Here is a 57,671-nt window from a genome sequence, read left to right on the forward strand (position 1 = left end):
CTACCGCAAGTACAGCCTGTACAACTTCATCGGCGCCATGATCTGGGGAGCCGGGCTCACCTTCTTCGGCTACTTCCTGGGCTACATCCCGCCGCTGGCGGACTTCGTCCGCGCCTACATCGACCTGATCCTGCTCGGCGCCGTGGTGCTCACACTGCTGCCCACCATCTACCACTACGTGCAGTCGATGGTGAAGGCCCGCCGCGAGGCCCGCGCCGGCGTCGTCGACGGCGAGAAGCTCGTGCTCGACCCCGAGACCTTCGACACCAACAACGACGGCAAGCACGAGGCCTGAGCCCCTCCCGGCCGGTCAGCGGTGCGAGTGCAGCGTGTGGTCCGCATCCGCTGCGTGGTCGGCCGGTTCCAGCTGGAACGTTGAGTGCTCCACGTCGAAATGATGCGACAGGCACTCGGACAGCTCGCTCAGCAGCTCTCCCGCCCGGCCTGAGGCGAGCAACTCCGGCTCGACGACCACGTGAGCGCTGAACACGTGCGAGCCCGACGTGATGGCCCAGACGTGCACGTCGTGCACGGCTACGACCCCAGGGGTGTCCTGCAGGTGCTGCCGGATCTCCTGCACGTCGGTGTCGGCGGGCGTCGACTCGCTGAACACCCGCACCACGTCGCGCAGCAGGCCGATCGCCCGTGGCACGATCATCGCGGCGATCACGAGCGAGGCGATGGAGTCGGCCTGCGCGAATCCCGTGGTGAGGATAAGCACGGCCGCGACGATCACGGCCACCGAGCCCAAAGCATCCCCGAGCACCTCGAGATAGGCGCCGCGCATGTTGATGGAGCCGGCAGCCGCCGGGCGCAGCAGCAGGATGCCCACGACATTGGCGAGCAGGCCGATCACGGCGACGACGAGCATCGGCATCGCCAACACCTCGGGCGGGTCGCCCTGCACCAGCCGGTTCACCGCACCGACGACGACGAACCCGGCGACCACGAGCAGGATGAGGCCGTTCAGCATGGCCCCGAACACCTCGGCGCGCTGGTAGCCGAACGTCTGCCGGTCGGTCGCCGGGCGGGCCGCGACGACCGTGGCCGTGAGCGCGATGATGAGGCCGGCGAGGTCGGAGAACATGTGGCCGGCATCGGCCAGCAGGGCAAGGGAGCCGGTGATCCACGCGCCGATGACCTCGGCCACGAGCACCACGCTGACGATGCCGATCACGATCGACAGACGCGACCGATTGCGCGTTGACGAGGATGCGTGATCGTGGCCCATGCCTCCACGGTACGAGCCTGCCGGGGCGAAAGCGAGCCCCGCCGCTAGTTGGGAATGAGTGCCGTTCTCAGCTGGCCGAGACCGGTCGGCGGTCCCGAGCGAATTGCGAGTCGGATCAGCCCAAAAGCTCAGTGAGAACGGGGCCGAGCGCGGCGAACGCGATGGCACGGTGGCTCTCGGCATTCTTCACGTCGGCCGGCAGCTCGGCAGCCGAGACATCGTGGCCGTCAGGCTGGAAGATCGGGTCGTAACCGAATCCGCCGCCGCCGGCCGGGGCGTGCAGGATGCGGCCCGGCCACTCCCCCGTGACAGAGCGCTCCACACCGTTCGGGAGGGCCAACGCGGCCACACAGGTGAAGTGCCCGGCACGGTGCTCGTCGGCCATGTCGCTGATCTGCCAGAGCAGCAGGCGCAGGTTCTCCTCCGAGTCCCTGGCGGGGCCGCCCCAGCGGGCGGAGAAGATGCCGGGCGCGCCGCCCAGCACATCCACGCAGATACCCGAGTCGTCGGCGATGGCCGGCAGCCCGGTGTGCACGGCGGCGGCGCGCGCCTTGATCAGCGCGTTCTCGGTGAAGGTGGCACCGTTCTCGACCGGCTCCGGCCCGTCGTAGGCCAGAACCTCCAGGCCCGGGAGCATGGGGGCGAGGATGCGGCGGAGTTCCTCGACCTTGTGGGCGTTATGGGTGGCGAGAACGACGCGCATCAACGGCCCAGCGTGGTCTTCTGCAGGTCGGTGAGCGTGATCGCCCCGCCGAGGGCGAGGTCGAGCAGCGAGTCGAGTTCGTTGCGGTCGAAGGGGGCGCCCTCGGCGGTGCCCTGCACCTCGATGAACTTGCCCCGGCCGGTGACGACGACGTTCATGTCGGTCTCGGCGCGCACGTCTTCGGTGTACGCCAGGTCGAGCATCGGCACCCCGGCGATGATGCCCACCGAGACGGCGGCGACGCTGTCGGTGAGCGGCTGGGCCTTCTGGGCGATGAACTTCTTCTCCCGGCCCCACTCGAGGGCGTCGGCGAGAGCCACATAGGCGCCGGTGATGGCTGCCGTGCGGGTTCCGCCGTCGGCCTGGAGCACGTCGCAGTCGATGACGATGGTGTTCTCGCCGAGCGCCTTCATGTCCACCACGGCGCGGAGGCTCCGGCCGATAAGGCGGCTGATCTCGTGGGTGCGGCCGCCGATGCGACCCTTGACCGATTCTCGGTCCATCCGGGAGTTCGTGGAGCGCGGCAGCATCGAGTACTCGGCGGTGACCCAGCCCTTGCCCTTGCCGGCCATCCAGCGGGGCACACCGTTGGTGAACGACGCCGTGGCGAGCACCTTGGTGCGACCGAACGAAATGAGGGCGGAGCCTTCGGCTTGCTCGCTCCAACCGCGTTCGATGGTCACGGGACGCAGTTGGTCGTTGGTGCGGCCATCGGCACGCAGGATGTCGGTCACGGGTTCTCCTTGAAAAGACGCGGGGTGGTGGACGATGCGGCCAGTCTGGCCACCTCGCTGAGACTGATGGTGCCCGTGGCGACGAGGTCGACCCTGGAGATCTCCGGACCGAGCAGGCGGTGGGCAAGGCGCAGGAAGTCGTCGGCGCTGTCACCGGTGGCTTCGTAGCGATAGCTGGGCGGTGCGGTTTCAACCCGCTCGAGGTGCTGGCCCACCAGCGTGCGGTAGACGTCGTTCGCGGTCTCGGTGTGGCTGGAGACCAGCGTCACCGCGTCGCCCATCACGTAGGAGATCACGCCGCGCAGGAACGGGTAGTGGGTGCAGCCGAGCACGAGAGTGTCCACGTCGGCGGCCTTGAGCGGGGCGAGATACTCCTCGGCGACCCGCAACACCTCGGCTCCGGTCGTCACCCCGGATTCGACGAACTCGACGAAGCGCGGGCAGGCCTGCGAGAACAGCTGGATGTCGGTGGCCGCGGCGAACGCGTCGTTGTAGGCGCGCGAGTTCACGGTTCCGGCTGTGCCGACCACGCCCACCCGTTTGTTCCGCGTGGTGCCGACCGCACGGCGCACCGCGGGCTGGATCACCTCGATCACGGGGACGCTGTAGCGTTCCCGGGCATCGCGCAACACGGCGGCCGATGCGGTGTTGCAGGCGATTACCAGCAACTTCACATCTTGGGCCACCAGGTCGTCGAGAACCTCGAGCGCGTACTCGCGCACGTCGGCGATCTTCTTCGGCCCGTAGGGCGAATGCGCCGTGTCGCCGATATACAGGATGGACTCGTTGGGCAGTTGGTCCTTGATGGCCCGGGCGACGGTGAGCCCGCCGACGCCGGAGTCGAAAATCCCAATCGGTGCATCCGTCACAACAATCAAGCCTAACCGGGTTCGGCATTTCACCATGCGTGACACCGCCATATGCCCAGAACGCTCCAACGTACGTGGGGCTGCATATACCCGTAACTACACTCGGCATATGGGCCAGGCCAACCAGGCAGAGCCGCACCGTAAGACGTCCCTCGTGCCGTCTGAGGAGATGATCGTCATGACTGATCGCGTCGTAATCACCGGACTCGGGGCCCTCACACCGCTCGGTAATTCGTGGACCGAGACCTGGGACGGCCTCACCAACGGCCGCAGCGGAGTGGCTCGCATCACGCAGTTCGACGCGACGGACCTGCCCACTCAGATCGCCGGCGAGGTCAAGGGGTTCGACCCCGTCACCCGCATGTCGGTCAAGCAGGCCAAGCGCGCCTCCCGCGCCTCGCAGATGGCCATCGCCGCGGCCCGCGAGGCCGTCGCCGACGCCGGCTTCGGTCCGTCGATGGAGGGCATCCACACGGCCGTCATCGTCAACAGTGCGGTCTCCGGCTACGCCGAGATCCAGGATGCGACCGAGCACGTCAACGCCGGCAGCCCCCGACGCATCTCTCCCCGCTTCGTGCCGTCGTCCCTGATGAATATGGCGGCCTGTGAGATCGCCATCGACCTGGGCGTGCACGGCCCGGTGAACGCGAGTGCCCTGGCCTGCGCCAGTGGCGCCTACGCTCTGCTCGAGGCCCGCACCATGCTCGTCATGGGCGACGCCGACGTCGTCATCGCCGGCGGCGTCGAAGCGGCCATCACCCCGGTGATGTTCGCCGGCCTCAATGCCATGCACGCGGCCTCCACCCACAATGAGGAGCCCACCGAAGCCAGCCGCCCGTTCGACGCCAACCGCAACGGCCTCGTCTTCGGCGAGGGCGCCGTGGTGTTCGTCATGGAGCTGCTCTCGCACGCCACGGCCCGCGGCGCCCGCATCTACGCCGAAGTGCTCGGCGGCGCCCTCACCAGCGACGGCTTCAGCATCGTGGCCCCCGACCCGTCCGGCCAGTACGCCAGCCAGGCGATCACCCGGGCCCTCGACCGGAGCAAGCTCAACCCGGCCGACATCGACATGATCGTGGCCCACGGCACGTCGACCCAGGCGAACGACAAGGCCGAAACTCTGGCCATCCGTCACTCGTTGCGGCACTTCGCCGACAAGATCTCGATCACGGCGCCCAAGTCGATGACGGGGCACATGATCGGTGCGGCGGGGGCGCTGTCCGCGCTGATCGGCGCGCTGTCGATCAAGAACGGCATCGTGCCGCCCACCATCAACCTGCGCACACCCGACCCGGAGTGCGGACTGGACTACACGCCGCTCACCGCGCGGATCCAGCCCATCAAGCACGCGCTGGTGAACGCGTTCGGCTTCGGCGGCCAGAACTGCATCGTCGCCTTCGGCGCGCTCTAAGCCGCCTCCGGTAGCCCGAGGGTCGCCCGTTCCGGGCGGCCAGACTCGCCGTAACGGCCCCTTCAGATCGTGTGAAGGGGCCGTTCCGTTCGTTGCATCCCCCGGCTGCGGCCGCCGCGACTTGCCGCATAACGCCCTTTCGGAGGCGACGAAGGGGCACTTTCCGGCAAGTCAGTGAGATTTCCTTCGCCGACTTGCCGGAAGATGCCCTTCTGAAGGCCGAGACGGGGCACTTTCCGGCAAACCACCAAGGCGGATGGAGTGGAGCGGCGCGCGGGCGCCCAGGCCGGGCGGGAGGGCAGACCGGCGGCCGGGCGGGCGGGCAGGCGGGCGGGCAGGCGGGCAGACCGGCGGCCGGGCAGGCCGGGCGGCTAGGCTTGCCCGCGTGACCGAGTCTTCTGCGCTACGAACCGACCGCTACGAGCTCACCATGGTGGATGCCGCCATCCAGAGCGGAACCGCGAACCGGGAGTGCCTGTTCGAGGCCTTCGCCCGGCGGCTGCCCGCGGGCCGGCGCTACGGCATCGTCGCCGGCACCGGCCGGCTGCTCGACCTGGTCCGCGACTTCCGCTTCGGCGACGCCGAGCTCGACTGGCTGCGCGACAACAACGTGGTGCGCCCGCCCACCCTCGACTGGTTGGCGGACTACTCGTTCAGCGGCAACATCTGGGGCTACCGGGAGGGTGACGCCTACTTCCCCGGCTCCCCGCTGATCCAGGTCGAGGGCACCTTCGCCGAGTGCGTCGTGTTGGAGACCCTGATCCTCAGCGTGCTCAACTACGACAGTGCCGTGGCCAGCGCCGCCGCCCGCATGGTGTCGGTCAGCCTGGGCCGGCCGCTGGCCGAGATGGGGTCCCGTCGCACCGGCGAATACTCGGCCGTGGCTGCCGCCCGAGCCGCGTACATCGCGGGGTTCGCGGCCACCAGCAACCTCGAGGCCGGCCGCAGCTGGGGCATCCCCACCATGGGCACCGCCGCGCACTCCTTCACCCTGCTGCACGACAGCGAGGAGGACGCCTTCCGCGCCCAGGTCGACGCGTTCGGCGCCTCCACCACACTGCTCGTGGACACCTACAACATCGAGCGCGGCATCGAGCTGGCGGTGCAGGTGGCCGGCACGGGCCTCGGGTCGATCCGCATCGACTCCGGCGACCTGCCGACTGTCGCGGCGGCTGCCCGCGCCCAACTGGACTCGCTGGGCGCCGTGAACACCGGCATCACCGTCACCAGCGACCTCGACGAGTTTTCCATCGCCGCGCTGTCGGCCTCACCGGTGGATGCGTTCGGAGTGGGCACCTCGCTCGTCACCGGTTCCGGGGCCCCGGCCGCCGGCATGGTCTACAAGCTCGTGGCGCACAAGAACGCCGACGACGAGTGGGTGTCGGTGGCCAAGACGTCAGCGTCGAAGGCCTCGGTCGGCGGCCGCAAGAACGCCCTGCGCCGCCTGGACGCGGCGGGCATCGCCCAGGAAGAAGTGGTGCTGGTGGACGACGATGCTCCCTCGGCCGATGCGGCGACGGATGCCGCCGCCCGGCCCGGCAGTGCCACGGAGCGGTCGCTACTGGTGCCGCTCATGCAGGCCGGGGTGGTGGACGAACGGTACCTGGGCGCATCCGGCACCCGGCTGGCCCGCGAACAGAACGCCGCGGCCATGCGGGAACTGCCCGTGGACGCCTTCAGGCTGGGCCGCGGTGACGCGGTGATCCCGACGGTCTTCGGCTGAGCACCAAACGACCCGCGCGGCGGGTCAGTCCTGCTTCATCTTCTCGTAGATGGACTTGCAGGTGGGGCACACCGGGAATTTCTCCGGATCGCGCCCCGGCAGCCACTTCTTGCCGCACAGCGCCTTGACCGGCTTCCCCGTCATGGCGGACTCGAGGATCTTGTCCTTGGGAACGTAGTGGGAGAAACGTTCGTGGTCACCCGGTTCGATCTGCTCCTGGCCCAGCAGTTCCTCGAGTTCACGGTCGAGGGTGGACGTTCCGCCACCGGTTCCGGGGCCCCGGCCGGGCTCTGCGATGCTCGCTCGAATGTCGTGTGTCATGGAATCAAGTGTATGCAGCTACGCGCGCAAAGCGGAGGAGAGCATCTCCGGCCCACGACGTTCGAAGGTCCGTGAGCCGAGCCAGACGCCGCCGACGAGCATCACGAAGCCGATACCGAGGCCCCAGTACAGCGCGGGCAGGTTCCAGAGCGGGTCGACGAAGATTCCCAGCACCGCACAGACGATGGCCGGCAACGCGACGATGATCGATCCGACGAAGGTGAGCGACTGGATGACCGCCGCTGCGGTGTCGGAGGACTGGGGCTGCGCGAAGGGGCTGTCGCCGGGCTTCGTGGCCGGGTACGGGAACCGGGCCGAGGTGAAGCTGGAGAAGCCCAGGCCCGCCAGAAGGATGCACGTGCTCACGCCGAGCACACCGGGCAGGACCGCCCAGTCGCCGTAGACGCTGACACTGATGGCCGAGCCGAGCCCGATCAATGGGATGCCGACGAAGAAGGCGGGCACCAAGCGGCCGACCCGGTCGGCGAACCCGCGGGGTCCGGAGACCACGTGCAGCCAGATCGCGGTGTGGTCGTAGGCGACGTCGTTGTGCAACGTCCAGCCGAGGAAGACGCACATGAGCGGCACAGGCACCAGGGCCAGGTACTCGATGGGCATCCCCGCAAACGCGAGCGGCAGGATCACCAACACCGGCACGATCGGAATCATGATCAGCGACACCCAATAGCGCGGGTCGCGTCCCCAGTAGGTGATGCTGCGGGCGGCGATCGCCCCGACCGGGTTGTGCGGCATACGGTCGAACCAGCCCAGGCCGCCGTAGGCCCTCGCCTGAGCCTCCCGGCCGGGGCTCACGAGCATCCGGGCCACCAGACCCTGCCAGGCCAGCCAGATCACGTACAGGGTGCCTGCGGCGATCAGGAGGCGGAGGAATGACGTACCCCAGTCCCCGGCGGCTGCGTCGCCTGGCACGGCCCACGCGGCGCCCAGCGGCGTCCAGCCCAGGATGGCCGCGAACCCGCCGAGCAGGTCGAGGCCGTACTTGCTCCAGTCCACGTTGACCAGCAGCACCACGACGGGCGTGATCATGACGATCAGCAGGATGCCGACGATGCCGGTGAACTCCCGCGACCGGCGGGTGGAGAGCAGGAAGGCGGCGATGGAGGTGCTCACCCGGGACGCAAGCATGCAGGTGCCCAACAGCAGTGCCGCCGCGATGATGGCGAACAGGGTCTCCCCCACGCCACGCGACCAGGTGACGATGGTGCCCAGAAGCACCAGAGTCAGAGTGGTCGCCGGTACGCCGACCAGCGATGAGATGGCCAGCCCCAGGGACAGGTCCTTGGTCGGGATGCCCAAGGTGGAGAACTTGCGCGGGTCCATGCTGTCATCGACGCCGAAGACCAACGGCACGAGGATGAAGCCCAGCACAACTATCGAGCCCACCACGATGAGCCCGTCACGGATGGTGCCCACATCGTCGACAAATCGGAACGCGACGAGCATTGCCACGAGGGCCGCCGCCACGAGCAGCCCGTAGATCAGGCCAAGCACGACCCCCACGACCTGCCACGGGCTACGCCGGAAGAGATTGGCGAGGAGCCTCAGTTTCAGTCCGAGAAATTGTGCAACCACTCCAGGCCCTCCGCAACCTTTCGTCCGCCGGCCAGGTCGACGAAACGTTCTTCGAGCGACACGTTGCCACGTACCTCGTCGATCGTTCCCGAAGCGAGGACCGAGCCCTGCACAATGATGGCCACGTGGTCGCAGACCCGCTGGATGAGATCCATGCCGTGGCTGGAGAGAATGACCGTGCCCCCGGCGGCGACGTAGCGCTGCAGGATCTCGGTGACGTTGACCGCTGAAACCGGGTCGACCGACTCGAATGGTTCGTCGAGCACCAGCACGCGCGGCGAGTGGATCATGGCACAGGCCAGGGCGATCTTCTTGGTCATGCCGGCCGAGTAATCGGCCACCAGACGGTTGAGAGCGCCCTCGAGACCGAAGGCGGCGGCCAGGTCGGCGGAGCGGGTGCGCACCGTCTCGCTCTCGAGTCCCCGGAGCACGCCGGAGTAGTAGAGCAGCTGGGCGCCGGTGAGGCGGTCGAAGAGGCGCAACCGGTCGGGCAGCACACCGATAGTGCGTTTGGCGGCGACGGGGTCGGCCCACACGTCGATGCCGTGCACATGGATGGAGCCCGAGTCGGGCCGGAGCAGCCCGGTGATCATGGACAGTGTCGTGGTCTTGCCCGCTCCGTTGGGGCCGACGATGCCGTAGAACGAGCCCGACCGCACCTCAAGGTCTACTCCCGCCACGGCGACGTTCTGGCCGAAGCGCTTGTTGAGGCCGCTCACCGCGATCTCCACGGGAGCGGAGTCGCTGACGATCGTGGCACCGGTGCGCGGCGGCAGGGGCTTGCGCAGCACGGGCGCGACGCGCGGAGTAGTCGTTGCGGGCTTCTCCGCGGGCGTCGTGGCTGCGTCGACCAGGCTCACGGGGGTGGCACCGGTCGCCGGTGCGAGATCGACAGGCGACGACGTATCGGTGGCGATTCCGGCGGCGTCCGACTCTGCGTTGGCATCATCGGCAGCAGTGACGGCAGCGGAAGCGGCAGCGGCAGCAGGGGCTTCGGCGGGGGTCACGGCGGCATCCCTGCCGCCCAATCGCGGCAGCCGCCAGAACGGGCGGCGCGCGGCGGGTGCCGAAGCGGCGTCGGCGACGGGCGCTCGCACGACCTCGACGCTCTCCTCGTCGGCCGGGTCGGGGGTGACACTGAGGATGCGGGTGGCGTCGTCGTCGGACGCAGAGTCCGTCAGGTCCGACAGCACGACGGAGGGCGGGTCTTCCTGGGACAGCTCGGCGCCGGGCGGGTCGTCGGTCCCGCCAACGGCGGGCACGGTAGCCGGCTCACTCACAGCGGACGATGTGGATTCCGGGGCCGTGGCTGCGGCTGCGGCTGAGTCAGCGGCAGGAACGGCAGCGGCAGGGGCCTCGCTGGCCGGTACGGCGGCCGTCGACGCCTTGCCGGTTGCGGTCGACGACTCACCGGATCCGGCGGGGTCGGAATCGTCCGTCCCGGCAGCCGCAACAGCGGCGGCACGCGCGGCAGCCGCGGCGGCCGTGCGAGCGGAGGTGGCAGCGGCGCGCGCCGCAGCCGACTTCGCAGCGGCGGCCTTGGTGGCCGCGGTGCGGGCGGCCCCGGCCTTGGTCGCCGACTCGGTCTTCGCTGCCGCGGCCTTGGCTGCGGCAGCCTTCGACGCCGCCGTGCGGGCGGAGGTGGTGCGAGCCGGGGTGGTCTTGGGCTTCGTGGCGGCGGGCTCCCCTGCCGCGGCTCCGGACGCCTTCGCCGGGCCGTCGTCGGTGCCTTCGGCCGCAGCCGCAACAGCCTCAGCAGTGTCGGCCGTGGACGTGGTGGTTGCCGGCAGCCGGGTGGCCTTGGCTACCGGCGACGTGCGCGCGGCCGGGGTGCGGGTCACGGTGACGCGCTCGGCTGCAGTGGCCGGCGCGTTGGTCGCCGAGTCGCCCGTCGTTGCAGAGTCAGTCGTTGCAGAGCCAGTCAGTGCAGAATCAGTCGACGCAGAATCCGTCGACGCGGGAGCCGAGGTCTCGGAGCCCGATGTTTGCGGCCGGGCGCCACCCGTCGAGGACGTCTTCGCGGCGGCAGAGCTGCGTGCAGCCGTGCCGGCTCGCGGTGCAGCCGGCTTGCGCGGCGCGCGCGTAGTACTGCGCACGGGTTTGGCCGGAGCCGCCTCGTCAGACGCAGATGTGGCCGAACCGGACCCCGCGGTGGCGGACTCGGGCGTGCTCGGCTTACGGACGGGGGCCTTACGGGGTGGCTTGGCTGCGGTCTTCGGCGCGATTTTCGGCGCGGCGCTCGTCGCAGAAGCAGTCTGAGGGGGGCGGTCCGCTGGGGTGCCGCTTTCGACGGCGATACCCTCGCGTTCCGGCTCCGTATCGGGAACGCGCAAGACCGGAGTCTGCTCGTCTGGCTCGGAGTTCGGAGGCACAGGAGTCACCTCGCTAACCTACCAAGGACCATCCGACCTCGCTGAGGCTCACCGCCGTGGGCGGCGGATTCCCACCAAAGTTTTTCACTGCGGTGCCACTCCGTGCGGGATCGACGAAACGGGACGAATCGTCACGATCCGGACACGCATGCGAAGGTCCCTTCCCCCGGAACAGGGTGTTCAGCTAGTCTGAAGGTGGCATAACGAAGTGTCTATACGTGAACTTAAGGGTGAACCGCAGGCAAATTCGACTGAATTCAGTGCCGCAAGCGGGGCCACCCAGATCTTTCTGAGGAGATATTCGTGACCACCCAGGTAGTAATACTTGCAGCAGGAATGGGCAGCCGACTCGGCCGCTCGCTTCCTAAACCCCTGACCGAGCTCAACGACGGCCGCACAATCATGCAGCAGCAGTTCGACAACATCGCGCACGCCTTCGGCAAGAAGACCAAGGTCACGATCGTCGTCGGCTACAAGCTCGAGCACATCATCGAGGCTTTCCCGCAGGCATCCTTCGTCTACAACGAGCAGTACGACGTGACCAACACGTCCAAGAGCCTGCTCCGCGCCCTGCGCGCCTCCGCCACCGGCGGCGTGCTGTGGATGAACGGCGACGTCGTGTTCGACCCGGCCATCCTCGACCGCGCCGCTTCAATGATGAAGCGCGACCAGTCGTTCGTGACCGTGAACACCTCCAAGGTGTCCGACGAAGAAGTCAAGTACACGACCAGCGCCGAGGGCTACATCAAGGAGCTCTCCAAGACCGTGAAGAACGGTCTCGGCGAGGCCGTCGGCATCAACTACGTCTCGGCCGCCGACAAGGCGATGCTCATCCACCACCTGAGCAAGGTCGAAGACCAGGATTACTTCGAGCGCGGCATCGAGCTCGCGATCGAGAAGAACCGCATGCTCGTCGAGCCCGTCGACATCTCGGACTTCTACGCGGTCGAGGTCGACTTCGCCGAGGACCTCGAGCGCGCGAACCTCTTCGTCTGACCCTCGCAGATCGGTGGGGGGCCGTCGCCTGTGGCGCGGCACCCCAACCGGCTCCCATACGATAGAGCGCGTGAGTAGTTACGCTCAGGTGCGTCCTGAACAGCGCACCCCGTTTGCGCGTTACCGTCATTCGTTGTGGTTGCTGACCCAGCGCGACCTCCGGGTACGCTACTCGACCTCGGTGCTCGGCTACTTCTGGTCGATCCTCGACCCGCTCGTGATGGCGGGAATCTACTGGTTCGTCTTCACGGTCGTGTTCCAGCGGTCCGTCGGCGAAGACCCGTACATCGTCTTCCTCCTCGCGGCCCTGCTGCCGTGGATGTGGTTCAACGGAGCCATCTCGGACTGCACCCGGGCCTTCCTGCGCGAGGCCAAGCTCATCCGCTCCACTCGGATCCCCCGCACGATCTGGGTGAACCGGCTTGTGTTGTCCAAGGGAATCGAGTTCCTCGCGGCCATCCCCGTGCTCGTGCTCTTCGCCGTGTTCTCCGGCGCATCGATCAATGCGGATGCCGTCTTCTTCCCTCTGGCCATCCTCATCCAGGCCGTGCTCACAGCCGGAATCGGTCTCATCGTGGCACCCCTGGTGGTGTTCTTCCGCGACCTCGAGCGCGCAGTGAAGCTGATTCTGCGCTTCCTGTTCTACGCATCGCCGATCATCTACGCCACCAGCGACCTGCCGAAAGAGCTGCACTTCTGGGCGGCGTTCAACCCTCTCAGCGGCATTTTCAGCCTGTACCGGGCCGCTTTCTTCCCTGGCGAGTTGGACTGGTTCATCGTGGGCGTCGGCGCGGCCATGTCGGTGGCCTTCCTCGCGATCGGCCTCCTGGTCTTCACCCGCACCGAGCGCGCCGTGTTGAAGGAGATCTGATGAGCGAGACGGTCATCTCCCTCGACGACGTGGGCATCCGGTTCCGCCGCAACCGGCGCAGTCGCCGTAACTTCAAGGACTTGTTCGCCGGCAGCCGCCGCCGCAGCCGCCCCGGCGAATTCTGGGCCCTGCAGCACGTGTCGTTCACGGTGCAGCGCGGCGAGGCGATCGGCGTGGTGGGCCGGAACGGCCAGGGCAAGTCCACCCTGCTCAAGCTCGTCACCGGCGTCGTACTGCCCGACGAAGGCATCGTGGACGTGATTGAAGGCGTCGCGCCGCTCATCGAGATCACCGGCGGCTTCGTCGACGACCTCAGCGTGCGCGACAACGTGTACCTCACGGCCGGCCTGCACGGTATGACGCGCAAGCAGATCGACGAGCGCTTCGAGGAGATCATCACCTTCGCGGAGATCGCCGACTTCGTTGACACCCCGTACAAGCACCTCTCCAGCGGCATGAAGGTGCGCATCGCGTTCGCGGTGATCTCCCGACTCGAGGAGCCGATCATCCTGGTCGACGAGGTGCTGGCCGTGGGCGACAAGGCCTTCCGGGAGAAGTGCTACCGGCGCATCGAAGAGCTGCTGGCCGGCGGACGAACCCTTTTCTTCGTCTCGCACAACGAACGCGACCTGCGACGGTTCTGCGCCCGGGGGTTGTACCTGGACAAGGGCGCCCTGGTGCTCGACGGTCCCATCGACGAGGTCCTGGATCGGTACAACGCCGAATACGGCGTCAAGCCGGCCTGATTCCAGACGTCAACCGACCCCGATTCGTCACGCCCGATGGGCACTGTTCTGCTGGGAATTCCATCGAGGATGCCCAGTTTCGGCCCGTAAACTCGTGCTTTGCGCACCCGAGGAGGATTGCATCATGGCTAAGAAGAAGCCCACACCGTTGCTCTCACCCACCGGCGGCATGCCACGAGGCGGGCAGCTGCCACCCAGCGTGGCCACCGGGTTCGACCGGGTCATGGCGATCCACCGCCCCGCCGTGCTCGCGCACATCCGCAGCATCCGCCACCGTCACCCGGAAGCGACCCCCGACCAGATCGTCCGCATCCTGGAGCGCCGCTACCTGGCCGCTGTCACCAGTGGCGGCGCAGCGGTCGGCGCCACCGCGGTGATCCCCGGCGTGGGCACCGGAATCACCCTCGCCCTCTCCGGTGTGGAGACCGCCGGGTTCCTCGAGGCGACGGCTCTGTTCTCGCAGTCCGTGAGCGAGGTGCACGGCATCACGGTCGACGATCCCGAACGGGCCCGCGCCCTGGTGATGACCATGATGCTCGGCCACGAGGGCTCCGATCTCGTGCGGCAGCTCGCCGGCCAGGTGACCGGCGGCGGCGTCGCCCGCACCGCGTACTGGGGCGAACTCGTGACCACCAGCCTGCCCCGCGCCATCATGGGGCCGCTGACCGACAAGCTCAAGCGGTCCTTCATCCGGCAGTTCGCCGCGAAGGGCGGGGCGAGTCTGATCGGCAAGGCCGTGCCGTTCGGCATCGGCGCCGTGATCGGCGGTATGGGCAACCACATCCTGGGCAAGCGTGTTGTCGGGTCGTCCCGGCTCGCGTTCGGCCAGGCGCCTGCCCAGTTCCGGGCCGAGCTCGACCCACGAGCCCAAACCATCACCCTGCGCGACGGCGCGGTGGTACCCGCCAATAGGCTGACCCAGCTCGGCCATGGCGCGCTGCGGGCGCTCCCCCGGCCGTTGCGGCGTCGACCGGCCAGCGGCGCAGTCGAACCTGAAACGGTCACACCGGCAGGCGAATAGACCGGGGGTCGCGCCGTCGAGGTCGGCTCGCCTGGTCTCGACAAGCTCGACCGACGAACGGGGCGGGACCCACACGTACGTCGCTGGGGGTCTCGACAAGCTCGACCGACGAACGGCTGGACCACCGGAGGCCGGACGGCCCCGTGGTCGGTCAGATCTCCTCGATCTCGCTGACGTCCTCGAAATCGGCCACGCCGTCGACGTCGGCGTCGTCGGCGTGCAGCGCCGCGAACCGGTCCCACTCCTCGAGCAGGTGCCCGATCGCGCCGTGGAAGCGTGCCGTGGCCGCACCGGGCGTGGGGTCTCCGAAGTACTGTTCGACCCAGCCGCGCAGGCGTGCCTCGGCGGTGTCGTCGCTCATGAGCTCGTCGAGGGTCTCGACGATACCGGCGGTGTCGGCGGCGGTGAGCCACTCGCAATCGGAGAGGTAGCCGCTGGTGTCGATGGCGGCCAGCGGATTCTGCGGGCGGGTGACCATGAGCGGACGGCCAGATGCGAGCCGGTCGTAGACCATCGCAGAGATATCGACGATCGCCACATCGGCGGCCGAGAGCTGCCAGCCCAGGTCAGCGCCCGTGTCGATGATGTGCTGGGCGCCGGGATCCCGGTCGTTCGCCGCGGCGATCGCGGCCTTGATCTGCTTGTTGGCCTGGCCGTACGCGTGGTCGACGACACCGCTGCGCGGATGCGGCCGGTAGACCACCCGGTGCCGGGGGCTCTGCAGCAGAGCCGTGACCAGGGAAACGCCGTGGGAGGCGACGGAGCCGTAGGCGGCGGCGGACCTGTCACCCTCCCAGGTGGGGGCGTAGAGCACGACGGTGCGCTCGTCGGGGGTGTAGGGCAACTGGCCGGAGTAGTGGTCGGCCTGCGGCCGGCCGATCGTGATTGCCCGCTTGTCGAAGTCGTAGTCCCAGAGCACCTTGCCCAGCCGGGCCACGGCCGCCCGTCCGGCCACGAACGAGTAGTCGTAGGCCTTGAACTGGTTGGTCGTCATGTACATCTTGTCGCTCTCACCATGGTTGATGAAAACGTGCCAGCGGCGCCCGTAGCGCATCATCTGGAAGTTGCGGGAGTTCTGGTTGACGTAGAGGACGATGCGGATGTCCTGCTCGGCGATCAACCGCTCGAGGTCGACGATCTTGCGCACGTAGGCGACCGGCACTGGACTCTCGTCGAGGAGCTTGATGGTGCCGCCGGCAGTGCGACTGAGCACCACAACGGGCCAGGTCTCGGCGAGCTTGGCCAGCGGCTTGTACCACTGGCGCATCTGGTAGAGGTTCACCGGCCCATCCGCGAAGTACACGGCGATCTTGTAGCGGTGGGCGGGCAGCGGTCCACGCGCCGTAAGTCGCTCGGTCAGTAGGCGCTGGGCCTTGCGAGAGCCGAGCACATCCTTGACCAGCTTTGCTGCGAGTCGGATGTCTTTGCTGCTTACCACTGTTCCACCCTACCTACCGGGATCGGGGCGATGCCCTGCAGGTGCGGTCGAGGGACGCAACGGTAGCCAATCGTTAGGCGCTCAGATGACGGGCGGGCGGCCGGCGCGGGTCATCCGCCAGATGGTGCGGGCCTGCAGGGGGCGTCGTTCACCCGGCGCGGTGGTCCAGCCTTCCCACCAGCCCCGGAACCAGGCGGCAAGGGCGGGCCGGTTGCGGGCGCCGCGCAGCACCTGGATGGCCGTCCAGGAGCCCACATAGAACGGCATCAGCGCTGCGGGCAGGTTGCGCCGGGCGACCCAGACCCGGTTACGGGCGTTGAGCCTGTAGAAGTCGGCGTGCCGGGTGGGCAGGATCACCGGATGATTGGCCACGAGGTTGCCCGCGTACCAGGTGCGCAGGCCCTGGTCCCAGACCCGCCAGGCCAGTTCGATGCCCTCGTGAGCATAGAAGAACGGTTCCGCCCACCCCCCGGTGGCGTCGAACACGCGGCGCGGCAGCAGCACTGCGCCTTCCCAGACCGAGAAGACCGCGCTGGAGTGCGCGGCTTCGCCCTTGCGAATGCGTGGGATCCAGCGGCGCGGCGCGGTGAGGCCGGCGGGATCGACGACCTGCGGCTGCAGCAGGCCGATGCTCGGGTCGGCGCGCAGGATGCCGACGGCGTCGATGAGGAAGCGCGGGTCGGGCAGGCTCGCGTCGTCGTCGAGAAAGAACAGGTAGTCCCCGGTGACGTGCTCGACCCCGCGGTTGCGGCCGGCCGGGATACCCAGGTTCTCTGGCAGCGCGAGCGCTGCGACGCCGTCGGGCAGGCCCGTGGGCTCCCAGCCGTTGCCGACGCAGACGATGTCGAGCCGCACATCCTGCTGGGCGAGCAGGCTACGGATGCCGCGGTCGAGGTCGTCGGGCCGGCGGCCCTGGGTGAGCACGACGACGCCGATGGTGGGCGGCGCTGAGGGGGACGCTGCGGGCATCGGGCTGTCCGGGCTCAGGAGCGCACGCGCTTCGAAGCCATGATCGCCAGGAAGTGGCCGACGAGAGCGAGGAAGGCCAGCGGCACGAGTACGGCCAGGAAGAACCGGTCGGTGGCGGGCTGGCCGGCGATGAGGCCGATCACTGCGGCGACGAAGATCACCATGGTCATTTCCACTGAGTGGTACAGGCGGTGGAACGGCAGGAACCGGGCGAGGCGGCGCAGAGTGGCGATCAGGCCGGCCTGCGGAACCTTCTCCCCCTTGTTGTCGGCCAGCTTGGGCAGGCCGGCGTTGGCCCGGGCCACGTGCACCATGTCGTTGAGGGCCTTGTTGAGCACGATCAGCAGCGCCAGGGCGAGGCCGAGGGTGGTGAACAGGAAGTCGGCTGGGGCCTCGAACGGGTAGGCGGCCGCGCGGATGCCCAGCGCGATGGGAATCAGGGCTTCGGTCGTGTAGTGGCCTACCTTGTCGAGGAAGACACCGGCTGGGGAGGAGGTCTTGCGCCAGCGGGCGACTTCGCCGTCGCAGCAGTCGACGAGCATCTGCAGCTGGCCGAGGATCAGGGCCAGCAGGGCGCCCCAGATTCCGGGGATCAGCAGGGCGGCGGCCGTGGACCAGCCGACGAGGATCATCAGGCCGGTGACGCCGTTCGCCGAGATCCGCGTCTTCAGGAGCATCCAGGTGAGGTACGGCGACAGGTCGCGCAGGTACAGCGAGGCCGTCCAGTGCTCAGCGTTGGCGCGCATCCGCACCTCGGGAGGTTGCGCGACGGCACGAAGCTCGGCGATCGAAGAGGGCCGAGCCGTGTTGGGCGAACCTGACGTCATTGATGTCTTCCCGTGTGTGCCGAGATGTTGGTGGTGAGCTTGAGATATCCGAGCAGAAAACCAACACCCCAGCAGAAGTGAATGCAGGGCAAGACTACGAGAAACCAGAGCGAGACACGTAACCCGTCGGGCCGCGTCGCGGTCGCGGCGGCAACCAGGACGATGAGCAGGTAGGCCACCGGGGCGAGGAAGCCGAGTAGCAGCCAGCTTGGGGCGCCGAGCAGGGCCTGCACCAGGCCGGCCAGACCGAGCAGTGTGCCCGCGGTGACGCCGAGCACCATGACCGGTGGCGCGAAGTAGCGCAGCCCGTTGGAGGCGGGGTACCGGCGGGCGAGCTCGCCGCGCCACAGTCCGGTGGAGGTCATCTGGCGGGCCAGCCGGGACAGGCTCGGACGCGGACGGTAGATCACCTTGAGTCGGGGGGTGAACCACACCGAGCCGCCGCTGTCGCGCAGGCGCCGGTTGAGTTCCCAGTCCTGGCCACGCTTGATGCCCTCGTCGAACATGCCCACGCGCAACAGGCTGTCGCGACGGAAGCAGCCGAGGTACACCGTCTCGGCCTCGCCCTCTGCCCCGCCGACATGCAGCGGAGTACCGCCCAGGCCGATGCGGCTGCCATAGGCGCGTGCAACGGCCTGCTGGAAGGGGGCTGTGCCCTGCGCATCCATGATGCCGCCGACGTTGTCGGCGCCCGTGCGTTGCAACGTCTCCACGGCGATGCGGGCGTAATCGCGGGGCAGCACCGAGTGCGCGTCGACGCGGATCACGACGGGGTAGCGGGAGGCGCGAATAGCGATGTTGAGACCCGCTGGCGTCGACCCGACCTCGTTGGCCACGACTCGGATGCGCGGATCGACCGCTGCCATCTCCTCCACCAGCTCGGTGGTCCCGTCGATGCTCGGGCCGAGGGCCAGGGTCACCTCGAAGGGGCCGTCGTAATCCTGCTCCAGCAGGCTGTGCACCGCTGCCCGCACATGGCTGGCCTCGTTGAGCACCGGCATGATGTACGAGACACCGATCAGCTCTGTGTCTGCGCTCTCCTGCACTGGGCTGGCCATCTTTCCACTCATTCGGACAATCGCCTGAGCCTAGCAGCCGAGCCTTTTCGCCCGGTTCTCGCCGGGCGCTCCACGGGTGTTAAACGGCGATGCGCCGCCGGTCTGAGAACCGGCGGCGCAGCGGGAAGGAGCAGCGGAGGGCTAGCTGGTGAGCTCGCCGACCGTGACGGACACGGTGACCGACTGGCCGTCGCGCACGTAGGTGAGGTCGGCGGTGTCGCCGGCCGCCAGGGTGCGCACCTGAGCGGTCAGGTCGGTGGCGTCGGTGATCGGAACGCCGTTGAAGTTGGTGACGACGTCACCGGCCTTCAGCCCGGCCTTCTGGGCGGCTCCCCCGGAGGAGACCTCGCTGATCAGGGCGCCGACGGTGGCACTGTCGGTGCTGGTGGCGCTGGTGACGCTGGCGCCGAGCAGACCGTGCGACGCAGAGCCGCTGTCGATGATCTCGGTGGAGACACGCTTGGCCAGGTTGGCCGGGATCGAGAAGCCGACCCCGATGCTGCCGGCCGCACTCGACGAGGAGCTGCCGCCGGCGTTCGCGATGGCGACGTTGATGCCGATCAGCTCACCCTTGCTGTTGAGCAGCGCGCCGCCGGAGTTGCCCGGGTTGATGGCGGCATCCGTCTGGATCACCGAGAGCGAGATGCTGCTCTGGGCGGCCTGGTTGTCGGGGGTGTTGCCCGGCAGGTCGTAGTTGAAGTAATTGCCGTCGCCACCGTCAGGGGTGGTCTCGTCGGGCGTCGTGGGCGCCGCGGAGGACGCCACGGTGATGCTGCGGTTGAGGGCGCTGACGATGCCGTTGGTGACGGTGCCGGACAGGCCGAGCGGTGCGCCGATGGCGATGGCGGTGTCCCCGACGTTGAGGTCGCTGGAGTCGGCCCAGGTGATCGGCGTGAGGTCCTTCGCGTCGTCGAGCTTGATCACGGCGAGGTCCGACACCGGATCGGTGCCGATCAGCGTGGCGGAGTAGAGCTTGCCATCGCTGGACTTGACCTGGATCTTTGCGTCGGCGGCGGCACCGTCGAGGGTGACGACGTGGGTGTTCGTGAGGACGTAGCCGTCCTTGCTCAGGATGACGCCGGAACCGGTTCCGCCGGATTCGCCCGAAGCGACCTCGATGGTGACCACGCTGGGCGAGGCCTTCGCGGCCACCGCGGTGATCTCGTTGACGCTGTCGGTGTTGTTGACCACGACGGTGCTCGGACCCTGAGCCTGGCTGGCCGGGGTGCCGTTGGTCTGAGTGGAGTAGAAGTACGCCGAGGCGCCCGCACCGGATGCGCCGCCGACCAGTGCGCCGATGGCCAGAGCGGCCACCAGGGCCATGCTGCCCTTGCGACGGTTCGGGTCCTTGGGCGGCTTGGCGCCGCTGATGGGCTGCGCGGGGTAGCCGGCGCCGTTGGCGTAGGCCTGCTGCTGAGCGGGCGTGGGGGCATAAATCGGGGTGGATCCGTCGGGGCCGGGAATGGGGCGGCCGAAGGCATCCGTGGGGTAGGCCGGGTAGGCGGCGGGCTGACCGTAGGGCTGGGTCGGCTGCGTCTGCTGGGCCTGGTGCGGCTGGTGGGACTGGTGGGCGGCAGCGGGGTGCGTGGCGGCGCTGTGGGCGACTGCGCTCGCGGCGGCGGCGCTGTGAGCGGAGTTGTCAGGGGTTCCGCCCGCCGCGGTGGCTGCCGTGTTGTGGGAAGTGGCGTCAGCAGCAGGTGCCGGCGGCAGCGGGGCCGTGGCCTGCGGGGTCGAGTTGTCGTTGGGGACGTTGGAAACGGTGGGGTGCCCGGTCACGGCCTCACCAGTCGAGTTCACCTCGATGGGCGTGGCGTTGTTCGGCTGGTCGGGCTGGTCGGGGGTGTTGCCCGAGTTCTCAGTGCTGTCAGTCATGATGTGCTCCTTCCAAGCGAAGATAGCTTCTCGCTTGAAGCTGAGCGTTTGATATGCGCAGACTGGGAGCAGTCAATGATGAAGCCGTGACCTTGCCCGGCAAGGACTCGAGTGGAATCCCGGCTGGATGCGACGGCTTTGTTCAGCAGCCGGGACCTCGGGGGTTCGCGGAACAATTCTTGGCTACCAGCACCGTGCCCGCGAGGTCGGCAAGCGCACTGATCGGGTCGCTTGGAACTTCGACCAGGCCGACCACCGGGCGCCAGGCGCCGCCGGCAAAGCGGAATTCTGCAGCGTACGACACCGTCAATCCGATCACGAGCGTCCCGGTCTGTTCGAAGACATGGCTGGTCGGGGTGTCTGAGAACTCTGGAAGGCCGAGGCCGGCCCAGCTTCCGCCGCCGGATTCCGCGGTTCTCGATGTTCCGTCGCCATAGTCCCAGCGGTACTGCACCGGGGTGAAGCTCACCTCTGCCGGTGCGCCGAGCAGCAGACCCGTGCGCACGTGAGTGGAAGCGGTGGCGAAGAAGTTGGCCGGGACTCCCACAACGGCCCAGCCGTCGGGTTCCATCCCCTGCGTGGGGTGATCGGCACGGATGCTGACCAGATCGCTCACCCGCACAATCAGGTCGGGGTCGCAGGGCGTCTGCGGTGGGCACGCCGGGACGGCCGGGACCACCACGGGGCCACGGCGCGGCGGCATGAACGGACCAGCTGCGGCATCGCCCTGGTCCACGGCCACCCCGCCCGGGACATAAGAGACCCCGTCGGGAAGTTGCCCACCGCCGGTGCCGCCGTCGGCACCGGAGCCAGTGCCCTGGGCTCCGGGGGTCACCTCATCCCTCCCGGCGCTGACGTCCACCCCGCCGTCCCCCACAGACGCGCCGGCCTCCACCTCGCATTGGCCAGTTCGGCTCCCCGTGACGCTGCAGCCGTCCAACGCCGGCCGAATTGCGGAGGTGGCTGCACTGACGGGGTGAAGTGAAAAGAATGAGACAAGGAGTGCACTCAGCAGAAGTCGGTGCCGGACCATATCTCGGACCTCGATATCTTCAAATCGGTCGGACTGGGAGGAGTCGTTTCAAATTCGACTTCCAGAGGCAGTCTTGTTGGTTGATCGGTCTTCACAACTGAGCTTCCACTTGCATCGACGACATCGCCCTTGCTTATGTCCAGGCAGAGGTAGGTCGATATGTTCACTACGCCAGATCTGCGTTCGACACCCTGGAGACGTATGGAGTCAAAGGTCGTGGTGCCGGTGGCGTACCATCCATTCGCTTCCCATCCGGCCAGCGACTGGACCTCATCTTCGTGCGCTTCACCAATAGAAAGTGCAAGATACTCGTCCATCGGCGATGGACCGTGAGCCCACGAGGCGTCATATGTCGCCAAGTAGTTCGAGTAGGCCTCGGTGGCCGCGGCTAGGGCCTCCTCGTCGGAGGCAAAAACTGGGGCGACCGTGGGCGGGTTCGACGTCGGTGCGGGCTCTGAGGGCGAGGGAGCCGTACAGCCCGCTGCACCCAACAGCAGGCTGCCCACGCAGGCCGCCATCACCATCCGCCCGACTGTTCGTCGTCTACCGCCCACGATCCCCATGCCGCCACCGTAGAACAGCACGCCCTTCGCGTGTGCAAGTTATCCACAGGTCGATATCGGGGGCGGCGGTTGCATAACTCCTGCAATCCCTGGCGCTGGCCCCGTCGCAATCCCGACATTTCGCGGCGGCGGGGCCTCCCGGGGAGAGATTTGCAGGAGCTGTGCTCATCCGCTGCCCGTCCGAGCGGGACACGGGTGGGCGGCATGACGCAGAAAGCGCGGAAAATGGGGGGTGCTGGATGTCGTAAATTTGGGGGTATGCAGGTCACCACATGACGATCACCGGCGCCTGGCGTCGCACCGCCCAGGGCGCGGGCCTCCTCGGTGCCGACGGGACCATCTCCGCCAGCATCTTCGCCGAGATGACCGCCCTCGCCATGCGCACCGGCGCCATCAACCTCGGGCAGGGTTTCCCCGACGAGGACGGCCCGGCCGTCGTGCTCGAGGCCGCCCGCGATGCCATCGCCACGGGAGTCAACCAGTACCCGCCCGGGCGTGGCATGCCGGTGTTGCTCGAAGCCATCGCCCGGCACCAGCAACGGTTCTACGGACTCACCGTGAACCCGGCCACCGAGGTGCTCGTGACCGCCGGCGCCACCGAGGCGCTCTCGGCGACGCTGCTCGCGCTGCTCGAACCCGGTGACGAGGTGGTCACCTTCGAGCCGTTCTACGACGCCTACGGCGGGCTGATCGCCCTGGCCAACGGTGTGCATCGCACGGTACGGCTGCGCTCCCCCGACTTTCAGCCCGACCTCGACGAACTCGCGGCGGCCGTCACGGACCGCACCCGGATCATCCTGATCAATAACCCGCACAACCCCACCGGCACCGTCTTCAGCCGGGAGACTCTCGAGCAGATCGTGGCCCTGGCACACAAGCACGATGCCCTGATCGTGACCGACGAGGTGTACGAGCACCTCACCTTCGGCGCCGCACACCTGCCCGTGGCCACGCTGCCCGGCGCGCGCGAACGCACCGTCACCATCTCCTCCGGCGGCAAGACCTTCAGCACCACCGGCTGGAAGATCGGCTGGCTCAGCGCACCGGCGGCAATCGTCACGGCGATCCTGGCGGTCAAGCAATTCCTCACCTACGTCAACGGCGCCCCGTTCCAGCCCGCGACAGCCGTCGGCCTCGATCTGCCCGACTCCTATTACACTGGCATCGCCGCCGACCTGCAGGCCAAGCGCGATCTGCTGGCGGGCGGGCTCACGGCGGCCGGATTCACCCTCACCGCTCCGCGGGGCTCGTACTTCATCGTCGCGGATGCCGCTGCCCTCGGGCACCCGGACGCCGTGGAATTCTGCCGGTCACTGCCCGATCTGGCCGGGGTCGTCGGCATCCCGATCACGGCCTTCTGCCTGCCGGAGCACAAACCGGAGTACGCCTCGCTCGTGCGGTTCGCGTTCTGCAAGCGCGTCGACGTGCTCGAAGAGGCGGCCAGCCGGCTCGCCCGGCTGTAACTCCCTCCGTCACGCCACACACAGAACACCCCCGAGACCTGATGGCCTCGGGGGTGTTCTGTGTGGTCAGACGGTTAGTTCGCGTAGGCCGGGTAGTCGGTGTAACCCACGGCATCCGGGCCGTAGAACGTGAGCGGGTTGGGCTCGTTCAACGGCAGGTTCTCGAGCCAGCGGCGCACCAGGTCGGGGTTGGCGATCGCGGCGCGGCCGACGACAACGCCGTCACCCAGACCGTCATCGAGCAGCGCCAGGGCCTCGGCGCGGGTCGTGACCTCGCCGAAACCGGTGTTCACCAGCAGGGGGCCGCCGAAACGCGAGCGCAGGGCGGGAACGAGTTCGCCGGCCGGGTCGCGGTGCAGAACGCTCAGGTAGGCGAGTCCGAGCGGGGCCAGTCCGTCGACCAGCGCGCCGTACGTGGCCAGCACGTCGGCGGGGTCGCTTTCGAGCGCATCCTGGATGTTGTGCTCGGGTGAGATGCGGATGCCCACGCGGTCGGCTCCGATGGCTGCGGCCACGGCAGTGGTGACCTCGATCACGAAACGGGCCCGGTTCTCGGGCGATCCGCCGTAGATGTCGTCGCGCTGGTTGGATGCCGGCGAGAGGAACTCGTGCAGCAGGTAGCCGTTGGCGGAGTGGATCTCGACGCCGTCGAGGCCGGCCTCGATGGCGTTGCGGGACGCCTGCACGAAGCCGTCGATGATGCCCGGGAGGTCGTCGAGCGTGAGCGCGCGCGGCTGCGGGTAAGGCAGCTTGCCCTTGTAGGTGTGGCTCTCGCCGTTGATGGCGATGGCGCTGGGGGCGACGACCTGCAGCCCGCCGTTGGTCTCCTCGTGGGTGACCCGGCCGGCATGCATGACCTGGGCCACGATGCGTCCACCCGCGGCGTGAACGGCGTCGGCGACCTTGGCCCAGCCGGCGACCTGCTCGTCAGTGACGAGGCCCGGCTGACCCGGGAAGCCCTGACCGGCCTTGTCCGGGTAGACGCCCTCGGTGACGATGAGCCCGAGAGTCGCCCGCTGGCTGTAGTGCTCGATGTTCAGGTCACCGGGGATGCCGTCGACGCCGGAGCGCATCCGGGTCAGCGGTGCCATCACCAGTCGGTTCGGCAGCTCGAGGGCGCCCAGGTTCAGCGGGGTGAAAAGACTCACGTAGTGCTCCTTGTTTCTGTTTCGGTGCGAACGCCGCGACCCGCCACTCTGTTGGCGGTGTGCTCTTGCGTCCCGAGGACGCAACAGTGCGCGGGCACGGGCTATTCCGGGTCGGCGACCTGCACAGCTAGTGCCCAGCCTCCCGTACGGCCAATCCGGCCGTCGGTCGGCGACGAACTCCTGACATGACCAACACCCCCGGAGCCGCGACAGCACCCGGCTCCGACCCTCGATACGCCCCGTTTCCGTTGACGACGGCTGAGCAGCGGCTCGGCCTCATCACCAGCCGGATCGACACCGCGCTCGGTGCAGTGACCGTGCGGCACGGCCGGCGCACCCGGCCGGGGCCCGCGACCGGTGGGCTGGGTGCCACCATCCTGCTGCACGGTGCGGCCGGGTCGTGGAGCACCTGGACGCCGTTGATCGCCGCGGCCGACCGCGCGGGCGCCGCCCCGCTGACCGACCTCATCATCCCTGATCTGCCCGGTTGGGGGGACACCCCGTTGGCCGCCGATGAATCCGCGGAGACCATCGAGTCCCTTGCAGCTGCCGTGGCCGAGATCGCCCAGGCCCTGGGTTACCAGCGCTGGCAGGTGCTCGGGCACTCCCTCGGCGGCGTCGTGGCGCTCGAACTCGCGGCCACCGAGCCCCGGCGCACTCGCTTCGTTGGCCTGGTGTCGGCGACCACTTTCAGCGTGATCGAGAGCGTGCGGCATCCGCTCACCCGGTTCTCGGTGCTGCCAGGCTTCACCATGCTGCTCGGCGTCATGAGGGTGCTGAGCGGCCTTGGCCGGGTGGGCACGGGACTCGTGCGCACTCTGGACCGGCTGGGCCTGCTGCGCCCGCTGGTCAGCCCGTTGTTCAGCCGGGTGTCCGAGATCGATTCAAGCGTGGTCGCGGCTCTCGGCGCCGAGGCCCGGCCTCGCTCGTTCGCATTGGCTGCTGACCGGGCCGGCCGGTACGACGCCGCCGGCGCGTGGGCAGGCATCACCTGCCCGGTGCGGTCCGTGCACGGCGACCGCGACGTCTTCGTCAACGCCCACGACGACGACCGGATGGCCGCGGTCATCGACGATCTCGACATGACGGTACTCGAGGGAACGGGCCATTTCGCGCATGTGGAGCGCCCGTTCGACACCCTGCTCGCGGTGCTGCCGCGAGCAGGGCGCCGGTCAGCTCTTGTTGACCGGGATGCCGGCGGTGAGGCCGCCGTCGACCACGAACTCCGAGCCCGTTGAGTAGCTGGAATCGTCACTGGCCAGGTAAAGCACGAGTTGCGACACCTCGGAGGGCTGGGCGCTGCGACCGAGTGGGATCTGCAGCATGTGGTGATACAGGTTCTGCGTCATCGGCGTGACGATGAAGCCCGGGTGAATAGAATTCACCCGGATTCCCATGGCCGCCACATCGAGAGCCACGGACTTGGTCAATCCACGCACCCCGAACTTGGACGCCACGTAGGCGTGCAGTCCGGCGCTGCCGCGCAGGCCCTCGACAGAGGACACGTTGATGATCGACGGCCCCCTGGCGCTCTTGGCCAGCTCGGGCACCGCGGCCTGGATACCCAGGAAGGTGCCGGTGAGGTTGATCTCGATTGTCTTGTTCCAGACGTTCACCGGGAACTCGGTGATCGGTGCGCCGTTGGCGATACCCGCGTTGTTGACCAGAACGTCCAGTCCCCCGAACTTGTCCACGGCGTGTGCAACGGCACTCGCCCAGTCTTCCGACTTGGTCACATCGAGATGCGTGTAGCTGGCCGACTCCCCCAGCTCGGCGGCCAGCGCCGCACCCTCGTCATCCAGCAGGTCGCCGAGCACCACTTTCGCGCCCTCCGACAACAGCAACCGCGCGTGCGCGGCACCCATGCCCCGCGCGCCACCGCTGATGAGAACAACCTTGTTTTCTACCCGACCCATGATTTCCGTCCTTCGAACGAATTCAACGTGAACTAATAGTTCACTCAAAACTGAGCGTACTCCGTTATGTCGGAAATCCGATCCGGTCTCGTCGCACGAGCCGGGCGACCCGGGTCACGGGGGACGCAGGCGGGATAATGATCCGGATGACCACCACGCCGAAAGCCAGCACCGACCGGAACTCCTCGCCCGTGGAGCCCCGACCGGCGGGTCGCCGTGAACGCAGCAAGCACGACAAGAGGGCGCGCATCCACGCCGCAGCGGCGAAGCTGTTCGCCGAGCGCGGCTATTCGGCCGTGACCACACAGGACGTCGCCGATGAGGCCGACGTAGCCATCGGCACCCTCTTCCGCTACGCCACCTCGAAGCCGGAACTGCTCACGATGGTCTACAACACAACACTGCGCGACGGCATCGCCCGGGGCATGTCCACCACCGAAGCTGACGGCGCCATCACCGACCAGATCATGCGGCTGCTCGGCCCCCTGCTCGATGCCGGCCTCCAACACCGGGAGAACCTTGCCGTCTATCAGCGCGAGATTCTCTTCGGCGACCCGGATGGCGCCTTCCGCGGCGAAGCGCTGCACCTGATCGACCGGCTGGAGGCATCCATCGCCACGGTTCTGGGCCACTTGGCGGGACCCGGCGCGGGACCCCGACTTCGCCCCGAAGTGGACGTGATGCTGGCCGCGCGAAGCATCTTCTCGGCCCTGCACATGGAGATCATTCGCACCGGGCTCGGTCGTGAGGTCGCGGCCGATCTCCCCGGCACTCTGCGGGCGGAGATAGAGCTTCTGGTGCGAGGACTCACCCTTCCCGACGGACAATCCTGACCGCACACCGAGTTGCCGGAACCGCTTGCCCTTTCCCAGAACACCGAGGAGAGTTGAAGATTACTCCGGTTCTTCTGTTAGTGCTCCACTCTCACTTACACCCGTTTCCGGCCTCACGCGTAGCCAACTGGAAGTGAAAGTGAAAACTCATGGGCACGCTGTCTTATGACCGGGTCGTCGTGGAATTCGACGACCGAATCCTGACGCACCTGCAGATCGTGATCGTGCAGAAGTTGCGCCGAGGCGAAAGCTTCCTGTTCTCCTGGCGAAACGCCATGGAAGTGGGTGACGGGCGCAGTTCGGCGTGGATGAATCCGGCGATCCCGTTGTACTTCAAGTTCACCGGCGGACACACCCCGAGCATCAACCCGGATTGGATCGCACAACTCACCCGTTCGGCGAACAGCTCCCAGGGGCTCGTCGCCACCAGCGAGGAGCGGTGCGTGGCATCCGGGCACTCAGGGGGAATCGATGTCTCGTTCGCGGTGAAGCCCGCGACGGCGCTGCCGAAGTCGTCGATAGCGGCCCCCGAATAGCGCTCTGACGCAGATTCACGAGACGACCCAAGGAGGTTTGTAGAGCCCAAAGAGAGTTATCCACAACCTTGTTTTCGAGCACACAAAGCTACGAGATCGGGATACTCTCACTGCATGTCCAGCCTCGCAGCAATCTTCGCCCCCGACACCGTTCCGGAGCCGGCCCGTCCGGTCTCCGAGACGGTGCCGTCGGCGCTGGCTGCGGTGCCGGTTCTGGCCGAGGTTCGCCCGGAGGGCCCGGCGGGATCGCTGGCCGACGTGGTCGCCGCGGTCGCCCGCTGGGGGTCGTGCAGCGCAGATTATGACGCCCTGTCCGATGCGGATGCTCTCGCGTGCCAACGCGACATCGCCCGGCTCTCGGAGACGGTCGGAACCCGGCAGGTGTGGGTGGCGAAGACCATCGCGCACCGGTCCCGGCCGGAGTTGGGCCAGTCCGGTTTGGCGGCGCAGCAGGGGTATCTGAACCCGGACGGGTTGATCCAAAAGCTCACCGGGTCGACCAAGGCCGACGCGCGCCGGCTCGTGGACGTGGGCCGGATGCTCGCCGACAACGAGGCCGCCGCCGCACAGGCCGAAGCCGCCGCCGCAGCTGAGGCCGCCGCCGCAGCTGAGGCCGCCCGCAGGCTCCTGGACGAGCTCGACGGTGCTGGCGATGCTGATGGCTCCGGTGGCGACCCGGAGCTGACGGGGCTCGACGGCCTCGACGAGCTCGACGGCCTGAACGGCCGGAACGGGCTGGACGGAGTCGGTGGCCCGGCGATTGATCCGGCGCAGCTGCCGTGGCACCACAAGATCTCCGAGGCCGTGACCTGCGGGGCGTTGTCTGTGGCGGCCGCCCACGCGATCCGCACCGGGCTCGGTGACATCGATACCGTCGTGACGGGGCCGGTCCTCGCGACCGCCGTGGACGAGTTGCTCCGGGATACCCGCACCCTGAACGTGGATCAGTTGCTCAAACGGGCCCGCCGCACCCGGGACTCCCTCGACGCGGCCGGGATCATCGTGCGAGAACAAAAAGCGTGGGACGACCGCTCCCTGCGCGTGTGGACGAACCCGTCCGGCCAGGTGCACCTGCACGGGGTGTTCCCGCCCGAGCAGGGCGCGTTCGTCCTCTCCGCCTACGACAGCCTCACCAGTCCCCGCCGTGGCGGGGTGCGCTTTGTCGACCCGGCCCGCGCGAAGTGGGCCCAAAGCGTGCGCGATGACCCGCGCAGCACCGAGCAGATCGCCGCGGACGGTTTCCTCGCCCTCCTCAAAGCCGGCACCGAGATCAACCCCAACCGCATCCTCGGCGGCCGCCAACCCTCCGTCCGCATCATCACCCACCAGACCACCCCCGGAGAGGTGCCCACCCCGACGCCGACCGCCCCCGGCAGCGGCACCCATGCCACTACCGAGAACCCCACGAGCACCGCGAACCGCACCGCGAATCCTGCCGCCACCGAGAACCCCGGCCGCACCGGCACCCCTTCCGACACCGGAACCACTGCCCCCGCGGGGAGTTCAGCCTTCACCGGGACGGATACCCCCACCGGCACCTCAACACCCACGTGGACCTTCTCCACCGCAGCAACACCGATCCCGGCACCCCACCTGAACGGCCCAACACGGCCCGACCCGATCATCCCGCCGGGCCCGACGTCCCACGTCAACGGCCAAGCTCGGCCCGACCCGCTCATACCGCCGGGCTCGACGTCCCACGTCGACGGCCCGGCCCGTCCTGACCCGGTGATCCTGCCGGGGTCGGGACTCCTGCTGCTGCGGCAACCGGATGAGATCCTCGCACCCCTGCCCGACCTCACCGCGCACGGATACCTCGAGGGCAACCCCGCACCCCTGTCCCAACCCACCCTCGACCGGCTCATCTGCGACAGCGGCAGCCTGCCCATCACCTTCAGCACCGACAACCAACCCCTCAACCTCGGCCGAGACGTGCGCCTCTTCACCCCCGCCCAACGCATCGCCCTCGCCGCCCGCGACGGCGGCTGCCGCTGGGGCGACTGCGACAAACCACCCGCCTTCACCGAAACCCACCACATCGACCACTGGCTCCGCGACCACGGCAGCACCGACATCCGCCACGGCATCCTGCTCTGCAACCCCCACCACAGACTCCTGCACAACCAAGGCTGGCAAATCTTCGAAAACCAAGGCCGCTACTGGCTCCGCCCACCCGCCACCATCGACCCCGGACAAACCCTCATCGACATGCCCAGCAAAACACCCCACCAACACTGACCCCACCACCCGCACCAGTCTCGACGGCCCGACCAACAAGATGGGCAGGTACCGCAGACCGGGGCACCGGGTCTCGATGCTCCTATTGATGTCAAGCGGCGATTTGGGTGGTTGCGTGGCGTTCTTGGACGGCGATGAGGATGGGGAAGATCTCTCGGGCGAGGTAGCGCTTGAGGAGGCGCATGGTGTCGCGTTTGGTCTTGCCGCGCGCCAGGGTCTTCTCGACGTAGGCGCGGGTCTCGGGGTGGCGTTTCATACGGACCAGGACAATGCGGTGGAACGCGGCGTTGCCTTGCCGGTTGCCGCCACGGTTGAGCCGGTGCCGGTTCGTTTTCCCTGACGACGCCGGGATCGGTGCGGTCCCGGCCAAGTGAGCGAGGGCGGATTCGGTGCCGATCCGGTCCACGTTCTCGCCCGCGACGGTCAGCAGCGTCGCGGCAACATCCGGTCCAACCCCATAAACGGCGAGCAGTTCCGGGGCGTAAGCGGTGACGAGGGCGCGGATGCTCTCCTCGAACCGGTCAGCCTCAAGGCTCAACTCAACGTGACGGCGGCCCAAAGACTTCGCGGCGTCCTTCGTCGCGGCGGTGACGACATCATCGCCGGCCAGCTCCCGCAAGCGCGCGCAGGCTTTCGCGAGGTCTTTGGCCTTGAGACCGGCGAACTTTGCGCGGAGAGTTTCCGGGGCGCTGACGAGCAGGCTGTGCAGCTGGTTCATGATCTCGGTGCGCTGCTTGACGACCAGGCGCCGAGACGTGCGGAGGATCCGCATCGCTTCGACCTCACCGTTCCGGATCTTCGGCACCGTCGTGGCCCGCTTGGACAAGACAGCACGGGCAGCAGAGTACGCGTCGATCTGGTCCGTCTTGCCCCGCAACCGGCGTTCCTGCTTATCCGGCGCCAACACATCAATCACCTCGATGCCTGCGCTGCGCAGTCGCGCCGTGAGGCCGGCACCGTAGGAGCCGGTGCCCTCGACACCGGCGCGGAGCACGTCGCCCTGGCCGGTGACCCATGCGATCAGGGCCGCGTATCCGTCCGGGGTGGCATCGAATTTACGGTCCGTGAGGGATTCGCCCAGTGCGCTGATCACCGCGACGTGGTGGAAATCCTTGTGCGTATCGACGCCGATGATGATCTTTTGGTGGTTGTCGGTCATTCTGGTTACAGCCCTTCTTCGTAAGGGTCAGCGTTCAGGGTGCCGGCAGACAGGTCAGTGAAGAGACTTTAGCCAGGCTCCTATCAGGTCATGATCGGCATCCTGAACGCGACATTAGATGTCAGGGCCAGGCCAGTCGACGCATCGAGACAAAGACAGCCAAGGCGTCGGACAGGCTCTGAGTCAGACCAACCCGACCCCACACCCATCATCACTGACAGGCTCGACCAACGAGATGGGCGGGACCGCGGACAGGGTTGCGGGGTCTCGACGGGCTCGACCAGCGAGATGGGCGGGGACCGCAGACAGGGTTGCGAGGTCTCGGCAGGCTCGACCAACAGGGTAGACGCGAACCGCAGACACGGTTGCGGGGTTTCGACAGGCTCGACCAGCGAGATGGGTGCGAACCACGGACAGGGTTGAGGCGTCTCGACGGGCTCGACCGACGGGCGCCGCGGCACGGGGCGCGGCGGGCTCGCGGGGTCAGCGGGGGGCGACGGTGAAGCGGCGCAGGGCCAGAGCCGGGTTGATGCGGCGCACCTCGGCTAGCCGGGTCGTGGAGATCCAGCCGACCGCCACATCCGTCGTCTCACCGATCGTCACCAGTTCGACACCCATCGGGTCGACCACCATGCTCGCGCCCACGCCGCTGGGTGGCGCATGGTCGGCGGCCGCCAGGTAGATCGTGTTCTCCAGCGCACGCGCAGTCAGGAGGGTGCGCCAGTGCTGCTCCTTGAGCGGCCCGCGCACCCACTCGGCCGGCACGAGCACCAGCTCGGCTCCGGCGTCAACGAGGCGCCGGGTGACCTCGGGAAATCTCACGTCGTAACAGGTCTGCAGCCCAACGGTGATGCCGGCCACCTGGAAGGTCTCCGGCTCCTCAATGGGTCCGGCAAGCACCCGATCTGATTCGCGGGAGCCGAAGGCGTCGTAGAGGTGCAGCTTGCGGTAGCTCGCCACGATCTTCCCGGCCGGGTCAATCGCCACGAGGGTGTTGTGCACCCGGTCGGCGTCCGCGGTGGTTTCCAGCATGCCGGCGACGACGTGCACACCGAGCTCGATGGCGAGCCGGCCGAGCGCCACAACGAACGGTCCGGTCAGAGGTTCAGCGGCGGCAACGGATGCATCGCCCAGCCGGGTCTCGAAGAACGACGAGTACTCCGGAAAGACCACGATCCTCGCACCCCGGGTGACTGCGATCTCGGCGAGTGAGCGCATCGTGGCCAGGTTGGCTTCCTGGTCGGAACCCGGCGCGAACTGCGCCACGGCCACTCCGAGTTCTTCCGTTGACAGCGCATCCACCATGCCGTCAGCCTAGCGGCGGCTTCCCAGCTTCAGAGGCGGCAGGTCGCGCGCGAAGCGGCGCGCAACGTGCCAGCATGAGAACCTGACCGAGCGAAGGGTGACGGCATGAAGATCTTGGTCGTAGAGGATGATGACCAGATGGGCGCCCTGATCGAACGGGGGCTCCAGGCCGAGGGATACGAAACCGCACGGGTATCCAACGGCATCGACGCACTCATCGCCATCTCGGGGGACGGTTTCAGCCTCGCGGCCATCGACGTGATGCTGCCCCAGATGTCGGGTTTCGAGATCTGCCGGCGCATCCGCGAATCGGGCAGCACCATGCCTGTACTGCTGCTCACCGCTCGGGACACCGTGGACGACCGGGTCTTCGGGCTCGACAGCGGCGCCGACGACTACCTCACCAAGCCATTCGCCTTCGCGGAGCTCTCCGCCCGAGTGCGCGCTCTGCTGCGGCGGCGTTCGATGGGCGCCCCGCTCACCCTGGAGATCGGCAACCTCGTGCTGGATTCCCGTGACCTTCGCGTGACCGTGGCCGGGCGGGCCGTCTCGATGAGCCCCAAGGAAGTCGCCCTATTGCGCCTGCTCTGCAGTCGCGCCGGCACCACGGTCGACCGCACCACGATCCTCGAGGAGATCTGGAACGGCACGAGCCACATCGACCCGAACATCGTCGACCAATACATCAGCTACCTCCGCCGCAAGATCGACACCGAGGCCGCCGGGGTGCGCATCGTCACCGTGCGCGGCGCGGGGTATGCGGTGGAGCTCGTCGAGTGAGGCGGGGCGCCCGGTGAACCGGCTGCGCCGCATCTGGCTGCCCGCGCTCTCGATCAGGGCGCGAATCACCGTAGGCAGCCTGCTCGTCGCCACGGTCTTGTTCAGCACGGCCGCTTTCTTCTTCCGCCTCGAGGTGCAGTCCATCCTCACCGCGACGAACGAGACCATGCTGCGCAATGATGCGGAGCCGTTGATCGGCGAACTCGCCGCCAACCCCACCGACGCCATCGAGAGCCCCAGCGAGGGCCAGTTGCTGGCGATCATCGACCCCGACGGTGTCGTCCGCAAGTCGTCGCTGCCACGCAGCCTCGACCGGCAGATCACCACCCTGTCCGATCTGGGTCCCGACCCGCAGACGGTCAACACTCCCGCGGCCACCTATCTGGTCTCGGCGACCACGGTCACCGTGCCTTCGGGCGACTGGCTGGTCATCGCCGCCCGAAGCCAGCAGGCGCCCACGCTGCTGCTCGACGAGCTCACCGGGGTGCTGACCCTCGGCACCCTGATTCTCACCATCGGATTCGGGCTGGCCTCGTGGCTGCTCACCGGCGCCGCCTTACGCCCGGTGACCCGGCTTCGCGAGGAGGCGGAGAGCCTGAGCGCCACGGGGTCCTCGGCCCGGCTGCGCGTTCCGGCCGGCAAAGACGAGGTCAGCAGGCTCGCCCGCACCCTCAACGACTTCATCGAACGGCTCCGGCGCGGCGTCGACCGCGAGAAACAAATCGTGTCGGATGCGAGCCACGAGCTACGCACCCCGCTCGCGGTGCTCCAGGCGCAACTCGAACTGGCCCATCTGGATTCCGGCGACGCCCCGGCTCTCGAGCGTGACATTCGGGATGCGTCGGCCACCGCGGGCCGGCTCAGCCGGCTGGCGACCAACCTGCTCGAGTTGAGCAAGCTCGAGAGCGAGCAGTCACCGCCCGAAACGGACTGGGCCGGCCTCGTCGGCGAGGTCACGGCATCCGTCGACCGGGCCCGGATCGTGCGGGAAGGCCATGAGCTCGATGTCGTCTACCGCATCGACGGTGACGACCCCGACGGGTACTACGGCATCTCGAGCACCAATATGGGCCAACTGCTCGACAACCTGATCTCCAACGCGGTGACTGCCATGGCCGGCCACGGCAGCGTCACCGTCTCGCTCACGCGCTCGGGCACCGGCGCCCTCATCGCCGTCGTCGACACCGGGCCAGGCCTGCCCGACGAGTTCATCCCGCTCGCCTTCGACAGGTTCTCCCGACCCGACAGCTCCCGGTCCAGCCACTCGGGCGGTTCGGGGCTGGGCCTGGCGATCGTGCACGCCATCGTGGAACGCGCCCATGGCAGCGTGCAGCTCCGGAACACCGGCACCGGGCTGGCCGTCGAGATTCGGCTGCCGCGGCACATCCGCTGATCAGAGCCCAAGTCATCCGCACCAGTCAAAGTCTGTGAGATTTCGCAGGCCACCCCTCCGCCCGCTGGGAGTAAACGTTAACCCGGGGGTCATACGGTCGGAATGTGACGACACTACTGAGTTCTCCCCGCGTCGAGCCGACCCGGCTCGCGACCACATCGTCACGTGAATTCGCCGGTGCCGCCGGCCTGCTCGGCCTCTTCGGATTCATCCTGTCGTTCGCGGGCTCCTGGATCCCGTCGTATTGGGGTGACGAGGCGGCCAGTGTCATGTCGGCCGAGCGCTCCCTGCCGTCGCTGTTTCGGGTTCTGGGCAACATCGACGCCGTACACGGCGGCTATTACCTTTTCCTGCACGGCTGGATCGAGATTTTCGGCGCCTCCGAACTGGCCACCCGGCTCCCCAGCGCACTCGCCATCGGCTTCGCGACGGCCGGCACCGTGCTGCTGGCACGGATGCTCGTCAACACGCGAGTGGCCGTGATCGCCGGCGTGGTCTTCGCTGTGCTCCCCCGGGTTACCTACATGGGCGCTGAGGCACGCTCCACCGCCTTGGCCACGATGCTCGCAGTGTGGACTTTCGTGCTCCTCGTGCACATCGTGCGCGCTCGGGCCGGCGCCCCGCTGCTACGCCTGGCGTTCTGGGCGGCGTATGCGCTGATGGTCACCCTGAGCGCCTACATGTTCCTGTACACGGCCCTCTTGATTCCGGTGCACGCCCTCACCGTGGCTCTGCTCTCCCGACGCCGCCGCGGAGCACTGTTGGCCTGGGCGGCGGCCGCCGCCGCCGGGCTGCTGCTGGCCTCGCCGGTTTTCTACTGGGGAGTCGGCGAGCGCGAACAGATCTCGTTCCTCGCCCGGCGGCCGACCGTCAGTGTGCTCGACGCCGCCGTGCACCAGTGGTTCGGCACGCCGGCCCTTGCCGGCATCGCCTGGGCGCTCATCGCGATCGGGGCCGTGGCTACCTTCGTGCCCCGCTTCCGCGCCCGCGGTCGGGCACCGCGGGCCGAACTTCTCGTGGTGCTCGCCTGGGCCATTGTGCCCAGCGCCGTGCTGCTCATCGGCACCCAGCTGATCACACCGATGTACTCGCTGCGTTACCTGTCGATCTGCATTCCCGCGGCGGCCCTGGCCGTGGCCGTGGGCATCGCCGCACTGCGTCCACGGTGGACCCAGGTCGTCGCCGTGCTCCTGGTCGGCGCCCTCGCCACGCCCGGCTACCTCGCTCAGCGCACCGACTTCGCGAAAGACGGGGGCAGCGATTGGCGGCAGGTATCCGACATCCTGCGCACCGAGGCCCGCCCCGGTGACGCCGTGGTGTTCGACGAGAGCACCAAGCCGTCGCAGCGCCCGCGGCTGGCGATGCACCTCTACCCGGCCGGCTTCGTCGGGCTGGATGACGTGACGCTCAACCGGTCGTATCAGGACGTCGATTGGCTGTGGGACACCACGATCCCGCTCGCCGAAGCCACCTCGAGGCTCGCCGGCACCGACCGGGTCTGGGTACTGCACAACGTCGGCAGTCGGGACACAGTGTCGGGCACGGATATCGGCGTGCTGCAGCAGCTGGGCTTCACCGTGCACTCCTCACTCACCGTCAACCCCACGATCCTTTCCGAACTGACAAGGTAGTTACATGCCATCCACTGTGGTCATCATTCCCACGTACAACGAACGCGAGAACCTCGGCAGCATCGTCGGCCGGGTGCGCAGCAGCGTGCCCGACGCCGATGTGCTGATCGTGGACGACGCCTCACCCGACGGCACCGGCGCCCTGGCCGACACCCTCGCGACTGCCGACGACCGGCTGCACGTGCTGCACCGCAGCAAGAAGAACGGTCTGGGGGCGGCCTACCTGGAGGCCTTCGACTGGGCGCGCGCGCGCGGATTCGACTACCTCGTGCAGTTGGACGCCGACGGTTCTCACCAGCCCGAGCAGTTGCCCTCCCTGCTGGCCGCCGCACGCACCGCTGATGTCGTGATGGGGTCCCGTTGGATTCCCGGCGGCGAGGTCAAGAACTGGCCGTGGCACCGCCGGATGCTCTCCCGCGGCGGCTCGCTCTACTCCCGGTTCATGCTGCGCTTGCCGCAGCACGACGTCACGGGCGGCTACCGCGTCTACAGTGCCGATGCGCTCGAACGGATGCAGCTGGAAAGCGTCGACAGTCTCGGCTACTGCTTCCAGATCGACATGCTCCTGCACGCCGTGCGCGCCAGGCTGAAGGTGGTCGAGGTGCCGATCACGTTCATCGAACGCACCCTCGGCAACTCCAAGATGAGCGGCAACATCGTGTTCGAGGCCATGGGCCGGGTCACGATCTGGGGCCTGACCGGCCGCGGAGCACGGCACGCGAACCCGGCGCCAGCCCCGGCGACCAACGGTCGTGAGCTGTGAGGTAAGCACGCCTCGGGGCGTTTTCGGGGGCTTTTCTCACGGCTCAAGGGACGGGCATGAGGAATTTCACTTCCGGTCATCGTGACTATATGATGGGTCTCAGTTAGAGTCACACTAACCTTTAGTCGATGGATGTCCAGATGACCGAGTCCCACCCGCCCGTGCTTGCGGTGTCGACGGTCATTTTCGCCCTCCGGCCGGACGCCGAATCCGGCTTCATGACCCTCTGGCTCCCCCTGGTGCGCCGCACCCGTGAGCCGCAGCTCGACCTCTGGGCGCTGCCCGGTGGCTGGCTGCCGGCCGACGAAGAACTCGCCGCCGCCGCCGCCCGCACCCTGCGGGAGACCACCGGGCTCACCCCCAAATACCTGGAGCAGCTGTACACCTTCGGTGACCTCGGCCGCTCCCCCGGCAACCGGGTCGTCTCGGTGGTCTACTGGGCGCTCGTACAGTCCGGCGAGGCCGACGCGGCCGCCGTCGACGACAACGTGCAGTGGTTCCCCGCCGACCGCCTACCCGACCTGGCCTTCGACCACAACCACATCGTCGAATACGCTCTGTGGCGCCTGCGTACCAAGGTGGAGTACTCCCGCATCGCGCACGCCTTCCTCGGTGAGACCTTCACCCTGGCCCAGCTGCGCGACGTGCACGAGGCGGTGCTGCGCCGCGCGCTCGACCCGGCCAACTTCCGTCGCATGATCGAGTCCTCCGGCACCGTCGTCGACACGGGACTGCGCCTGGCCGGGGTGCCGCACCGTCCGCCGCGGCTCTACCGCTACAACGACTCCCAGACGCTCGCCGAACAGGGCCCGCTCGGCCCGCTGGTGGGCTGAACCTTGTACCTCCGACCCATCCCGCACTCCCCGAGGAGCACGACATGACCATCGCATCGGTCGACCGCACCATCCGCCTGATCAGCACCGGCAAGGCCGAGGGAAGCACCTGCACCCCCGACCTCGCCGTGGACCCCTGGTACTTCGACGCCGGCACACCCGGGTACGGACCCGGCTCCTCGATGGGCGACGTCATCCCCACCGGGTCTCCGCGCCAGGGCGAACTGCCCGCGCGCTACCGCACCGCCTCCAACGGTGAACTGGGCGACTGGATCCGCGCCGCCAAGGCCACCCTCGGCGACAGGGTCGTGGTGCTCGGCCACTTCTACCAGCGCGAAGAGGTGCTGCAGCACGCCGACTTCGTGGGCGACTCCTTCCAGCTCGCCGTGGCCACCCAGAGCCGCCCAGACGCCGAGGCCATCGTCTTCTGCGGCGTGCACTTCATGGCCGAGACCGCCGACCTGCTCTCGACGCCGGAACAGGCCGTGATCCTGCCCAACCTCGCCGCAGGCTGTTCGATGGCCGACATGGCCGACATCGACTCCGTCACCGAGTGCTGGGAGCAGCTCGAGGAGCTGTACGGCACCGAACCGGATGCCTCGGGGCGCGTCCCCGTGATCCCCGTCACCTATATGAACTCCTCCGCGGCGCTCAAGGGCTTCTGCGGCGAGCACGGCGGCATCGTCTGCACCTCCTCGAACGCCGAGACCGTGCTCGAGTGGGCCTTCGAACGCGGCCAGCGAGTGCTGTTCTTCCCCGACCAGCACCTGGGCCGCAACACCGCCAAGGCCATGGGCGTGCCCCTCGAGCAGATGCCGATGTGGAACCCGCGCAAGCCCCTGGGCGGCAACACCGAGGCCGAGCTCGAGGACTCCCGAGTCATTCTCTGGCACGGCTTCTGCAGCGTGCACCGCCGCTTCACCGTGGACCAGATCGACGCCGCCCGCGCCGAGCACCCCGGCGTGCGCGTGATCGTGCACCCCGAGTGCCCGATGGCGGTCGTCGACGCCGCCGACGAATACGGCTCCACCGACTACATCGCCAAGGCCATCGCCGCTGCCCCGGCCGGCTCCACCTTCGCGATCGGCACCGAGATCAACCTCGTGCAGCGCCTCGCCGCCCAGTACCCGGAGCACACCATCTTCTGCCTCGACCCGGTGGTCTGCCCCTGCTCCACCATGTACCGCATCCACTCGGGCTACCTCGCCTGGGTGCTCGAAGCGCTCGTGGGCGGCGACGGCGTGCCCGCCGAGGTGCTCAACCGCATCACAGTGGCCGACGATGTGGCCGATCACGCCCGGGTGGCACTCGAACGGATGCTCGCGGCCAAGCCGCCGGCGGCCGGTCCCGTTGCACCGGTGGCAAGCGTCAGCACCGGAGCCTGACCATGACCCGAGTGCTCGTCGTCGGCAGCGGACTGGCCGGCCTGCTCGCCGCGGTGCGGGCCACCGATGCCGGCCACCGGGTGACCCTGGTCACCAAGGCCGCCCTCTCGGACAGCAACACCCGCTACGCCCAGGGCGGTATCGCCGCCGCACTGTTCCCCGACGATTCGGTGGACGCGCACATCCTCGACACCCTGCGTGCCGGCGCCGGCCTGTGCGACCCCGCCGCGGTCCGGGTGCTCTGCGAAGAAGGCCCGGCCCGGGTGCGCGACCTGATCCGGTTCGGGGTCGACTTCGACCGCGACGAGTCCGGCATCACCCGCGGACTGGAGGCCGCGCACTCCAGGTCCCGAGTGCTGCACGCCGGCGGCGACGCCACGGGCGCCGCCATCGAGGCCGCCCTGGTGGCCACCGTTCAGGAGCGCGCCACCCGCGCCCACGCGCTGGGCGGCGACCAGATCACCATCCACGAACACACCATGCTCGTCGACCTCACGGTCATCGACGGCCGGGTCACCGGCGCCGTGCTGCTCGGCCCCGACGACACCCGGCACACCGTGGCCGCCGACACCGTGATCCTGGCCACCGGCGGCGCCGGCGCCCTGTACCGGCACACCACCAACCCCGCCATCGCCACCGGTGACGGTGTCGCCGCCGCCTGGCGTGCCGGCGCGGCCGTCGCCGACGTGGAGTTCTACCAGTTCCACCCCACCGCCCTCGCGGTGCCCGGCACACCGTTGATCTCCGAGGCCGTGCGCGGCGAGGGCGCCGTGCTGCTCAGCAGCACGGGCGAACGCTTCATGACCGCCATCCACCCGGATGCCGAGCTGGCGCCCCGCGACATCGTGGCCCGCAGCATCGCCGCCCAGATGAAGGCGCAGGGCGGCGCCCCGGTGCTGCTCGACGCCACGGGCCTCGGCCGCGACCTGCTCGAAAGCCGCTTTCCCACCATCACGGCCGCCTGCCGCGCGAACGGGCTGGACTGGGCCGCCGAACCGATCCCCGTGGCCCCGGCCGCGCATTACTGGATGGGCGGCATCGCCACCGACGGCTGGGGCCGAACCTCGCTGCCCGGCCTGTATGCCGTGGGCGAGGCCGCCCGCACCGGCGCGCACGGCGCCAATCGGCTGGCCTCGAACTCTCTCCTCGAGGCCGCCGTGTTCGCCGACCGCGCCGTGCGGTCGCTGAACGAGGCCGAACAGCCCGCGCCATACTTCGCCACCGACACCGATGCCGACTCCGGCCGGGATGCCGACATCGCCGGCTACCCGGGCACCGGGCCGGACGACATGGGCGACCTGGCCGACGCTGCCGACGCATCCGTCACTGTCTTTGCCCCCGGCCTCGTCGACCGCGGCGCCCTGCAGAACCTGCTCTGGGAGGCCGCCGGAGTGCACCGCTCCGGCGCCGACCTCACCGGCGCGGCGGCGACCCTGGCCGGCTGGAGAGCCGCGGACCGGGCGCAAGCCACGGCCGCGGAGCTGGAGACCGGAAATATGCTCGACCTGGGCCGGCTGATCGTGGCCGCCGCCCTCGCCCGCACCGAGTCCCGCGGGGCGCACCACCGCGCCGATTGCCCGGACACCCGCCACGAGCTGGCCCGGCCACGCTTCACGGTGCGCCAGGACGCGCGCGCACTGGTAACCGCTTCATCCATCGCTTCGGAGGGCATCGCATGCTGACCACTCACGCCATCGAGACCGTTGTGCGGTCCGCCCTCGATGAGGACGCCCCGTGGGGCGACCTCACCAGCGAGATGCTGATCCCCGCCGACGCCGTCGCCACTGCCCAGCTCGTGGCACGGGAGGCCGGCGTGTTCAGCGGCGGCGCCGTGTTCGCCGCGGCGTTCCGCCTGGTCGACGCCCGCATCACCGTGCACCTGCACGTCGCCGACGGCACCGTGTTCGCCGCGGGCGACCTCCTCGCGGAGGCGTCCGGTCCGGCCCGCGGCATCCTCACCGCCGAACGCATCGGGCTCAACTTCGTGCAACGGATGAGCGGCATCGCCACGCTCACCGCACAGTACGTGGCCGAGACCGAGGGCACCAGCGCCCGCATCGTCGACACCCGCAAGACCACCCCCGGGCTGCGCGCCGTGGAGCGCCAGGCCGTGCGGGACGGCGGCGGCCACAACCACCGCTTCAGCCTCTCCGACGCCGTGATGGCCAAGGACAACCACCTGGCCGTGCTCAGCGCCGACGGCACCGACCTCACCGAGGCGCTGCTCGCCGTGCGAGCCCGGCTCTCGCACACCACCCACTTCGAGGTGGAGGTGGACACCCTCGAGCAGATCGAGCCCGTGCTCGCGGCCGGCATCGACACCATCATGCTCGACAACTTCGACGCCGAGGCCCTGCGCGAGGGCGTGCGGCAGGTCGCCGGCCGCGCCATCGTGGAGGCCAGCGGCGGGGTGTCGCTTGAGACCGTACGTCGCATCGCCGAGTCGGGTGTCGACGTCATCTCGGTCGGCGCCCTCACCCACAGCGTGCGCTCGCTCGACCTGGGACTGGACGTCGTCATCCTGCCCGAGGCCGTCCTCCCCGAGTAGCCCGCCCACGAGCCTCGCCGCCCGGACCCGTTCTCTGGAGAGAAGCCATGATCTACCTCGACAACGCAGCCACCGCGCCGCTCCGCCGCGAGGTGGCCGAGGCCATCTGGCCGATCCTCACGCAGGGGTTCGGCAACCCGTCCAGCCACCACCGGGTGGGCGAGGCCGCGGCTGCGACGCTCAAGACAGCGCGCGGGCGCATCGCCAGGGTGCTCGGCTGCCGGCCCGGCGAGATCACCATCACCAGCGGTGGCACCGAGGCCGACAACCTCGCCCTCAAGGGCCTCGCGCTCGGCGCCCCGCGCGGCCGGCACATCATCACCACGGCCCTCGAGCACGAGGCGGTGCTCGACTCCTGCGACTACCTGCACCGGCTGCACGGCTTCGAGATCACCCTGCTGCCCACGGATGCCACCGGCCGGGTCGACCCCGCCGACCTCGCCCGGGTCATCCGACCCGACAGCACCCTCGTCAGCATCCACTACGCCAACAACGAGATCGGCACCGTGCAGCCCATCCGGGAACTCGCCGCGATCGCCCTGGCGGCGGGCGTGCCGATGCACACCGACGCCGTGCAGGCGGCCGGCTGGCTCCCGCTGAACGTGGCGGAGCTGGGCGTGGACGCGTTGAGCATCTCCGGCCACAAGCTCGGTGCCCCGCAGGGCGTGGGCGCGCTGTACCTGCGCGGCCGCCTGCCGGTCGAGCCGGTGTTGCACGGCGGCGGCCAGGAGCGCGGCAAGCGCAGCGGCACTGAGAACGTGGCCGGAGCCGTTGGCCTCGCCACGGCCCTCGACCTGGCCGAGACCGAGCGGGTCGACCTCGCGCCGCGCCTGGCCGCGCTGCGCGACGCCTTCGTTGCAGCTGTGCTCGAGAGCACCCCGGGGGCCGCGCTGACGGGTCATCCGCTGCACCGGCTGCCCGGCCACGCCTCGTTCACCTTCGCCGGCACCGGCGGGGAGGCCGTGCTGCTCGAGCTCGAGCGCTTCGACATCGTCTGCTCGAGCGGATCGGCCTGCGCCGCCGGCAGCGACGAGCCGTCGCATGTGCTCACGGCGCTGGGCGTCCCCGCCGACCTCGCCCAGACCGCGGTGCGTTTCACTCTCTCGGCCGGCACGACCGCCGCGGACCTGACCGAGGCCGCCACCCGGGTGCGCGAGGCCGTAGCCGCAGTGCGCGGCCTCGCTCCCTGACCGGCCCCGCCCACCCCGCCGCGCCCGCCCCCGCACGACGACTGCAACTGTTTCCCAATCGGACAAATGGTGCCGGCACACGGTATTTGTCAACCTGTTTGAGACAGGTTGGGTTTGGGTTTTTGGCGGGGGTCGTTGATGCATACCCGGCCCGGTAGGGCCGGGGGCTTGGGGTGTTGGGCGTAGCGTTCCGGATGCGTTCTGAATGCGGTGTTGAGGACCTGGCTTCGGCGACGGGTCACTCGGTCGGTGCGGCCGTAGTGAACGTCGTTGGGGGTGTTCCAGGCGATGCCGGAGTGGCGGTGGTTCTGGTTGTATTCGTGGAAGAACCAGCCGAAGTAGGCGCGGGCGTCATCGGTCGTGGCGAAGATCTCGGGGAATGCGAGATCGTATTTCGCGGTCTTAAATAACGCTTCGCTGTAGGGGTTATCGTTGGAGACTTTGGGCCGTGAGAAGGACTTATCGACGCCGAGTTTCTCCAGCAGCAAGGACACCGGTGTGCTCACCATCGCCGCACCGTTATCCGAGTGCAGATAGTTCGGCGCGACGCCGTGGTTCGCGGTGACCGCTTCTTGGATCAGTTCTTCGGCGAGGTCACCATCCTCGTAGGCCTCCAGCCGCCAGCCCACGACGCGGCGGGAGTAGATGTCCATGATCACGTAGAGGTGGAAGTAGCGGCCCCGGATCGTGGTCTTGAGCTTGGTGATGTCCCAGGACCACACCTGTGACGGGGCGGTCGCGACCAGCTCGGGGATCTTCTTCGGCGACCCCTCAGCCTGCCGGCGGCGCTCGTGGACCTGCCCGGCCGCGCGGGCGACGCGGTACCAGGAAGACTTCGACGCCAGGTAAACACCCGCATCCCAGGCCCGGTAAAACGCTTGGCAGATCGAGAAGCCCTCATACTCAGGGGTGTTGATCAGCGCCAGGATCTGCGCGCTCTCCGCAGTGGAGAGCGTGGCTGGCTGGTGCCGGTCCTTCTGCGGGATCGGCGCGGCCAGGCGGGCGCGGGGGCTGCGGTGCCGATAGAACGATGCCCGCGAGTAGCCGACCAACGCGCAGGCCCGCACCACCGGCATCCCCACAGCAGTCAGGTCGACGACTGTTTCGAACGCTACTCGGTGGGTTTCGGCTTCCGAAACGCGGCCGGGATCGCTGGCTCGTCCGGCAGCGGCGGGGTGCGGATTTGTGAGCTCTTGGCCAGCGCGGACAAGAGCTCTGAGGCTTTTCCCAACACCTCCACCGCGCTCTCGGACTGCTCCAACTGGGCTTTGAGGATCGCGTTTTCCTTCTGCAGCCGCAGAAATTCGATCCGCTCCTGTTTCGTCAACACGTACTTAGTCTGCCGCTGTTCCGTCTCGACCAGCAGGCCCTGCCGCTTCTCCTGACTCCACCGCGACAGCGACCTAACGTCGATCCCGACTCGGCGACAGAACGCGGACTTCGCGCCGACCTCCGCGCCCGTCGACGCGTACTGCTCCCACTGCGCAAGAATCGCGAGGCGCTCAGCAGACGTGAAATGATGCTTCCGAGTAAGCCGGGTTTGGACTTCTGACATTTCCATTTGGATGTCCTCTTCCCCGCCCTCTGCCGGCCCGTGATGAAACGATGATTTGTCTCACCACAGGCTGACACTCAGGGCACACCGGGCGCAGATGTCCGGTGCGGCACCATTTGGGCTGGTGCGGGCCGGTTCGGCGCGCACTGGCGGCGGCGCGACGGCGAACCCAGTCGCCCGCGGAAATGCCACCCGAGTGGGACCTTTGGCACGTGTTTCGGTCCCTGACGAGTCCTAAGTTTGAACCAGAGACAAAGATCCCAGATCGGGTTGTCCAGGAGGAAAACTATGACGATCACAGACCAACCAGTCGCCACTCCAATCGCCGCGCAGATCGACACCATGGTCTCTGCCGGCGCCGTCGCTTTGAAGGAATACGCGAACTTCACCCAGGAGCAGATTGACTTCATCGTCAAGAAGGCCTCCGTCGCAGCCCTGTCCAAGCACGCCGAACTCGCCGTGCACGCCGTCGCCGAAACCGGCCGAGGCGTCTTCGAAGACAAGGCCGTGAAGAACCTCTTCGCGTGCGAGCACGTCACCAACTCGATGCAGAACCTCAAGACCGTGGGCATCATCAGCCGCGACGAGATCACCGGCATCACCGAGATCGCAGAGCCCGTGGGCGTCATCTGCGGCATCACCCCGGTCACCAACCCCACCTCGACCGCGATCTTCAAGTCGCTCATTGCACTGAAGACCCGCAACCCCATCATCTTCGGCTTCCACCCGGGAGCCCAGCAGTCCTCCGTCGCCGCAGCCCGCGTCGTGCGCGACGCCGCCATCAAGGCCGGCGCCCCGGAGAACTGTATCCAGTGGATCGAAGCCCCCTCGCTCGAGGCCTCCACCCTGCTGATGAACCACCCCGGTGTCGCGACCATCCTCGCCACCGGTGGAAACGCCATGGTCCGCGCCGCGTACTCCTGCGGCAAGCCCGCCCTGGGTGTCGGCGCCGGAAACGTGCCCGCCTTCATCGAGAAGAGCGCCAAGCTCAAGCGTGCCGTCAACGACGTCGTGCTCTCCAAGTCCTTCGACTACGGCATGATCTGCGCCTCGGAGCAGGCCGTCATCATCGAAGAGCCCCTCTACAAGGAGGCGATGGCAGAATTCAAGATCCTGCACGCCTACCTCACCACCAAGGAAGAGAAGGCCCTGCTCGAAGAATTCATCTTCGGCGTCACCGCCAACTCGGAGAACTGCGCCGGCGCCAAGCTGAACCCCACCGTCGTCGGCAAGTCGCCGGTGTGGATCGCCCAGCAGGCCGGTTTCAGTGTTCCCGACGACACGTCGATCATCCTGGTCGAGGTCAGCGGAGTCGGCCCGCACGAGCCCATGACCCGCGAAAAGCTGGCCCCGGTGCTCGCCGTCATGCACGCCAAGGACGCCGAAGAGGGCATCTCGCTCTCCGAGCAGATGGTGGAATTCGACGGACTGGGCCACTCTGGCTCGATCCACAGCGAGAACCCCGCGATCATCGAGGAGTTCGGCAAGCGCGTCAAGGCCGTCCGCATCATCACCAACGCCCCCAGCTCGCTCGGTGGCATCGGTGACATCTACAACGCCTTCATCCCGTCGCTCACGCTCGGCTGTGGTTCGTACGGACACAACTCCGTCTCGAACAACGTGTCGGCGATCAACCTCATCAACGTCAAGCGCATCGGCCGGAGGAACAACAACTTGCAGTGGTTCAAGATCCCCGCGAAGACCTACTTCGAGCCGAACGCCATCCGTTACCTGGCCGACATGCGCGACGTCACCCGGGTCACCATCGTCACCGACTCGACCATGACCCGCCTGGGCTTCGTCGACAAGATCCTCGACGTGCTCAACCGCCGCGAGGGCCGTGTCGCCCTGCAGATCATCGACAACGTGCTCCCCGAGCCCACCGTCTCCGCCGTGGAGAAGGGCGCAGAGGAAATGCGCGCCTTCAAGCCGGACACCATCATCGCCCTCGGTGGCGGCTCCCCCATGGACGCCGCGAAGGTCATGTGGCTGCTGTACGAACACCCCGAAATCGAATTCGCCGACATGAAGGAAAAGTTCTTCGACGTGCGCAAGCGCGCGTTCAAGTTCCCCGACCTCGGTGAGCTCGCCAAGCTCGTCTGCATCCCGACCACCTCGGGCACCGGCAGCGAGATGACCCCGTTCGCCGTCATCACCGACGAGGTCACCGGCGTCAAGTACCCGCTGGCCGACTACGCGCTGATCCCGTCCGTCGCGATCATCGACCCCGTGCTCACGGCCATGATGCCGTCGTTCCTCGCCGCCGACTCCGGCTTCGACGCCCTGACCCACGCCACAGAGGCGTATGTCTCGGTGTACGCGAACGACTTCACCGACGGCCTCTGCCTGCACGCGATCAAGCTGATCTTCGAGAACATCGAACTCAGTGTGAAGGGATCGATCGGCAGCACCGACGACACCGTGATCAAGGCCCGCGAGAAGATGCACAACGCCGCATCCATCTCGGGCATGGCCTTCGGTAACGCGTTCCTGGGCATAGTCCACGCCATGGCCCACGTCACCGGCGCCCAGCTGCACCTGATCCACGGCCGGGTCAACGCGACCTACCTGCCGCACGTGATCCGGTACAACGGCACCGTGCCGACCAAGCTGACCAGCTGGCCCAAGTACGAGCACTACATCGCCCCGGAGCGTTTCCAGGAGATCGCCAAGCACCTGGGCCTGCCGGCCTCGACTCCCGCCGAGGGCGTCGAGTCCTACGCCCAGGCCGTCGAGCAGCTGCGCGACAAGGTCGGCATCAAGCCGTCCTTCCAGGCGCAGGGCGTGCCGGAGGAAGACTTCATCAGCCGCCTCGACTCGCTCGCCATGGGCGCCTACGGTGACCAGTGCGCACCCGCCAACCCGCGGATGCCGATGCTCGAGGACATGAAGACCCTCATGGAAGCCGCGTACTACGGCACCTCGTTCGCCGAGGTCCGCGCCGGACGCACCGCCGTCGGCGACGCGGCACTCGAGACCGGTGCAGAGGTTGCCGCCCCGGCCGCGGACGCCAAGAAGCCGGCCCGCAAGGCCGGCAAGTAGGCTCCACGCGTCACAGCAGCACCCGTTCGACCTGCACCACCCTGACGGCCCCGCACTTCTGTGCGGGGCCGTTTTTTTTGGGGCGCACCGATGTGCAGAGCCGGTGGTTCAGCCGGGGTTCACCGGCCGTCTCCAAGACGGCGTTACCGTGCAGCATGCCCAGGAACCGGTCTCCGTTTCGTCGCGCGCGCGCGTGGTCCGCGGCAGCATTCATCGTCGTCTCCGCACTGACGACGACAGCGCCCGCCCAGGCCGCCGGCTACGAGCCGATAACCGGTACGGGTTCCACCTGGTCACAGAACGCCATCGACCACTGGCGCGAGGATGTGGCCGCCGACTACGGCATGACCGTGAACTACTCCGGTGTCGGCTCCTCGGCCGGCCGGCGCGACTTCGCCACGGGCACCGTGGACTTCGCCGTGAGCGAGCTCCCGTTCCAGACCGACTCCGATGTCGACTCAGAGCCTGAAGCCCCGGGCCGAGGCTACGCCTATCTGCCCAGTATGGCCGGCGCCACTTCGTTCATGTACAACCTCACGATCAACGGCGCGCGGGTGTCGAACCTGCGGCTGAGCGGCGAGGTCATCACCAAGATCTTCACGGGCGGCATCACCACCTGGAACGACCCCGCCATCCGGGCCGACAACCCCGGCCTGGCCATGCCGGGCACGCGCATCGTCCCCGTCGTCCGCTCCGACGGCTCCGGCTCCACCGCCCAATTCAGCCAGTGGATGTCAACACAGGACCCCGCCCTGTGGAACGCGTTCTGCGCTTCAGTCGGGCGCGCGACGCCGTGCGGCGCGGTCTCGCTGTATCCCGTCACCGGCAACGCGAAGGCGTTGAGCGGGTCTTCCGGTGTGGCCGGTTACGTCAGCCAAGACTATGGGCAGGGTGCCATCACCTACGTGGAGCACTCGGCCGCCGTCGAGGCTGGCTTCCCCGTCGCCAAAGTACTCAACCAGGCCGGATACTACGTCGCACCCACGGCCGCCGCCGTAGCCGTGGCACTGTCCACGGCACAGATCGACCAGACCGCAGGGCCCAACTACCTCACCCAGGTACTCGATGGTGTCTACAACAGTGCCGACCCACGCGCCTACCCGCTCTCGGGTTACACCTACCTGATCGTGCCCACCGAGGTGGGCGGCGTGTTCACCGCCAGGAAGGGCGCCACGCTCGGCGCTTTCGCCACCTACACGCTCTGCCCAGGGCAACATCAAGCCGCCGACCTCGGCTACGCGCCGCTGCCGATGAACCTTGTGCTCGCCGGGTTCGACCAGATCGCTCGCGTTCCCGGGGCGAGCCCCGCCGGTGCGGACATCCGCTCCTGCGACAACCCCACCTTCCAGGCCGACGACTCACCGTCGAGTACCGTCCTGCTCCGAACGGCCCCCCTGCCTCCGGAGAGCGACCGCCGCTCCACAACGGTCTGCTCAGAACCGGCGGCCGGCTCGGCAGCGGGAGCTGTCGCGCTCTGCCCCGCCACCATGGCCGTGCAGGACACTGCACTGAGTCTCGAACTGCCGGCGGACACCGTGGCGGACTTCGAGTCGCCCACCCGGGTGAACGGTCTCTCCACCACCGTCGGTGTGCTGCCGCACGTCGTCGTCACCGATGGGCGGCTTCTCTCCCACCCGGGCTGGGACATCACCGCCGGCGTCGCGGACTTCCGGAACGCCGCAGACTCCACGATCACCATCGCAGCGCGCCAGCTGGGCCTCCGGCCCACACTGGTGAGCACCACGGGCAGCGCTGTGGCCGTAGCGGGTGCTCACATCGCCGGACACGCCCAGTATCCGGCCGGCTTCGCCTCCGCCGGTTCAACCGGTCTGGCCGGCACCTCGGTCTTCGGTGGTGAGATCACCCTGATCTCGCCGGCCGACAGGCCGGCTGGTGTCTATCTCTCGACCCTGACCCTGACCCTGGTCTCCCGTTAGCCCAGGTACGCGACGCCCGGCGATTCCCCCGGAGCCGTCGCAGCGGACGCTCAACTCCTGGAGTCCACGGGCCTGCGCTTGGGCCCGGCCGGGAGCATCAGAGACCCGGGACGTGTGCGCTCGCGTCGCGGCGACCCTGTGGCGATGACGGCGCAGACGAATTCCTTGACGAGCGCGCCGGCCCGGCCGGTGATCCGCAGCGGGCGCGGCTCATCCGCTGCGGTGAGCAGCTGGATTAGCCCCATTCTTCGGCCGATACTGATGCACTGGGCACCAAACCCCACATTGAGTATCGTCAGGGTCTCACCGCGCAGAACGGCCAGAACGTTGTCCGCCGCCTGGGCGCCGAGGGGCATGGCGATGGCACAGCCCATGCGCAGGTGGGAGCCGACGGAGGACGGCGGGCGTACCGCGTCCCCAGCACCGAGGATCTCCGGGTGCCGGACCGTGCGAAGCTCCTCGTCGACCAGTAACCGGCCGATGGAGTCGACGTCGAGGCCGCTGCGACGGGCGAGATCGGGCACGGCGAACGAGGCGGTCCAGACGGTGACGTCGCTGGGAATCCGCGTGCCGTCGGACAGCTCGACGGCGTCGGCCTGCACCCGGCGCACGTCGCCCCACTCCCGCACTTCGACGCCGAGCCTCGCCAGCGACCGGGCAACCGACCGCCGGGACGCCGCGGGGAGGTGCCCGAGAACCTCGCTCCGCGACACCAGGGTGACGGATGCTCCCGGGTGCCGTTCCGCGAACTCCGCCGCGGCCTCGACGCCCGTCGCACCTCCGCCGACCACGACGATGCGCTGGTCGGCCGGGCCCGTGGCGATGGCCCGGCGCGCCGATTCCGCACCCTCGACGTTGCTCAGCAGGTGCGCGTAGAGTTCGGCGCCAGGCGCACCGAGCGCGGCGACGCTCCCCACCGCGTAGACGAGGATGTCGTACGGCTCGTCGGTCACCCCGGTGTCGGTCGCCACACTGAGAACACGGGCCGGCGCGTCGATACGCAGGACCGTCCCCAGCACGACCTCGACCCGGGCGTGGAGCATCTCGTCCAGGGGAATCGCCGCGGTCACACGCACCCCGGCGGCCACCTCATGCAGGCGCACCCGTTCGATGAAATGCGGTGCCGGGTTGACCAGCCGCACGCGCACTCGGCGGCCCTCCTCGGGCGTCAGCGAGGCCTGGATCCGGTTGGCCGCCAGGATGCCGGCATAGCCGGCCCCGATGACGAGGACCGTCTGGTCGAAAGGTGTGCTCATTCGTTCTCCTTGTCGATAACTGCGCTCCGCCAGTACTGCGCGTTATCAGTACTGACCGCGGCCACCGCGCAAACGTGACACGGCAGCGCCCAGGGGCGGAGTACATTGAAAACCGTTCACAATCCCGGCCCACACGACGAGGGGATGCCGATGCGAGGCAACCGGAGCGACGCCGCCGCATCGGAGATCGACGACGTGGCGGACGAGTTCGAGTCACTGCGTCCCCGGCTCTTCGGCATCGCCTACCGGATGCTCGGCAGCACGGTTGAGGCCGAGGACATCGTCCAGGATGCCTGGATCCGGTGGCAGGGCACCGATCGTACAGGCGTCCGCAGCCCCGCCGCCTTCCTGACGACCATGACGACCCGCCTCTCGATCAATGTGGCCACCTCGTCTCGCCTGCGCCGGGAGACCTATATCGGCCCCTGGCTCCCCGAGCCCGTGCTCACCGGTGCCGATCCGGAGCTCGGGGCCGAGAATACCGAGGCACTCGAGGTCGGGATCCTGCTGCTGATGGAGCGGCTCACCCCCATGGAGCGTGCCGTGTACTTGCTGCATGAGGCCTTCGACTATCCGTACCGCGAGATCGGGGAGGTCATCGGCACCACAGAGGCCAATGCCCGCCAGCTCTCCAGGCGCGCCCGCCAACACCTCACCGAGAGCAGCGGCACCCGGGTGACCGTCGCCGAGAAGAACAGGCTGCTGCGCTCGTTCCTCGCCGCCGCTCAGAGCGGAGACGTGCAGCGCCTGCAGACTCTCCTCACCGACGACATCGTGCTCTACTCGGATGGCGGCGGGATCGTGTCCGCAGCTCGCCGGCCGGTCGAGGGTCGCGATCATGTCGGGCGGTTCCTGCTGGGTACGCTGCAGAAGCTTCAGAGCAACGTGGAGCTAGAGCTCACCGCGCTGAACGGTTCCGACGCGTTCGTCTTCCGCACGGACGGCGAGCCCTACATCGTCTGCAGCATCGGAGTGAGCGAGCACGGCATCAACCGGATCTTCTTCGTCCTGAATCCGCAGAAGCTCAGCGCCCTGCGCTGAGGCCACGACGGCGGGCACAGGCTTAACGCAAAAGTCCCGGTCTCTTTCGAGACCGGGACTCTTGTTTCTGTTGCGGGGGCAGGATTTGAACCTACGACCTCTGGGTTATGAGCCCAGCGAGCTACCGAACTGCTCCACCCCGCGCTACAAGAACTAAGTTACCACAGTTCCCCAAGCCCTTCGAATCGAGCGCTCCCCCCGGGCGAGTCGCACCCGAGTCGGTGCGGCATCCGCTTCTGCAGGCCCCGGACACAGACAAAACGCGGGCGGTGCGACCGGGTTTCCCCGGCGCACCGCCCGCGTCTGGACTCAACCGGTCGTTACTGGCCGATCAGCGTGAGCATGCTCGCGACGGTGTCGGAGAGCTTCTTGTCGGCGACCCCGAAGGCGGCGAGGTCGTTGGCGGCCAGCGCTGCCTGCTTGTCGGCGATGGCCTGCTTGGCCTGAGCCAGCAGCGTCTTCAGCTGGGCGTCGACCTCAGGGTTGCCGGTCTCGGTAGACGGAACCGTGGTGCCGTCGGTGGGCGTCTCGCCCTCCGGCGTGGTGACGGCGGGCACATCGGTGTCGCCGGCATTGGCACCGGACTCGCCACCGAAGAGCACGTTCAGAGCGGTGTCGAGGGTGTCCTCGAACGCGATCTGGTCACCGAAGGCCACGAGGACCTTCTGCAGCAGCGGATAGCTGGTCTCACCGGTGGACTGCACGTACACGGGCTGCACGTAGAGCAGGCCGCCACCGACGGGCAGCGTCAGCAGGTTGCCGTTGAGCACCGTGGACTGACCCTGCTTGAGCAGGTTGAGCTCGGCGGAGATCGTGGGGTCCCCATTGAACTTCGCCTGCACCTGGCCGGGGCCGGGTACCGTGATGTCGTTCGGCAGCGTCAGCAGTCGCAGCTTGCCGTAGCCATCCGCACGTTCACCATCGGTGGCCCCCGCATCCGCGTCGGCCGCGAGGTAACCGGTCAGAACGTTGCGGCTGGTCTCCCCGGACGCGTTGGGGATGAAGGTCGAGTACAGCGAGAACGACGGTGCTTCCTGGCCGGGCATCTGCATGGTCAGGTAGTACGGCGGCTGCAGGGTCGTGTTGGTGCTCGGCGACACGGGGTCGTTCGGCGTGGTCCACGCGTCGTCCTCGGAGTAGAAGGATCCGGGGTCGGTCACGTGGTACTTGCCGAGGATGGCGCGCTGCACCTTGAACATGTCCGCCGGGTAGCGAACGTGGCTCATCAGGTCGCCGGACATCTCGCTCATCGGCTCGACCGTGGACGGGAAGATCTTCTGCCAGGTCTGCAGCAGCGGGTCGTTCTCGTCCCAGGCGTAGAGCGTCACCGAGCCGTCGTAAGCATCGACGGTGGCCTTGACCGAGTTGCGCATGTAGTTGATGTTGTCCAGCGCGAACGGCTGCTCGGGCGTCTCGGTGTCGGCGATCGCGTTGCTCAGGCTCACGGCCGTGGAGTACGGGTAGCTGGCACTGGTGGTGTAGCCGTCCACGATCCACTTGATCCGGCCGTTCACCACGGAGGGGTACGGGGCGGAGTCGAGGGTGAGGTACGGAGCGACCTTCTGCACGCGGGTGACCGGGTCACGGTCGTAGAGGATCTGCGACTCGTCGTTGACCGCGTTGGCCAGGAAGATCTGCTCGGACTGGAACTTGAGCGCGTAGATCAGCTTGTTGAACGGGCCGTTCAGGCTCGGACCACCATCGCCCGAGAAGGTCGTGTAGGTCTGCTGGGCGCCGTCTTCGCCGGACGGGTAGTCCAGCTCGACGGGGTCGCTGCCCTCGGGGGCGCCGACGATGGAGTACGTGGGCGAGGTCTCACCGAAGTACACGCGCGGCTCGTACTCGCCGAGCGCACCCGAGGTGGGGATGCCCGATTCGAGGAAGACCGGCTGGCCGTCGGCCGAACGCTGGTTGCCGTACGCGGCGACCACACCGTAACCGTGGGTGTAGACGACCGAGGAGTTGACCCAGGTCTCGCTGCTCAGGCCGTCGAGGTTGAGGTCACGAACCGACACCACGGTGTCCTGGGACTTGCCGTCGATCGTGTACCGGTCCACCGAGAGGTTGGACGGGAACTGGTAGTACTGCTTGAACTGCTCGAGCTGCGCGAACGCGTCGCTGACCAGGGCCGGGTCGAGAATACGGATGTTGGCCGTGGTCTCGGCGTCGGCGCGCAGGGCGCCGGGTTCGGCCTCGGTCGTGGCGGTGTAGGGGATCTCTTCCACGTCCGCCACACCGTAGGCGTCGCGGGTGAGGTCGATATTGCGCTGGATGTACGGCGCCTCGAGGGTCTTCGCGCTCGGGTCGACCTGGAAGCGCTGGACGACCCAGGGGTAGAGCGAGCCGATCAGCAGGCTCGACACGATGAGCAGCGCGGTGCCGATGACGGGCAGGCGCCAGCGGCCGATGAAGGCCGTGACGATGAAGAGGATCGCGACGAACACGGCGATGCCGGCGAGGATGGCGCGGCCAGGGATGGTCGCGCTGACGTCGGTGTAGCCGGCGCCGGTGATCAGGTCGTTGGCCTGGGTGAGGGTGGAGTACTGGTCGAGCCAGATGCTCACGCCCTGCAGCAGCAGGTAGACGGCGGCGGTGACGGCGATCTGCACCCGCGCGGCCTTGGCCACGTAGACCTCGCGGCCGGTGATGCGGATGGCGCCGTAGAGGTAGGAGGTGGCCAGCGCGACGAGGGCGGAGATCAGCACGACGGCCGAGCTGAACGCGAGCAGCGACTGGTAGAACGGCAGGTCGAAGAGGAAGAACGAGACGTCGAAGCCGAACTGCGGATCCGTGGTGCCGGCATCCGTGCGGTTGATCCACATCAGAATGGTCTGCCAGTGCGTGGCAGCGGCCACGCCGGCGAACAGGCCCAGCAGGGCGGGGATGCCGTACATCGCGAGGCGACGCAGCGGCTCGATGACCTGCTGGTAGCGGTCGATCTGCGAATTGAGCTTCGCGTAGACGGGACGCAGGCGGTAGGCCAGCTGGATGCTCACCCAGACCGGGATCGCCATGCCCAGGAAGCCGACCACGAACAACACGGCACCGGCGACCCACTGGGTGGTCAGGACGCTGAGGAAGCCGAGTTGGTCGAACCACAACACATCCGCGTACAGCCCGGCGAAGATGAAGAACAATATCACCAGCCCTGCGATGATCGCTGCCGTGATGGCTAGCGGGGCACGGCTCCGACGTGGAGCGCTTCCGGCGGATGATGAAGTCACGAATTGGCCTCTTGCTCTGATAGATCGGGGGTCAGACCCTCATTCTATGCAGCGAGTCTCGGGGCAAACCCCCAGTTCGCTGAGGGCTCACCCAGAAGAGGCGCTGCTATCAGCCCGCAGGGCAGGTCGGCAGGGCGCTCGTGTCGGCGCCCGTGCGGATGGCGTCGAGGGCTGCGAGCGAGTCGTCGAGCGTGCTCACGGCGAAGACTGTGAGCCCGTCCGGAATGTGGCCGGTGACCTCGTCGCAGTTGGCGGCCGGGGCGAGGAACCAGTCGGCGCCCGCGTTGCTGGCGCCGAAGAGCTTCTGGCGGATGCCGCCGATGGGCCCGACGGTGCCGGACTGGTCGATGGTTCCGGTGCCTGCGACATCCGCCCCGCCCTGGAGCGAGCCGGGGGTGAGCTTGTCGATGATCCCCAGGGCGAACATCATGCCGGCGCTGGGGCCGCCGACCTTGTCGAGCTGGATGTCGACGTCGAACGGGAACTGGTACTCGGACTTGACGTTGATGCCCAGCACCACGTTGCCGCTGATGTCGGCCGGGGTGACCTCGACGCTCTGCTCGGCGCCGTCGCGGCTGAGCCCGATGGTCACCGGGGTGTCTGCGCCGCTCTCCGTGAGCGCGGCGCGCAGGGCGGTGATGTCGGTGACGGCCTGGCCGTTCACCGATTCGATGAGGTCGCCCTCTTTGATCAGGCCGGTCGCCGGGGCGTCGTCGGCGAGGGAGACCACGCTCAACTCGGTCGGATAGTCATAGCCGAGGTTGGTGAGCGCCGCCGCGATGGCGTCCTGCTGGGAGTTCACCATGGCCACCTGGTTCTGCTCGTCGCGTTCCTCGGTGGTGACGTCGGCCGGGAAGACCGACTCGAGCGGAACCACGGCCTGGCTCGGGTCGAGCCAGGCGGAGGCCACCGTGAGCCAGTTCAGGCGGTTGTCCGGGTTGCCCAGCACCGACACCGTGAGCAGGTCGAGGCTGCCTTCGGTGGGGTACACGGTCTCGTCGGGGATGGTGATGAGGTCTTTCTTCTCCCCCTCGTAGTCCGCTGAGCCGAGCGTGTTGTAGACCGGGCCCGGCTTCTCGACGACGTACGGCGAGGGAACGACGGCGAGCGTGAGGCCCGTGACCAGCGCGATGCCCAGCACCACCCAGCCGGTGCGGGAACCGCGGCGGCGGGGGGCGGAGCCTAGGGACGAATCATCGGTGAAGAGGGCCACCAGGCTCCTTAAAGGGGTGAACGGGGTCGTGAGCGGTGTTCGCGACAGGCGGACACCGCAAGGACCCAGCGTAGGTCATTTCCCAGTTCTGGCCGGGGTTCTCGGGCTAGCGTAGAGGCAAGCAACTGAGAGGTGCCTGAAGTGGCCGATGACTCCCGACCCGACGAGGGTCAGAACCCCGAAGATGAATTCCGGGACATGCTCCGAGACATCCTCTCGGGTAAATCGTCGATCGACCCCGGCCAGTTGGCCGGCGCGGCCGGTCTTCCCAACGACCCGGCGAGTGTCGCCGCTCTGATGAACCAGCTGCAGGGCGCTCTCCGCGCCGGTGGCGGCGACGGCGGCATCAACTGGGACATCGCCCTGCAGCAGGGCCAGGAGCGCGCCGCCACCGGCGCACACAGCACCACGCCGGCCCAGCGCGCCGAGCTGGAGCAGGCCTTCCACATCGCGGCCCTCTGGCTCGACGACGTGATCTCGGTCGCCGAGCTCACGGTCGAACCGCGCCTGATGACCCGCAAGGAATGGGTCACCGCCACGATGCCGCTCTGGAGCCAGCTGGCCGAGCCCGTCGCGACGAGCATCTCCGACTCGCTCACCTCGGTGCTCAGCGAACAGGCGCCGGAGGAGCTCAAGGGCATGCTCGCCGGAGCCAGCCAGATGATGCGGAGCCTCGGCGGCACCCTGTTCGCCATGCAGCTGGGTCAGGTCGTCGGCCAGCTCTCCAGCGAGGTCGTCTCCGGTGGAGACATCGGCATCCCACTGTTCGGCGACCAGCAGGCCGCCCTGCTCCCCCAGAACGTCGCCGAGTTCGGTGAGGGCCTCGACGTGCCCATGGACCAGGTGCAGATCTACCTCGCGGTGCGCGAACTCGCCCACGCGCGTCTCTTCCGGCACTCCCGCTGGCTGCGCCTGCACATGATCACCTCGA

The 57,671-nt window shown here is 68.1% G+C and carries 48 protein-coding genes and 1 tRNA gene (2 of these 49 running past the window's edge); 25 read left to right on the forward strand and 24 right to left on the reverse strand.

Translation table 11 applies throughout. The annotated features are described in order from the left end of the window. Positions 1 to 295 carry the final stretch of a DedA family protein gene (locus DOE79_RS05990; RefSeq protein ID WP_425455715.1) on the forward strand. 434 nt of this gene lie to the left of the window's left edge, so the window shows 295 of its 729 coding nt (coding positions 435-729); its start codon lies beyond the left edge, outside the window; its stop codon occupies positions 293 to 295. A gap of 15 nt (positions 296 to 310) precedes the next feature. Here DOE79_RS05990 and DOE79_RS05995 read toward each other — a convergent pair whose 3' ends face one another. The 4 genes from DOE79_RS05995 to murI all read right to left on the reverse strand — a co-directional run bounded on the left by DOE79_RS05995 (position 311) and on the right by murI (position 3,537). Next, positions 311 to 1,231 carry a cation diffusion facilitator family transporter gene (locus DOE79_RS05995; RefSeq protein ID WP_120337706.1) on the reverse strand — a complete coding sequence of 307 codons (921 nt, stop codon included), beginning with the start codon at positions 1,229 to 1,231 and terminating at the stop codon, positions 311 to 313. 115 nt (positions 1,232 to 1,346) lie between these two features. Next, positions 1,347 to 1,937, reverse strand: coding sequence for an RdgB/HAM1 family non-canonical purine NTP pyrophosphatase (rdgB, locus tag DOE79_RS06000; RefSeq protein ID WP_120337707.1), 591 nt, complete (start codon positions 1,935 to 1,937; stop codon positions 1,347 to 1,349). Next, complete coding sequence (gene rph, locus DOE79_RS06005; protein ID WP_120337708.1) at positions 1,934 to 2,668, reverse strand: ribonuclease PH; 735 nt, start codon at positions 2,666 to 2,668, stop codon at positions 1,934 to 1,936. Before rph ends, rdgB begins: the two co-directional genes overlap by 4 nt. Further along, complete coding sequence (murI, locus tag DOE79_RS06010) at positions 2,665 to 3,537, reverse strand: glutamate racemase (RefSeq protein WP_066593959.1); 873 nt, start codon at positions 3,535 to 3,537, stop codon at positions 2,665 to 2,667. The genes rph and murI overlap by 4 nt, the downstream gene beginning before the upstream one ends. 178 nt (positions 3,538 to 3,715) lie before the next feature. Here murI and DOE79_RS06015 point away from each other — a divergent pair, with 178 nt between their 5' ends. Together DOE79_RS06015 and DOE79_RS06020 are read left to right on the forward strand one after the other, a co-directional pair. After that, the gene (locus DOE79_RS06015) at positions 3,716 to 4,948 is read left to right on the forward strand and encodes a beta-ketoacyl-[acyl-carrier-protein] synthase family protein (RefSeq protein WP_120340190.1); all 1,233 of its coding nucleotides are present in this window, start codon (positions 3,716 to 3,718) and stop codon (positions 4,946 to 4,948) included. 385 nt (positions 4,949 to 5,333) lie between these two features. Next, on the forward strand, positions 5,334 to 6,671 hold the full coding sequence (locus tag DOE79_RS06020; RefSeq protein ID WP_181445863.1) for a nicotinate phosphoribosyltransferase: 1,338 nt from the start codon (positions 5,334 to 5,336) through the stop codon (positions 6,669 to 6,671). Positions 6,672 to 6,695: 24 nt separating this feature from the next. Here DOE79_RS06020 and DOE79_RS06025 read toward each other — a convergent pair whose 3' ends face one another. From DOE79_RS06025 to DOE79_RS21120, 3 genes are read right to left on the reverse strand one after another with little or no spacing between them, the layout of a single operon-like run. After that, a complete protein-coding gene (locus DOE79_RS06025; RefSeq protein WP_120337710.1) occupies positions 6,696 to 6,992 on the reverse strand; it encodes a DUF3039 domain-containing protein in 297 nt (98 codons plus the stop codon). A gap of 18 nt (positions 6,993 to 7,010) precedes the next feature. Next, entirely contained in the window at positions 7,011 to 8,585 is a 1,575-nt protein-coding gene (locus DOE79_RS06030; RefSeq protein ID WP_245977149.1) for a hypothetical protein, read from the reverse strand. Beyond that, positions 8,561 to 10,426, reverse strand: a complete 1,866-nt coding sequence (locus DOE79_RS21120) for an ABC transporter ATP-binding protein (protein WP_425455689.1) — start codon at positions 10,424 to 10,426, stop codon at positions 8,561 to 8,563. Before DOE79_RS21120 ends, DOE79_RS06030 begins: the two co-directional genes overlap by 25 nt. A gap of 834 nt (positions 10,427 to 11,260) precedes the next feature. Here DOE79_RS21120 and DOE79_RS06040 point away from each other — a divergent pair. The 4 genes from DOE79_RS06040 (at position 11,261) to DOE79_RS06055 (ending at position 14,591) form a co-directional block, all read left to right on the forward strand. Next, positions 11,261 to 11,953: a phosphocholine cytidylyltransferase family protein gene (locus tag DOE79_RS06040; RefSeq protein ID WP_120337711.1), complete on the forward strand. Its 693-nt coding sequence runs from the start codon at positions 11,261 to 11,263 to the stop codon at positions 11,951 to 11,953. Positions 11,954 to 12,023: 70 nt separating this feature from the next. Next, positions 12,024 to 12,824, forward strand: a complete 801-nt coding sequence (locus DOE79_RS06045; RefSeq protein ID WP_245977151.1) for an ABC transporter permease — start codon at positions 12,024 to 12,026, stop codon at positions 12,822 to 12,824. Further along, positions 12,824 to 13,570, forward strand: a complete 747-nt coding sequence (locus tag DOE79_RS06050; protein ID WP_120337713.1) for an ABC transporter ATP-binding protein — start codon at positions 12,824 to 12,826, stop codon at positions 13,568 to 13,570. The genes DOE79_RS06045 and DOE79_RS06050 overlap by 1 nt, the downstream gene beginning before the upstream one ends. Before the next feature lie 124 nt (positions 13,571 to 13,694). After that, positions 13,695 to 14,591 carry a hypothetical protein gene (locus DOE79_RS06055; RefSeq protein ID WP_425455690.1) on the forward strand — a complete coding sequence of 299 codons (897 nt, stop codon included), beginning with the start codon at positions 13,695 to 13,697 and terminating at the stop codon, positions 14,589 to 14,591. A gap of 151 nt (positions 14,592 to 14,742) precedes the next feature. On the opposite strand, the gene DOE79_RS06060 is transcribed toward DOE79_RS06055, so the two are convergent. The 7 genes from DOE79_RS06060 to DOE79_RS20440 form a co-directional block, all read right to left on the reverse strand. After that, on the reverse strand, positions 14,743 to 16,029 hold the full coding sequence (locus tag DOE79_RS06060; RefSeq protein WP_120337714.1) for a CDP-glycerol glycerophosphotransferase family protein: 1,287 nt from the start codon (positions 16,027 to 16,029) through the stop codon (positions 14,743 to 14,745). 81 nt (positions 16,030 to 16,110) lie between these two features. Then, on the reverse strand, positions 16,111 to 16,998 hold the full coding sequence (locus DOE79_RS06065) for a glycosyltransferase family 2 protein (RefSeq protein ID WP_120337715.1): 888 nt from the start codon (positions 16,996 to 16,998) through the stop codon (positions 16,111 to 16,113). Positions 16,999 to 17,012: 14 nt separating this feature from the next. Beyond that, entirely contained in the window at positions 17,013 to 17,825 is an 813-nt protein-coding gene (locus DOE79_RS06070) for a CDP-alcohol phosphatidyltransferase family protein (protein WP_120337716.1), read from the reverse strand. Next, positions 17,822 to 18,883, reverse strand: coding sequence for a glycosyltransferase family 2 protein (locus tag DOE79_RS06075; RefSeq protein ID WP_245977153.1), 1,062 nt, complete (start codon positions 18,881 to 18,883; stop codon positions 17,822 to 17,824). Before DOE79_RS06075 ends, DOE79_RS06070 begins: the two co-directional genes overlap by 4 nt. 141 nt (positions 18,884 to 19,024) lie before the next feature. Further along, positions 19,025 to 20,755, reverse strand: a complete 1,731-nt coding sequence (locus DOE79_RS06080) for a S1C family serine protease (protein ID WP_120337717.1) — start codon at positions 20,753 to 20,755, stop codon at positions 19,025 to 19,027. A gap of 142 nt (positions 20,756 to 20,897) precedes the next feature. Further along, positions 20,898 to 21,590, reverse strand: coding sequence for a PKD domain-containing protein (locus DOE79_RS06085; RefSeq protein WP_162942619.1), 693 nt, complete (start codon positions 21,588 to 21,590; stop codon positions 20,898 to 20,900). Between the two features lie 173 nt (positions 21,591 to 21,763). Then, positions 21,764 to 22,351, reverse strand: coding sequence for a hypothetical protein (locus DOE79_RS20440; RefSeq protein ID WP_162942620.1), 588 nt, complete (start codon positions 22,349 to 22,351; stop codon positions 21,764 to 21,766). Between the two features lie 272 nt (positions 22,352 to 22,623). On the opposite strand from DOE79_RS20440, the gene DOE79_RS06090 reads away from it, so the two are divergent. Continuing rightward, a complete protein-coding gene (locus DOE79_RS06090; RefSeq protein ID WP_120337719.1) occupies positions 22,624 to 23,814 on the forward strand; it encodes an aminotransferase class I/II-fold pyridoxal phosphate-dependent enzyme in 1,191 nt (396 codons plus the stop codon). Positions 23,815 to 23,888: 74 nt separating this feature from the next. On the opposite strand, the gene DOE79_RS06095 is transcribed toward DOE79_RS06090, so the two are convergent. After that, positions 23,889 to 24,905, reverse strand: coding sequence for an alkene reductase (locus tag DOE79_RS06095; protein WP_245977295.1), 1,017 nt, complete (start codon positions 24,903 to 24,905; stop codon positions 23,889 to 23,891). 242 nt (positions 24,906 to 25,147) lie between these two features. Here DOE79_RS06095 and DOE79_RS06100 point away from each other — a divergent pair, with 242 nt between their 5' ends. Then, a complete protein-coding gene (locus DOE79_RS06100) occupies positions 25,148 to 26,200 on the forward strand; it encodes an alpha/beta fold hydrolase (protein ID WP_120337721.1) in 1,053 nt (350 codons plus the stop codon). On the opposite strand, the gene DOE79_RS06105 is transcribed toward DOE79_RS06100, so the two are convergent. Further along, the gene (locus tag DOE79_RS06105; protein WP_120337722.1) at positions 26,135 to 26,878 is read right to left on the reverse strand and encodes an SDR family oxidoreductase; all 744 of its coding nucleotides are present in this window, start codon (positions 26,876 to 26,878) and stop codon (positions 26,135 to 26,137) included. The two genes, DOE79_RS06100 and DOE79_RS06105, sit on opposite strands and share 66 nt — an antisense overlap. 146 nt (positions 26,879 to 27,024) lie before the next feature. Between DOE79_RS06105 and DOE79_RS06110 the strand changes: the two genes are divergently transcribed. The 3 genes from DOE79_RS06110 to DOE79_RS06120 all read left to right on the forward strand — a co-directional run bounded on the left by DOE79_RS06110 (position 27,025) and on the right by DOE79_RS06120 (position 30,485). Beyond that, the gene (locus DOE79_RS06110) at positions 27,025 to 27,711 is read left to right on the forward strand and encodes a TetR/AcrR family transcriptional regulator (RefSeq protein WP_162942621.1); all 687 of its coding nucleotides are present in this window, start codon (positions 27,025 to 27,027) and stop codon (positions 27,709 to 27,711) included. 149 nt (positions 27,712 to 27,860) lie between these two features. Further along, positions 27,861 to 28,247: a DUF7882 family protein gene (locus tag DOE79_RS06115; RefSeq protein ID WP_245977155.1), complete on the forward strand. Its 387-nt coding sequence runs from the start codon at positions 27,861 to 27,863 to the stop codon at positions 28,245 to 28,247. Between the two features lie 114 nt (positions 28,248 to 28,361). Beyond that, positions 28,362 to 30,485 (forward strand): HNH endonuclease signature motif containing protein, encoded by a 2,124-nt coding sequence (locus tag DOE79_RS06120; protein ID WP_120337724.1) that lies wholly within the window; start codon positions 28,362 to 28,364, stop codon positions 30,483 to 30,485. 91 nt (positions 30,486 to 30,576) lie between these two features. On the opposite strand, the gene DOE79_RS06125 is transcribed toward DOE79_RS06120, so the two are convergent. Then, positions 30,577 to 31,644 (reverse strand): IS110 family RNA-guided transposase, encoded by a 1,068-nt coding sequence (locus DOE79_RS06125; RefSeq protein ID WP_120337725.1) that lies wholly within the window; start codon positions 31,642 to 31,644, stop codon positions 30,577 to 30,579. A 483-nt stretch (positions 31,645 to 32,127) separates the two neighbouring features. Continuing rightward, entirely contained in the window at positions 32,128 to 32,949 is an 822-nt protein-coding gene (locus DOE79_RS06130) for a carbon-nitrogen hydrolase family protein (protein ID WP_120337726.1), read from the reverse strand. A gap of 105 nt (positions 32,950 to 33,054) precedes the next feature. Between DOE79_RS06130 and DOE79_RS06135 the strand changes: the two genes are divergently transcribed. The 9 genes from DOE79_RS06135 to DOE79_RS06175 all read left to right on the forward strand — a co-directional run bounded on the left by DOE79_RS06135 (position 33,055) and on the right by DOE79_RS06175 (position 43,472). Further along, positions 33,055 to 33,729: a response regulator transcription factor gene (locus DOE79_RS06135; protein ID WP_120337727.1), complete on the forward strand. Its 675-nt coding sequence runs from the start codon at positions 33,055 to 33,057 to the stop codon at positions 33,727 to 33,729. A 13-nt stretch (positions 33,730 to 33,742) separates the two neighbouring features. Further along, the gene (locus DOE79_RS06140) at positions 33,743 to 35,122 is read left to right on the forward strand and encodes a sensor histidine kinase (protein WP_162942622.1); all 1,380 of its coding nucleotides are present in this window, start codon (positions 33,743 to 33,745) and stop codon (positions 35,120 to 35,122) included. Positions 35,123 to 35,226: 104 nt separating this feature from the next. After that, entirely contained in the window at positions 35,227 to 36,753 is a 1,527-nt protein-coding gene (locus DOE79_RS06145) for a glycosyltransferase family 39 protein (protein ID WP_120337729.1), read from the forward strand. Between the two features lie 4 nt (positions 36,754 to 36,757). Further along, positions 36,758 to 37,516 (forward strand): polyprenol monophosphomannose synthase, encoded by a 759-nt coding sequence (locus DOE79_RS06150; protein WP_120337730.1) that lies wholly within the window; start codon positions 36,758 to 36,760, stop codon positions 37,514 to 37,516. Positions 37,517 to 37,656: 140 nt separating this feature from the next. Beyond that, a complete protein-coding gene (locus tag DOE79_RS06155; RefSeq protein ID WP_120337731.1) occupies positions 37,657 to 38,349 on the forward strand; it encodes an NUDIX hydrolase in 693 nt (230 codons plus the stop codon). 44 nt (positions 38,350 to 38,393) lie between these two features. Further along, positions 38,394 to 39,734 (forward strand): quinolinate synthase NadA, encoded by a 1,341-nt coding sequence (gene nadA, locus DOE79_RS06160; RefSeq protein WP_120337732.1) that lies wholly within the window; start codon positions 38,394 to 38,396, stop codon positions 39,732 to 39,734. A 2-nt stretch (positions 39,735 to 39,736) separates the two neighbouring features. After that, positions 39,737 to 41,416 (forward strand): L-aspartate oxidase, encoded by a 1,680-nt coding sequence (gene nadB, locus DOE79_RS06165; RefSeq protein WP_120337733.1) that lies wholly within the window; start codon positions 39,737 to 39,739, stop codon positions 41,414 to 41,416. Beyond that, positions 41,410 to 42,282 (forward strand): carboxylating nicotinate-nucleotide diphosphorylase, encoded by an 873-nt coding sequence (gene nadC, locus DOE79_RS06170; protein ID WP_120337734.1) that lies wholly within the window; start codon positions 41,410 to 41,412, stop codon positions 42,280 to 42,282. The genes nadB and nadC overlap by 7 nt, the downstream gene beginning before the upstream one ends. 47 nt (positions 42,283 to 42,329) lie before the next feature. Beyond that, entirely contained in the window at positions 42,330 to 43,472 is a 1,143-nt protein-coding gene (locus tag DOE79_RS06175) for a cysteine desulfurase family protein (RefSeq protein WP_120337735.1), read from the forward strand. Between the two features lie 89 nt (positions 43,473 to 43,561). Here the strand turns inward: DOE79_RS06175 and DOE79_RS06180 are convergent, their stop codons facing one another. Continuing rightward, positions 43,562 to 44,548, reverse strand: a complete 987-nt coding sequence (locus DOE79_RS06180) for a DDE-type integrase/transposase/recombinase (RefSeq protein WP_120337736.1) — start codon at positions 44,546 to 44,548, stop codon at positions 43,562 to 43,564. Positions 44,549 to 44,583: 35 nt separating this feature from the next. After that, entirely contained in the window at positions 44,584 to 45,033 is a 450-nt protein-coding gene (locus DOE79_RS06185) for a hypothetical protein (protein WP_120337737.1), read from the reverse strand. A gap of 282 nt (positions 45,034 to 45,315) precedes the next feature. Between DOE79_RS06185 and adhE the strand changes: the two genes are divergently transcribed. Continuing rightward, the gene (adhE, locus tag DOE79_RS06190) at positions 45,316 to 48,069 is read left to right on the forward strand and encodes a bifunctional acetaldehyde-CoA/alcohol dehydrogenase (RefSeq protein WP_120337738.1); all 2,754 of its coding nucleotides are present in this window, start codon (positions 45,316 to 45,318) and stop codon (positions 48,067 to 48,069) included. Between the two features lie 155 nt (positions 48,070 to 48,224). After that, positions 48,225 to 50,006, forward strand: coding sequence for a phosphate ABC transporter substrate-binding protein PstS (gene pstS / locus DOE79_RS06195; protein ID WP_120337739.1), 1,782 nt, complete (start codon positions 48,225 to 48,227; stop codon positions 50,004 to 50,006). A gap of 50 nt (positions 50,007 to 50,056) precedes the next feature. On the opposite strand, the gene DOE79_RS06200 is transcribed toward pstS, so the two are convergent. Continuing rightward, positions 50,057 to 51,262, reverse strand: a complete 1,206-nt coding sequence (locus DOE79_RS06200) for an NAD(P)/FAD-dependent oxidoreductase (protein WP_120337740.1) — start codon at positions 51,260 to 51,262, stop codon at positions 50,057 to 50,059. A gap of 150 nt (positions 51,263 to 51,412) precedes the next feature. Between DOE79_RS06200 and DOE79_RS06205 the strand changes: the two genes are divergently transcribed. Next, positions 51,413 to 52,303, forward strand: a complete 891-nt coding sequence (locus DOE79_RS06205) for an RNA polymerase sigma-70 factor (RefSeq protein ID WP_120340194.1) — start codon at positions 51,413 to 51,415, stop codon at positions 52,301 to 52,303. Positions 52,304 to 52,373: 70 nt separating this feature from the next. Here DOE79_RS06205 and DOE79_RS06210 read toward each other — a convergent pair. The 3 genes from DOE79_RS06210 to DOE79_RS06220 form a co-directional block, all read right to left on the reverse strand. After that, positions 52,374 to 52,447: transfer RNA gene (locus DOE79_RS06210), tRNA-Met, on the reverse strand. A 176-nt stretch (positions 52,448 to 52,623) separates the two neighbouring features. Next, complete coding sequence (locus DOE79_RS06215; RefSeq protein WP_181445864.1) at positions 52,624 to 55,527, reverse strand: UPF0182 family membrane protein; 2,904 nt, start codon at positions 55,525 to 55,527, stop codon at positions 52,624 to 52,626. A gap of 109 nt (positions 55,528 to 55,636) precedes the next feature. After that, positions 55,637 to 56,740, reverse strand: a complete 1,104-nt coding sequence (locus tag DOE79_RS06220) for a YlbL family protein (protein WP_120337741.1) — start codon at positions 56,738 to 56,740, stop codon at positions 55,637 to 55,639. A gap of 141 nt (positions 56,741 to 56,881) precedes the next feature. Here DOE79_RS06220 and DOE79_RS06225 point away from each other — a divergent pair, with 141 nt between their 5' ends. Beyond that, positions 56,882 to 57,671, forward strand: the 5' portion of a protein-coding gene (locus tag DOE79_RS06225; RefSeq protein WP_425455691.1) for a zinc-dependent metalloprotease. 575 nt of this gene lie beyond the right edge of the window; 790 of the gene's 1,365 nt are visible here — the first part of the coding sequence; its start codon is at positions 56,882 to 56,884; its stop codon lies beyond the right edge, outside the window.

The organism is Cryobacterium soli (assembly GCF_003611035.1).
Taxonomy (GTDB): domain Bacteria; phylum Actinomycetota; class Actinomycetes; order Actinomycetales; family Microbacteriaceae; genus Cryobacterium; species Cryobacterium soli.

Coding starts and splice junctions, on each gene's coding strand:
- DOE79_RS06090 (WP_120337719.1), top strand. CDS start 22,624: ATGACGATCACCGGCGCCTGGCGTCGCACCGCCCAGGGCGCGGGCCTC.
- DOE79_RS06155 (WP_120337731.1), top strand. CDS start 37,657: ATGACCGAGTCCCACCCGCCCGTGCTTGCGGTGTCGACGGTCATTTTC.
- DOE79_RS20440 (WP_162942620.1), bottom strand. CDS start 22,351: ATGGGGATCGTGGGCGGTAGACGACGAACAGTCGGGCGGATGGTGATG.
- DOE79_RS06070 (WP_120337716.1), bottom strand. CDS start 17,825: ATGACGTCAGGTTCGCCCAACACGGCTCGGCCCTCTTCGATCGCCGAG.
- nadA (WP_120337732.1), top strand. CDS start 38,394: ATGACCATCGCATCGGTCGACCGCACCATCCGCCTGATCAGCACCGGC.
- DOE79_RS06180 (WP_120337736.1), bottom strand. CDS start 44,548: ATGCCGGTGGTGCGGGCCTGCGCGTTGGTCGGCTACTCGCGGGCATCG.
- DOE79_RS06095 (WP_245977295.1), bottom strand. CDS start 24,905: ATGGCACCGCTGACCCGGATGCGCTCCGGCGTCGACGGCATCCCCGGT.
- DOE79_RS06065 (WP_120337715.1), bottom strand. CDS start 16,998: ATGCCCGCAGCGTCCCCCTCAGCGCCGCCCACCATCGGCGTCGTCGTG.
- DOE79_RS06200 (WP_120337740.1), bottom strand. CDS start 51,262: ATGAGCACACCTTTCGACCAGACGGTCCTCGTCATCGGGGCCGGCTAT.
- DOE79_RS06015 (WP_120340190.1), top strand. CDS start 3,716: ATGACTGATCGCGTCGTAATCACCGGACTCGGGGCCCTCACACCGCTC.
- DOE79_RS06205 (WP_120340194.1), top strand. CDS start 51,413: ATGCGAGGCAACCGGAGCGACGCCGCCGCATCGGAGATCGACGACGTG.
- DOE79_RS06100 (WP_120337721.1), top strand. CDS start 25,148: ATGACCAACACCCCCGGAGCCGCGACAGCACCCGGCTCCGACCCTCGA.
- DOE79_RS06175 (WP_120337735.1), top strand. CDS start 42,330: ATGATCTACCTCGACAACGCAGCCACCGCGCCGCTCCGCCGCGAGGTG.
- DOE79_RS06120 (WP_120337724.1), top strand. CDS start 28,362: ATGTCCAGCCTCGCAGCAATCTTCGCCCCCGACACCGTTCCGGAGCCG.
- nadB (WP_120337733.1), top strand. CDS start 39,737: ATGACCCGAGTGCTCGTCGTCGGCAGCGGACTGGCCGGCCTGCTCGCC.
- DOE79_RS06075 (WP_245977153.1), bottom strand. CDS start 18,883: ATGGCCAGCCCAGTGCAGGAGAGCGCAGACACAGAGCTGATCGGTGTC.
- pstS (WP_120337739.1), top strand. CDS start 48,225: ATGCCCAGGAACCGGTCTCCGTTTCGTCGCGCGCGCGCGTGGTCCGCG.
- DOE79_RS06050 (WP_120337713.1), top strand. CDS start 12,824: ATGAGCGAGACGGTCATCTCCCTCGACGACGTGGGCATCCGGTTCCGC.
- adhE (WP_120337738.1), top strand. CDS start 45,316: ATGACGATCACAGACCAACCAGTCGCCACTCCAATCGCCGCGCAGATC.
- DOE79_RS06080 (WP_120337717.1), bottom strand. CDS start 20,755: ATGACTGACAGCACTGAGAACTCGGGCAACACCCCCGACCAGCCCGAC.
- DOE79_RS06185 (WP_120337737.1), bottom strand. CDS start 45,033: ATGGAAATGTCAGAAGTCCAAACCCGGCTTACTCGGAAGCATCATTTC.
- DOE79_RS06150 (WP_120337730.1), top strand. CDS start 36,758: ATGCCATCCACTGTGGTCATCATTCCCACGTACAACGAACGCGAGAAC.
- nadC (WP_120337734.1), top strand. CDS start 41,410: ATGCTGACCACTCACGCCATCGAGACCGTTGTGCGGTCCGCCCTCGAT.
- DOE79_RS06110 (WP_162942621.1), top strand. CDS start 27,025: ATGACCACCACGCCGAAAGCCAGCACCGACCGGAACTCCTCGCCCGTG.
- DOE79_RS06135 (WP_120337727.1), top strand. CDS start 33,055: ATGAAGATCTTGGTCGTAGAGGATGATGACCAGATGGGCGCCCTGATC.
- DOE79_RS06055 (WP_425455690.1), top strand. CDS start 13,695: ATGGCTAAGAAGAAGCCCACACCGTTGCTCTCACCCACCGGCGGCATG.
- DOE79_RS06130 (WP_120337726.1), bottom strand. CDS start 32,949: ATGGTGGATGCGCTGTCAACGGAAGAACTCGGAGTGGCCGTGGCGCAG.
- DOE79_RS05995 (WP_120337706.1), bottom strand. CDS start 1,231: ATGGGCCACGATCACGCATCCTCGTCAACGCGCAATCGGTCGCGTCTG.
- DOE79_RS06125 (WP_120337725.1), bottom strand. CDS start 31,644: ATGACCGACAACCACCAAAAGATCATCATCGGCGTCGATACGCACAAG.
- DOE79_RS06105 (WP_120337722.1), bottom strand. CDS start 26,878: ATGGGTCGGGTAGAAAACAAGGTTGTTCTCATCAGCGGTGGCGCGCGG.
- DOE79_RS06025 (WP_120337710.1), bottom strand. CDS start 6,992: ATGACACACGACATTCGAGCGAGCATCGCAGAGCCCGGCCGGGGCCCC.
- DOE79_RS06115 (WP_245977155.1), top strand. CDS start 27,861: ATGGGCACGCTGTCTTATGACCGGGTCGTCGTGGAATTCGACGACCGA.